35 protein-coding genes (1 of these 35 running past the window's edge) are annotated in these 42,297 nt (G+C 37.0%); 3 read left to right on the forward strand and 32 right to left on the reverse strand.

Going from position 1 to position 42,297, the window contains the following annotated elements:
- The 28 genes from JWR87_RS05110 to JWR87_RS05245 form a co-directional block, all read right to left on the reverse strand.
- Positions 1 to 689, reverse strand: the 5' portion of a protein-coding gene (locus JWR87_RS05110; RefSeq protein WP_297816362.1) for a glycosyltransferase. It extends 268 nt beyond the left edge of the window; the window shows 689 of its 957 coding nt (coding positions 1-689); it begins with the start codon at positions 687 to 689; its stop codon lies off the left edge, out of view.
- A 75-nt stretch (positions 690 to 764) separates the two neighbouring features.
- Positions 765 to 2,045: a hypothetical protein gene (locus JWR87_RS05115; protein ID WP_297816365.1), complete on the reverse strand. Its 1,281-nt coding sequence runs from the start codon at positions 2,043 to 2,045 to the stop codon at positions 765 to 767.
- 40 nt (positions 2,046 to 2,085) lie between these two features.
- Positions 2,086 to 2,799 carry an FkbM family methyltransferase gene (locus JWR87_RS05120; protein WP_297816368.1) on the reverse strand — a complete coding sequence of 238 codons (714 nt, stop codon included), beginning with the start codon at positions 2,797 to 2,799 and terminating at the stop codon, positions 2,086 to 2,088.
- Between the two features lie 54 nt (positions 2,800 to 2,853).
- Positions 2,854 to 4,080, reverse strand: a complete 1,227-nt coding sequence (locus JWR87_RS05125) for a glycosyltransferase (protein WP_297816371.1) — start codon at positions 4,078 to 4,080, stop codon at positions 2,854 to 2,856.
- Positions 4,077 to 5,102: a glycosyltransferase family 4 protein gene (locus JWR87_RS05130; RefSeq protein ID WP_297816374.1), complete on the reverse strand. Its 1,026-nt coding sequence runs from the start codon at positions 5,100 to 5,102 to the stop codon at positions 4,077 to 4,079. The genes JWR87_RS05125 and JWR87_RS05130 overlap by 4 nt, the downstream gene beginning before the upstream one ends.
- Positions 5,099 to 6,460: a glycosyltransferase gene (locus JWR87_RS05135; RefSeq protein WP_297816376.1), complete on the reverse strand. Its 1,362-nt coding sequence runs from the start codon at positions 6,458 to 6,460 to the stop codon at positions 5,099 to 5,101. Before JWR87_RS05135 ends, JWR87_RS05130 begins: the two co-directional genes overlap by 4 nt.
- 73 nt (positions 6,461 to 6,533) lie before the next feature.
- Positions 6,534 to 7,472 (reverse strand): glycosyltransferase, encoded by a 939-nt coding sequence (locus tag JWR87_RS05140; RefSeq protein WP_297816381.1) that lies wholly within the window; start codon positions 7,470 to 7,472, stop codon positions 6,534 to 6,536.
- A gap of 36 nt (positions 7,473 to 7,508) precedes the next feature.
- Positions 7,509 to 8,345, reverse strand: a complete 837-nt coding sequence (locus JWR87_RS05145; protein WP_297816384.1) for a glycosyltransferase family 2 protein — start codon at positions 8,343 to 8,345, stop codon at positions 7,509 to 7,511.
- 22 nt (positions 8,346 to 8,367) lie between these two features.
- Complete coding sequence (locus tag JWR87_RS05150) at positions 8,368 to 9,624, reverse strand: glycosyltransferase family 4 protein (RefSeq protein WP_297816387.1); 1,257 nt, start codon at positions 9,622 to 9,624, stop codon at positions 8,368 to 8,370.
- Positions 9,624 to 10,661, reverse strand: coding sequence for a glycosyltransferase (locus tag JWR87_RS05155; RefSeq protein ID WP_297816390.1), 1,038 nt, complete (start codon positions 10,659 to 10,661; stop codon positions 9,624 to 9,626). Before JWR87_RS05155 ends, JWR87_RS05150 begins: the two co-directional genes overlap by 1 nt.
- Positions 10,658 to 11,578: an FkbM family methyltransferase gene (locus JWR87_RS05160; RefSeq protein ID WP_297816393.1), complete on the reverse strand. Its 921-nt coding sequence runs from the start codon at positions 11,576 to 11,578 to the stop codon at positions 10,658 to 10,660. The genes JWR87_RS05155 and JWR87_RS05160 overlap by 4 nt, the downstream gene beginning before the upstream one ends.
- Positions 11,575 to 12,516, reverse strand: a complete 942-nt coding sequence (locus JWR87_RS05165) for a glycosyltransferase family 2 protein (RefSeq protein WP_297816396.1) — start codon at positions 12,514 to 12,516, stop codon at positions 11,575 to 11,577. Before JWR87_RS05165 ends, JWR87_RS05160 begins: the two co-directional genes overlap by 4 nt.
- Positions 12,513 to 13,589, reverse strand: a complete 1,077-nt coding sequence (locus tag JWR87_RS05170) for a glycosyltransferase family 2 protein (RefSeq protein ID WP_297816400.1) — start codon at positions 13,587 to 13,589, stop codon at positions 12,513 to 12,515. Before JWR87_RS05170 ends, JWR87_RS05165 begins: the two co-directional genes overlap by 4 nt.
- A gap of 83 nt (positions 13,590 to 13,672) precedes the next feature.
- Positions 13,673 to 14,749, reverse strand: a complete 1,077-nt coding sequence (locus tag JWR87_RS05175; protein ID WP_297816403.1) for a glycosyltransferase family 1 protein — start codon at positions 14,747 to 14,749, stop codon at positions 13,673 to 13,675.
- Between the two features lie 145 nt (positions 14,750 to 14,894).
- Positions 14,895 to 15,737 (reverse strand): class I SAM-dependent methyltransferase, encoded by an 843-nt coding sequence (locus JWR87_RS05180; protein ID WP_297816405.1) that lies wholly within the window; start codon positions 15,735 to 15,737, stop codon positions 14,895 to 14,897.
- Positions 15,738 to 15,843: 106 nt separating this feature from the next.
- Positions 15,844 to 16,719 (reverse strand): hypothetical protein, encoded by an 876-nt coding sequence (locus JWR87_RS05185; protein ID WP_297816408.1) that lies wholly within the window; start codon positions 16,717 to 16,719, stop codon positions 15,844 to 15,846.
- Between the two features lie 134 nt (positions 16,720 to 16,853).
- Positions 16,854 to 18,041, reverse strand: coding sequence for a glycosyltransferase family 4 protein (locus JWR87_RS05190; protein ID WP_297816412.1), 1,188 nt, complete (start codon positions 18,039 to 18,041; stop codon positions 16,854 to 16,856).
- A gap of 4 nt (positions 18,042 to 18,045) precedes the next feature.
- On the reverse strand, positions 18,046 to 18,834 hold the full coding sequence (locus tag JWR87_RS05195; protein ID WP_297816415.1) for a glycosyltransferase family 2 protein: 789 nt from the start codon (positions 18,832 to 18,834) through the stop codon (positions 18,046 to 18,048).
- Between the two features lie 56 nt (positions 18,835 to 18,890).
- On the reverse strand, positions 18,891 to 20,102 hold the full coding sequence (locus JWR87_RS05200; RefSeq protein ID WP_297816417.1) for a glycosyltransferase: 1,212 nt from the start codon (positions 20,100 to 20,102) through the stop codon (positions 18,891 to 18,893).
- On the reverse strand, positions 20,099 to 21,223 hold the full coding sequence (locus JWR87_RS05205) for a glycosyltransferase (protein ID WP_297816420.1): 1,125 nt from the start codon (positions 21,221 to 21,223) through the stop codon (positions 20,099 to 20,101). Before JWR87_RS05205 ends, JWR87_RS05200 begins: the two co-directional genes overlap by 4 nt.
- A 95-nt stretch (positions 21,224 to 21,318) precedes the next feature.
- A complete protein-coding gene (locus JWR87_RS05210) occupies positions 21,319 to 22,026 on the reverse strand; it encodes a hypothetical protein (protein ID WP_297816423.1) in 708 nt (235 codons plus the stop codon).
- Positions 22,027 to 22,031: 5 nt separating this feature from the next.
- Positions 22,032 to 22,799 (reverse strand): hypothetical protein, encoded by a 768-nt coding sequence (locus JWR87_RS05215; protein ID WP_297816426.1) that lies wholly within the window; start codon positions 22,797 to 22,799, stop codon positions 22,032 to 22,034.
- 20 nt (positions 22,800 to 22,819) lie between these two features.
- Entirely contained in the window at positions 22,820 to 24,070 is a 1,251-nt protein-coding gene (locus tag JWR87_RS05220; RefSeq protein WP_297816429.1) for a polysaccharide ABC transporter ATP-binding protein, read from the reverse strand.
- 51 nt (positions 24,071 to 24,121) lie between these two features.
- Positions 24,122 to 25,000, reverse strand: coding sequence for an ABC transporter permease (locus JWR87_RS05225; protein ID WP_297816432.1), 879 nt, complete (start codon positions 24,998 to 25,000; stop codon positions 24,122 to 24,124).
- Positions 25,001 to 25,002: 2 nt separating this feature from the next.
- Entirely contained in the window at positions 25,003 to 27,918 is a 2,916-nt protein-coding gene (gene asnB / locus JWR87_RS05230; protein WP_297816435.1) for an asparagine synthase (glutamine-hydrolyzing), read from the reverse strand.
- Positions 27,919 to 27,986: 68 nt separating this feature from the next.
- On the reverse strand, positions 27,987 to 30,392 hold the full coding sequence (locus tag JWR87_RS05235) for a polysaccharide biosynthesis tyrosine autokinase (RefSeq protein WP_297816438.1): 2,406 nt from the start codon (positions 30,390 to 30,392) through the stop codon (positions 27,987 to 27,989).
- A 10-nt stretch (positions 30,393 to 30,402) separates the two neighbouring features.
- Positions 30,403 to 31,191, reverse strand: coding sequence for a polysaccharide biosynthesis/export family protein (locus JWR87_RS05240; RefSeq protein ID WP_297816441.1), 789 nt, complete (start codon positions 31,189 to 31,191; stop codon positions 30,403 to 30,405).
- A 647-nt stretch (positions 31,192 to 31,838) separates the two neighbouring features.
- Positions 31,839 to 32,312, reverse strand: a complete 474-nt coding sequence (locus JWR87_RS05245; RefSeq protein ID WP_297816444.1) for a hypothetical protein — start codon at positions 32,310 to 32,312, stop codon at positions 31,839 to 31,841.
- A 231-nt stretch (positions 32,313 to 32,543) separates the two neighbouring features.
- Here JWR87_RS05245 and JWR87_RS05250 point away from each other — a divergent pair, with 231 nt between their 5' ends.
- On the forward strand, positions 32,544 to 33,338 hold the full coding sequence (locus JWR87_RS05250; RefSeq protein WP_297816447.1) for a tetratricopeptide repeat protein: 795 nt from the start codon (positions 32,544 to 32,546) through the stop codon (positions 33,336 to 33,338).
- Positions 33,339 to 33,439: 101 nt separating this feature from the next.
- Complete coding sequence (rpe, locus tag JWR87_RS05255; protein WP_297816450.1) at positions 33,440 to 34,090, forward strand: ribulose-phosphate 3-epimerase; 651 nt, start codon at positions 33,440 to 33,442, stop codon at positions 34,088 to 34,090.
- Positions 34,091 to 34,290: 200 nt separating this feature from the next.
- Here the strand turns inward: rpe and JWR87_RS05260 are convergent, their stop codons facing one another.
- The 4 genes from JWR87_RS05260 to JWR87_RS20240 form a co-directional block, all read right to left on the reverse strand.
- Positions 34,291 to 35,376 (reverse strand): glycoside hydrolase family 43 protein, encoded by a 1,086-nt coding sequence (locus tag JWR87_RS05260; protein ID WP_297816452.1) that lies wholly within the window; start codon positions 35,374 to 35,376, stop codon positions 34,291 to 34,293.
- A gap of 571 nt (positions 35,377 to 35,947) precedes the next feature.
- Positions 35,948 to 40,168 (reverse strand): two-component regulator propeller domain-containing protein, encoded by a 4,221-nt coding sequence (locus tag JWR87_RS05265; protein WP_297816455.1) that lies wholly within the window; start codon positions 40,166 to 40,168, stop codon positions 35,948 to 35,950.
- A 344-nt stretch (positions 40,169 to 40,512) separates the two neighbouring features.
- The gene (locus JWR87_RS05270) at positions 40,513 to 40,683 is read right to left on the reverse strand and encodes a hypothetical protein (RefSeq protein ID WP_297816457.1); all 171 of its coding nucleotides are present in this window, start codon (positions 40,681 to 40,683) and stop codon (positions 40,513 to 40,515) included.
- 328 nt (positions 40,684 to 41,011) lie between these two features.
- Complete coding sequence (locus tag JWR87_RS20240) at positions 41,012 to 41,353, reverse strand: DUF2270 domain-containing protein (RefSeq protein ID WP_366090178.1); 342 nt, start codon at positions 41,351 to 41,353, stop codon at positions 41,012 to 41,014.
- Between the two features lie 160 nt (positions 41,354 to 41,513).
- On the opposite strand from JWR87_RS20240, the gene JWR87_RS05275 reads away from it, so the two are divergent.
- A complete protein-coding gene (locus JWR87_RS05275; protein WP_297816460.1) occupies positions 41,514 to 41,951 on the forward strand; it encodes a response regulator in 438 nt (145 codons plus the stop codon).
- Positions 41,952 to 42,297 lie beyond the last annotated feature (346 nt).

The following is a 42,297-nucleotide window of genomic DNA, read 5'->3' on the forward strand; positions in this document are numbered from 1 at the left end:
ATCAATAAGCTTTCGTTGCGGCTTAACTGCCCGGTATGATCTCTTAATTGGATCAAACTATCTCTAATGAATCCTGTACTGTAATATTTAGCCAGTCTCACCCACATATCAAAATCAGCAGATATTTTCATATCCTCCTTAAACAATCCAATCTTATCTAAGGCCGTTGAATTGAGACAAACATTTGCAATATTACCAGCTATCGATCCGGTAAAAAAAGCAATCAGCGCATGCAAATCAGTAGATATTATCTCAGGCGTTTTATCCTCATCATTTCTTCTGATAATTTCACCTTTTCTATCAATGATGTCACGGCCACTATAACTAAATCCGATTTCAGGATATTTTTGATGAAACTCAATTACTGTTTCCAGGCAGTTCTTATACATGATGTCGTCTTGCGACCAGAGCTTAATGAGTCGACTCTTTGACTTTTTTATTAAAAAGTTTAAGTTGAAAAAAAGGCCGCTGTTTTTATCATTCTTAAAAACGCTGACCCTAGGGTCACCAATAGAATTAATATAATTCCAGCTTCCATCGGTAGAACAATCGTCAAGAATTAAAAACTCGAAATCATCGACGCTTTGTTCAAGCACGCTTTGTACGGATAGCATAAGATATTCTCCCCCGTTGTATACAGGTAATATAACACTAATAGGTGTTGAAAGCTCGCTCGTTGATGTAGCCATTCCGTAAATCAAGTTCGTTTACCAAGCTGTTAATAAAACCTGCATCCCACACCTTTATTTCAAAGGAGAAGTACATTAAAGTGTTGCTGTAGCTATGTCCAGTAGCTTTACTAACGATCCCGTCACATTATAAGCTGAATATTTTTCAAATTCAGCTTGTTTTATTTTTTCGAAATCATATTGAGCCAAGAAACACTTGTATTGATGAAAGCTATCGGCAAAATTTTCAGCTATTGTATCTAGTCCTTCTTCACCGTCAAAATCTAAAACAATGCCTGCACCAGATGCACTTATAACCTGGCATGCCGTGCTGCTTTTATGAAGCACCGCCCATATCGGCTTTTTTGATAAAACTCCCTGGTATACTTTTGACGGAGTATAATGAGGCTCGGTACTGCCCAGGATAAAAACTCCTTTTGCAGCATTTAAATGAACCAGCACATCCAGGTAAGGAATTCGTGCAGGATATTCAAACACTACATTGTGCCACAATCCATACTTCTCTGCTATTGACTTTATATTGTAACCTGTCGCGTTATTTGGGGAAGTGCCAGTACCAATAAAATGGATTTCAACATCCTTAAAATTATCAACATTAGCGATCATTGCATTGAATATGTTCTCTAACGGTTTAAACGCTTTTGGCAACATTGCACCTGCGTAAACTAACTGAATCTTGTCAGCCTTTGTTTCAAAAAGATAAGGTTTCAAACCCATTCCTTGTACCTTGCTATGATCCATATTCTCTCCGCCATAAGGCATTGCAGCAAACAAACGATTTTTTGCTAGCCCTGGGTTTCTTTCCTGAACACCTTTATAATATCCTTCTGCAACACCTGTTATTAAAGACGCTTTCTTAATGGCGATCGGTTCTAAAATTTTAGCTATCTGCGTACTAAACCAGTGCCTCGAGAAGGCTTTACCAGATCCCGGAAAATAGTGCACCCATGGATCGATATAGTCTACTCCATATTTAATTTCTGTAGTAGTATGTAGCCAACGTCCTAATAGCGCAACATAAAAAGAAGGAATTGGAATATATAAAAAATCTATTTTTTCTTCTTTAATTAATTTTTTTGCCTTCTTATATAATTGAAAAAAAGCCCTCAATCCTATATCTCCTATTAATCTTGGTTTGGTTGTTTTAAATGCCTTTACTTTTTCAATTCTCAAATCTTCCGGTAGAAGCTTTTGCAGGTTCCAATCTAATTTTTCTTCATAATATTTTTCATCCACAGTAAGAATAACAGGCTTCCAACCAAAAGAAGGGAGGTGTTGAGCAAACAAACGGGAACGGTGAACTGCCGCAAGATTCGACGGCGGAAAGTGAGGGGAGATGATGAGGATGGTTTTCAATATTGATGTAGCAGAACTTTAAGTTAGAACCTAACTGAACTTAATCCCATCTTTTTGCGGCGATTAAAGAAGATGTTTTTTTGATAAAAAGAAAATCACTTTGAAACAAAGCTCTGTCAAACGGCCTTCGCATTAGCTGCGTGATATCGTACAGCTGAAAACCATTGCTATTCATGTAGTTCATTACTTCTAAAACAAGGTGAGTATTACCCAAATTAATCATCGTTACTTCCAGTAAACAAAACTCAACATTTGCTAAGCACTTCTTTCCACCGTTTAAAATTTCCATCTCAAATCCTTGCACATCTAGCTTTAGAAAATCAGGATACTTCAGCGCTTTCCTTTTTATTATTTCGTCTAATGACTCACTGATAACTTCTTTTGTATTTTGGCCTGCAATTTCAGTTACATGACTAGCCGTTTCATTTTCATAAAAATGTATTCTTTTTCCATCCTGAGCGGATAGCAACGCAATATGAAAAGATAGTTTTTGGTTCTGCTTACACACGTTTTCAAGCTTATCTTTTTTGTTGCTTTGCCCTTCTAACATTAAAACTTCAGCCTTCGGAAAGACCTCTGTAAAAGATAATGCCCATTCACCTTCATAAGCCCCCACGTCAAGGGCGAACTTCGGCTCGTAGCCCAATCTTTTAATATTATTTAAAGTCCAGTGCAGGGATGGAACTCCAAGATGATCTTTGACGTCACGCTTAAAGGTATGGGGAATGATGCTTTTAAGAATAGCAGGAATCATAATAACATTTTAGGCCACTTATTTCTATTGTTGAATTGCAAACGCATTCATGATTTAAAATAGCGATGATACCTGACGCAGCAACTTCTTAGACTCGTTTTCCCAGTTTAATTCTTTAAGCGCGAGTGCAAAAGAACTTTCCTTACAATTGTTTAAAAAACTTCTATCCTTAAATAAGAAGTCTATCTTTTGCGCCAGGTCTTTTATATCCTCGTTCTTGTATAAAAGCCCTACCTGTTTATACGAATAGAGAAACTCTTTTTGAGCGTCTGTATCAGAAGCCAAGATGCAATCGCCGGCAAGCAAATAAGTAAATATTTTGTTGGTAAGGCAAATATTTCTGTTTAAAGGAGTAGCTTTTTCAGTAGCCAGCCCAACATCAAAACGTGCTGCAAAAGCAGGAAGGTCATTAGGTTGAATGATACCAGGAAGATGAATTCGTTCCTTAATTTTTCCAGCAGCTTCATCAATAAACCTTGCAAAACCTTCATCCACTCTTCCTGCAAGTGTTAGGTGTATTGCCGGATTATTTAATTGCGCTAATGCAGCAACCACTGCTTCCAGTCCCCTGTTTCTACCTACGGTTTGGCTAAACCAAAAGAGTTGTAAGGTTTCATCTGTTTTATATTCAATTTCTTTTTTTGAGATGTGAGATAAAGGAAAACAATTTAGAAGCGAAAAGACAGGGCCCCTAAACGTTGGGAAATTATGTTTAACTCTTGCGGTAATTAAAGGACTGGATGTACTTATGTAGTTGCAATCAGGAAGGTATTTTTCTTCCAGGTAAACTATCCTCTTTTTTAAAGCATTTCTTTCAGCATCATTTTCCTCCCTGTGGTAATCTTCGAAATCAAAACCTGACGCGGCTTTATTATGCTCAGCAGCCTTAGCTGCAACAGATAAAGCGCCCAAATTATGACCCACATATAAGCTTGCTTTTATTGATTTAGCAACTTGTAGTAATTCGTCGTAACACCTTGCCTGTGATCTTTCTGCAATTAAAAGGTTGTTATGTCCCTTTTTGTTCACAGCACTATTTAACTTGAATCTGGCCTTAGTGAAGTAATAAAGCGCTTTATTTTTTGTCGGACTTCCACCTACTAACTGGTGGCTCCACGAAACATTTTTCAGCAATTTCTTATCCGCTTCGCTTGCCCATCTTATCCAAAAGCAATACAAGACAATCACCTTGTACCCTGCTGTGTGTAGAGCATCGGCTTCTTTAACTACTCTGGGATTTACGGATGGCTGTCCTGTTGTAATAAGCACAACAGTTTTCAATTATCAAATAAATTTAAATACTCACCCGCAATTACTTTTACATCAAACCTTTTTTCAGCTTGTTCCCTGCATTTTCTTCTGTTGATGATATCAACTCTTTGCACTGCCTTTTTCATATCTTCTATCGAATTGACCTTGTATCCTGAAATACCTTCATCCACTACTTCAGAAACAGATCCCCTGTTAAAAGCAATAACTGGTGTTCCGCATGCCATTGATTCGATCATTACAATCCCAAACGGTTCATTCCACTCAATGGTGAAAAGCAAGGCTTTACTTTGGCCCAGGTATTCATTTTTCTGCGCATCGTTCACTTGCCCTATATAAACTATTTGCTTACTATCGATATGAGGTGCTATCTCCTGCCTGAAATATTCCTGCTCGTCTTTCAGAGGAGAAATGTTACCGGCAATAATTAACTGATTATTGGTGGCCTTTGCAACAGCTATGGCAGTATGACAACCTTTTACTCTTTCAATTCTTCCTAAAAAAATCAATGGAGCATCCTCTCTTACGGTATCCTTTAGTTGGTACTTACTAAAATCAATCGCATTATAAACTGTCCTCCATTTGCCCGCAACACTACCTCTTGAAACAAGGTTATCACTGCATCCGGTAAATGTTATATTTCTATTAGGAAGCTTGTTTATGTATTGAATGTTCCTGTTACTAATCTCCCTGCCATAGGTCATGATCTTTCTCACCGTATTGTTTAGTACCGGTAATAAGTAGACAAGCCTTCCGAAGTTGTGTATAAAATCAAACTTATTTCGATGTTTTAATAAAAAAAGCCATGCTGATGGTATAGCCTTTAAGGCATCAGATTTTTTAGGAGGAAACCCTTCTTTGCCAAAGGCATGCATGGTACAACCATTAATATAAGAGCCGGAAGTCACAAGGAGATGTACCTCATGCCCCAGTCTGCAATATTCGCCGGCAAATAAAGCCACCAATCGTTCATGCCCTCCATAGCCTTTAGGAGGAACAAGAATGCCGGGATCCATAATAATCAAGATCTTCATTTAACAGGAGCCGGCACCTGGCTTTTAGCTTCAAAAACAGATGCGTAAACCTTTAATGCTTCTTCGGCAACCTCGTTAAATAAACGGGGAGTTTTAATATTGGCGGCAAGTTGAGGCAACAAAGAAACATTTGAAACCACTTCATTTAATATTTTTTTTAAAGACTGAACATCTCCTGCTTTAAACAGCAATCCATCTACCCTATCGGTCACCTGTTCTGCAATGCCTTTTGCATCTGAACCTATCACAGGTATCCCTGCAGCGAAAGCCTCCTGAACAACTAAGCCAACCATTTCCTGTACTATTGTCGGAAACACCAGCACGTCATATTGTTGAAGTGTCTTAACCACATTCGCTGGTTGAACTATTCCCTTCCAATTGACCGTGCCATTGATCTCTTGAATCATTTTACCACACTCAGCATAATAATCCTCTTCCGTAACCTGCCCGTAAATATCTAATGACCAACTACTGGTTTGAATGTTTTTTAGGGACTCTAATAAAGTATGCAAACCTTTTATTCTGCTAACTCTTCCCACGTAAACAAGCTTTATTACCTCATTTACCTTCCTCTCTTTGAATTGTTTTTTATGATAAACCACTTCACCTGGTAATGCTTTTGACAACAAAACCATTTTATCTTTCGGAAGCTTATTAGCTAAAAGAAGTTCTTTAAACCATTTACTCAACACGAACACCTTTTCACTTTCAGAGAAAATATACTTTAATATTTCCAGGTGGTTCTGTGTGTATAAAGGGTAAGACAGTGCTCCGGAAAATTTTGCTGGCAGTACTGAGGGTTTAATATTATTGTTTTGTAACCATTGTCCAATTGAAGAAAGCACTTCAGCAGAACCATAGCCAAACCCTTTTTTGTACAGCGTGCAAACAGCGCATTTATAAGTCTCTACAACTCCGTTACAGTATTTGTTGTCTTTAAATTTCAGCATTCCAGTCTGGCAAGCGTATCCAATTAAATGCAAAGTCATGAAAACAGGAATGCCTAATTCTTTTGTTCTTCTTATATGCTCTATTGTTATCCCGTTACTTCCGGTTAATTCATGGAAATGAACGATGTCAGGTTTTTCGGATAACAGCAGCTTTTTAAAAAAGCCCAAACCAGCAGGTGTCCTTCTTCCTGTTTGTAACTCCTTATCTATTGTAGCAGACTCAGGATATTCTACTACCCTTATGTTTTGGTAATAATATTGATTAAAATCACTGATAGCTACTGACGGCTTAATGATAAGAACATCAATATTAAGTTTGATTAACTCATGGCACAGGGCTGCCGCATACACTTCAGTACCACCAGTTACTTCCGGAAGAAAATATTTCAATACAAAAGCAATTTTCAAACTAATTCAGCAGGACTTTTATAAAAGGTAATTGGATCTCTAGTGATTGCAATTAAACGTTATCAGCTATTTTTCAAGCACTCTTTTGATTTATTTTAATATTTAACAAAGCCATCAAGTAATATATGAGTGACTTAATGTTCTTATTGAAGTGTAGATTTATTTTGAGAAGCCTCCTGTCTATTATTCCAAATCGGTACATCCCAATAGTGTAAGTAAATAAATGCTTTGCTATTACTTTGTCAAACTCTTTTGAAATGTGTGCGTGTTTCAACAACGCTTTTATTGATGAAGCATACACTTTTACCAAAGAGGAACTTTTTCTCATCATGGACTCTGAATGGATTCTATATTGCGAGTAAAAGCCTTCCATAAAACCGACAGGATGAGTTTTTGCAATTCTAAGCCACAAATCCCAATCTTCATTAAATAAAGTTTCATCATAACCTCCTGCTGAGTCTAAAATGCTTTTCCTAATTAAAACGGAAGGGTTTGGTATAAAGTCTTCAATTAATAATTGGTGAAAAACAGACCCAGACGGCCCCATTTTATTGACAACAGTAGAAAAATTTTGCTTAGCAAAATAGTCTTCTGACAACAAATTTCCTTTCTCATCAATAAGCATTGTGTTTGAATAAACCAGTGCAATGTTAGGATGAGCAAGTAGGAAATTAACTTGTTTTGCTATTTTACCAGGCAGGATAATATCATCAGAATCAAGCTTACTAAAGAAGATACCTTTAGCTACCTTTTCCAACTCTTTACAAGAATATGCCAGTCCTCGATTAGCCGGATTAACTATTTGAACAACATTAGCAAAACGATTACGATAAACGTCTAACCAATTATCGACAATTGCCTGGCTGTTGTCAGGAGAACAATCATTTATTAGCAATAATTCAATGTTTTCATAAGTTTGATTTTTAATACTTTCCAAAGTATCAAAAATGTAGTTCTGCGAGTTGTAATAAGGAACCCCGATAGAAACCAATGGCCGATCAATAAAACTCATTTTGCCTTTTGAACCGTCTTTTTTATAAAAGATTCTTTAATAAAAAAAACCTCTCAAAAAATTTAGATATGAATAATTGGTACTGCGCATTACCGAAGTGACATCTTTAATGCTTTTTGTTTTAAGTAAAAATCTCATCAGGTTAATTGAATGCCTTTTTTGTAGTTTTCTTTTTAAAAAAGACACCTCTTGATTAGCCAAAGGCAAGTTGCTATTATTAAAAAGTTCTTTACTGTACAAAAAATTATGCACAAGGTAGCTGGTAGAGTTGTTTATTTCTTGTCCATCATGTTCGCGATAATAAAAGAACTGATAGGGCAAAAAAACAATGTCCCCTAACATCGCCATCTGTATATTAAAATAGTTGTCTGATGCCACTTTAAACCTGGTATCAAATCCATTATTTAGTTCAAAATATTTTCGTCGGATTATGCTTCCGGTAGGTCCGATGCCCAAAGACGGCTCCCTGAAAAAATGATCTTTAATAACTTGTTTCGATGATACTGCAACAGATTCACCTAACTCCATTTTCTTAAATGTAACCAGGCCAAGCGATGCATTGGGAAACTTTTCCATTTCTGTAACGCAGTATTCTAATCCATCTTCAAAAATTTTATCGTCCGAGTCCAGGTACTTAAGATATTTGCCTTTTGCATAACCCGCGGCTTTATTTCTGTTTGGATAATCGCCGAGGTTTTTCTCATTTACATAAACCTTTATTCTGTCATCCTTCTTCTCGAATTCTTTGGCTATTGAAACAGTACGATCAACTGAACCATCATCAACAATGATCAACTCCCAGTTATCGTAAGTTGAACTAAGAACACTTTCTATTGCTTCAGCAATAAAACTTTCACGGTTGTATGCAGTCATTAATACACTTACCAAGGGTTTTTCAAAAAGCTGACTTACCATTCTTATTGCCTAAAAGGCTTTCGAGATTCTTATTTATTTCAACTCCTATTTCCTTCCAATCATATTTCAATTTCACCAGTTCTAATGCCTCTCTTCTAAGAAAATTGTACTTTCTATTATTGTTAAAAAGAGATACAACCTGCTTTGCAAATTCACTTGCATTATCAGCTATTAGCATGTGTTTTTCTTTTGTAAAATCAATTCCTTCAGCTCCAATTGCTGTTGAAACTACCGGAGTACCCATGCTCATCGCCTCCAAAATCTTAAGCCTTGTTCCACTTCCCGTTTTTAAAGGCACAATAGAAACAGCCGCTTTTTTGTAGTAAGGCACTACGGTGTCAACCTCCCCAATTAAATTTACAGATGGATCATTTTTAAAAAAATCATACTTCTGCGGCTGAGTTAAACTGCCTACAACAGTTAAAGAAACAGCAGGAAGAACGCTTTTAACAGAAGGAAATACTTCATCATAAAACCATTTCAAAGCTTCTATGTTAGGAAAATAATCAAGGCTCCCACAAAAGATCAATTCCTGGTTTAAGTATTTTTCCTCGTTGCTATCAAACGGCCTTGATGCAGTATTTACTCCATTCGGTATAACAGCTCCTTTTATCCTGTTTTTGTTTAAAGTGGTCAGCATGGTATTGTCTTGTGTGCTACAGCAAAAAAAAGCATCTACTTTTTTATACAAAAACCGTTCGGTAACAAGCGCCTTTCGTGCATACTTTAAAAGCACTTTCTTGTTTTCATTGATTGCCTGCTTCATCCACAAATCGGAATCACAATTATGAGCATCATACAAATGAATAGATGAAGGACTTTGCCTTTTGACGATTGGCTGTAAAAGACCCAGAACTTCGAGATTTTCATAATATACAACATCAAAATTCTTTTGATTAAGTGTATGTTTTAAAGTGGAATAAATCTCGAGAAGAAAACTATTTGTTTCTGAAAATAAAGAGCGTTTTAAAAACCGGTAATTTATTGCATCACCTACACGGTTGGAAGCACGATTAAAAATCGAGGTAAATTTTTTGTATTGAAAAATATTAATGACTTCGACATTAGCAGGAAATTCTACTTCTGTTTCCTTTTCAAAGTCCCCGATAGGTTGAACAGTTAAAACAGAAACTTCATGTTGCCTTGCCATTTCTCTCAGTATATAAAAGCATCTTAAAGCCCCGCCACTCGTTGGAGGATAAAACTTATAAGGAATTATGGTTAATATCCTAGCCATTAATTGAAGCGCCTTTGTTCGATTCTTTGCAGAACATCTTTCACTTCTCTAACATTGCCGTAATAGAAATGCGGGTAATGCTGTATGAAGGAATTGAACACTTTAAAAGGAGTTTCACTCAAAACATAATCTTTTTTAGTTTGAATGATTTTGTTTTTTAAATCTTCCCTTGAGTTATAAACAGTAAAAATTTCAGGCAAATTACTTTCTGAATGCACTTGCGGATTAGCATCTAATCGCCAGCTCATAGGCCATGCTGAACTTGCTGTAAAAATTTGTACGCCACAAGCAAGGCACTCAGCTATTGGAAGGCCAAAAGCTTCAAAGGTTTGAATAAAGAAAATACAAGCGTTGTGGTAGACTTTCCTTATCTCAGTTAAAGAATAGGAACCTTCTAAAACAACTACTTCGATTCCAAGCTCTGAAAGAACGCTTAGCTGCTCCTCTCTGTATTTCTCGAAACCAGGCTGAACAAAATCAACCAAGGCAATAAATTTATTTTTAGCAATAGGTTTTAACCCCGAAAAAGATAGATCCAAACCAATACAACTCCAACCTTTTCCTGGTGTTCCTCGAATTTCTGTCGTTGCAGAAACGGCAAGGTGCCAGTCATATCGCTCGATCAAAGGTTCATTTGCCTGCTGTAATTTCTTAATCTGACTAGGTGCGTTACCAAGGTAATAGACTTCATAAAACAACACAGGAACCTTAAGTATTTTCTTTAGCTTCTCTACATTATAAAGCCTCTTCCAAAAGCCGTTCGGACAACATTCGCTTATTACAACTGCATCAAACCTTTTCAGATCTCTGATTAATCTTTTGTCCTTAAAATAGTTGACTATTTTTTTCCGTAGCCAAAAGTGAAACTTACTTACTCTCCCTGTTTCGCTGTAAGAGTTTAGGCGCCCTAAAACTTCTATATCATAAAACACTTTTGCCTCTGATCCAGCTTCTGCTACCTGGTGTTTTAATGCTTCAGCTAATATTCTTGGGCTTCTAAAATCCGGCCTTGTAAGTATTGCAACCTTTATGCTCACTTGATTATTGCTTTTGAACGAGGCACGCAAAAAATATCGTATTGATCCTCATCAAGCCTTGTTTTGTCATCGATCTCTTTCAACCCCTCATTAGCTAAATAAATCTTGTAATCATATCTTCTGAAAAAATCTATCACAAACTTCCCGGAAGAACCCAACTGCCTCAAATACTTATCAGATAACTCCATAATAAAAAAGGGATGATCTCTCTTTATTAAATCAACCATCCCTTCCAATGCCATTGCTTCTGCTCCTTCAATATCCATTTTTATTAGATGAATAGTACTGAGCGCAGGTAAGATGGAGTCAAGGGTAATAGTATCTACGTCTATTTGCAGGCTATTTTCTTCTATTTCCCTAAATGATGAACGACCGCTGTTTCTAACCTCATCTGACGGTATTCTGAAAACTTCAACACCCACTTTATTAAATGCTGCTTTTTGGACAACATCAATGTTTCTGAGGCCATTTAGCTCAATATTCCTCCTAAGCTTTTTGCAGGTTAGGGGCGAAGGTTCAAACGAATAAACTTTACCGATTGGACCAATCAGTTTTGCAGCTATAAGAGAAAAATAACCAATATTAGCACCTATGTCAATCACGTTGTTGGTTGGCGACAGGTAGGTTAGAAATAACGAGACGACATGCGGTTCAAAGTCTGCTCCTGTGTACAACCACCGGTCCACGTAATCACTTGTTCGCAGTTCCATAAGCCCTGCGTGCTTTATTTTTATTTTAACGGTTCCAATTGTGTTTATCGTTTCAAGGTTCTTGTTTAAATATTGCTTTAAATAATACCTGGTTCTAATTACGAGAAACTGAAATAGCTTATTTGTAGAATTACCATAACGAAGACTTCGGTTGATATAGCTGGCTAAAGAAATGAATTTCTTTTTCAAATCGTCAGTTCTCCTCATCTGATCAGTGATCTTTTTATTCCTTTAAGCACGGTAAGTGCTCCTACTACTCTTTTCCCTATTCGATAACTCGTGCTATCCCGGTAAACTTTTTCTATTTCATTTTTAAGACGTATTTGTTCAACCAATGCTTCTTCGCAAGCCTCTAGTTCAAGACTTATTAAATCTTCTTTTTTTTCAGCAAGAACATCTATGTTCTCATAAACATCTTTATAAATTATTTTAGAAAGTAATTGCCATGAGTAAGCATACTTTGCATTTTTACCACCAAGTTGGTTTTGGGTAAATGAACCTTCTCTTATCGAATAGTTGTAAAGCACTTTATTAATTGTTACTCCCTCGAATTCTTTCAGTATTCGATAGATCCAATGAATGTCTTCAGCAACACGACCCGCGAAATACGGATGATATCCTCTTGTTTTCCTAAGCACTTCAGCAGTAATCATCATCGATGGGCAGTTAGTTGCGTCAAAGTCTTTATTCTCCTTTCTACCGAATTTCAAGAACTCATCCTTTAATTCACTACTGGTAAGAGCTATTCGTTTGGGGGTAGAAGTAGTTTTTCCTACAAAGCGGTAGTTGGTAAAACAGATCCCAATCTTTGAACTTTTTAAAAACTCATTCACCTGCTCTTCGATACGATCAGATTCAGACCAGTCATCGGCGTCCTGAAAAGTAATTAGATCTCCTTTCACCTGCCCTAAAACAATGTTTACAGCTCCTATTTTTTTCGTGTTTTTTTCAAAATCAATTACTCGAATCCTTTTGTCAACTAATGTTTTTATTTGTGTCAAAGTATCATCTGTTGACCCGTCATTAATAACTAAAACCTCAAGGTTCTGGTATGTTTGATGTAACATTGAGTTTATTGCTTTCAAGACATAATTAGAAACATTGTAACACGGAATAATTACGGTAACCAGAGGCTTTCTGTTCATTTCAAAATTGCTTTAACCAACAACTTAATAAACCCTTTAACTACAAAAAAATTAAGTGTGAAGCTTTTTACTAATTGCTTTAAACCCCAATATGCGTCTTCTAAATTATCTTGTTGAAACTGCAGATTAATATATTTTCTAACGAAATAAGACCTTAATTTCTTCGTCGTTATAACCTCATTATTGATTTGCCAACTCCTGTTTAAAGAATAAAATGTCGAAGTTTTGTAAACATTGGATATCCAGTAATCTCTTATCTTAACAGGCACTTCAATAAAACGTTGCAAATCATTAATTATACTACTCCTTTCAAATAAGAAATTATTTATTAGGCCATTACTAACTGTTTTAGAGTTTTCGTGCAGTCTAAAATAAGCCAAAGGCATATGATGTTTATAGACACTATTTTGTCCATACAACAATAGAAAGCGAACCCACATTTCACCATCCATTATATAATGGATGTCCTCGGGTATTAAGCCCACCTTTTTTATTACTTCGGCCCTAAAGAAAGTAGATGGTTGTGTTACCTGGCAGCATTCGATAGTTTTTTCAAGAGTTTTTTCAAGGAAAGTTCCTTTATCCTCTACAACTGTTCCGTCTACGTGTATATGGTGTTCATAACCCGAGACAACCTGAATGGAAGGATCTTTGATAAAGGCCGCAACGACATTAAAAAAAGTGTTGGGCAAATACCAGTCATCACTATTTAACCAGTTGAAAATCTCCCCTGTGCATTTTTCTATACCCTTATTTATAGCATGACTTTGACCTCTGTCAGGCTCGCTCACCCAATACGTTATATAACTTTCGTACTTCTTGATAATAGACAACGTGTTATCGGTGCTACCTCCATCAATGATGATATATTCAAGATTAGGATAGTTCTGAAAAATTACAGAACGAATAGTTTCTTCAATAAATTTCCCCTGGTTAAAAGATGGAGTTACAATGGAGATTTTTGGCCAGGCGATAGAAGAGTCAAAAGTTTGAATGTCTTTGTCATTTATTGACCAGGGCCAATTTAAATTAGTTTTACAAGGAATATCACTAATCATGCTAAATGTTGACATTTCTTTTATTTAGTAGCACGTAAAGCAATTATTAGCAAACCACCCGATACGAAAATGATTGAACATAAAAGAACCTAAAAAAGTCAATTATCAATCCGTAAAACTTTCTGATAAACTTCTTCTGTTAAAGCTGCTGATTGTAGCCAGGTGAACTTTTTTAACTGTTGATACCCCCGCTCAATATTGGAATTTCGAAGGGTCTTATTATCAAGAATTGCTTCAACAGACTGTAAAATATCAATATTGCTTTTGGGATTAAAATATACAACTGCATCACCGCCAACTTCGGTTAATGAGCTACTTCTACTGCAAACTACCGGGCATCCGCAAGAAAAGGCTTCTAAAATGGGGAGACCAAACCCTTCATACAATGTTGGATAAATCAATGCAGCAGCATTGGTATATAAGTAAGGCAACTCAGTTTCATCAGCAAATACCTGCTTTATTTTACTTCTAATTCCAAGTTTATCAAGATATCGTATTTCATGATCATTAAGTAAGTCGCCGGTACATACTAGATAAAGACCTGGTCTGTTCCTTAATAGTCCTGCGATAGCTTGTATGGCAAAATAAAAATTTTTATACACGCCTCTGTTTCCTACATATAAAACATATTCATCCGGCAGAGATAGTTTACATGCGCCTCCAATTTTATCTGAAAATCTCTTTAATGAACACCCATGATAAATAACCGTTATTTTATTTTCCTCAATCCCAAAAAAATCTATTAAATCTTTTTTTGTCTGTTCAGAAATCGCAATAAGATGATCAGCTCTATCTAAGATTTTTTTTGTTTTGTCAACAAATGTATAACCTAAAAAATACTCAGGAAATATTTGAATAATTAGGTCATGAACTGTTAACACGAATGGCTTATTGCCTAAATAATCAAGAAAATAATCATCATAATAAGTAGGATGAAAAACATCAAATTCGCCAGATTTTAATAAAGCGATAGTATCTTCTTTATTTAGCTGCTCATAAGAAGTTTGTCGTTGCCTGAACAATTTCTTATATTCTTTATACACTTTCCCAATAAGCCGGTTTCCTTTTTCATAACTACGTTTTCTACCAGTTAATGGAAGTAGTGTTTGTTGAAAGCCTGCCCACTTTCCTAAATAATTGTTCTCACTATATTTTACTGAAACCTGCCATTGCACTTTTTTGGTTTGCTGAAAACATTTAACCAGTTCTACAAAATACCTCGAAATACCTCCGATTTTTTGTGTCTCAAATATTTGATGATCGTATAAGACTTTCATTACTGCAAAGCAAAATAAGGCTGTTCTAACAGATGATAATTGATCAAAGCCCTGATATCTTTTTTTTGGCTGCTAAAAAATCCTGTTGCAGAAGACTTTCTAATTCAACAGGTCTAACTGTATTTATTTCCAGCCTACTTACAATTTTCTTTAAAAAATTCAATAACGGCCGCCCTTTACTTTTCTGAATTTCTTCAATTTCTATAAATGGGCTCGCACCTAATTTTTTCTTAGTAAACAAATGCAGAGTAGTCCCGTTTGTAAAAAAATGGTAGCCAAAACGCTGAGCCATTATTTCCAATGATTTCTGTGAGTAGAATGAAATATGCTGACCACTTTCAGGAGCAAAATACCACCAATCACTTATTGAGCTTAAAGCATTGCCAGGTAGTAATTGGGTGGAAAATAAAACTGATCCTGAATACTTTAAAATGCTTTCAACGTCTGTCATCGGATCTGTCAGGTGTTCAAAGACTTCAAAAGCTGTAACCAATTCAAACTTTGGTTTTGTTTGTAAGTCTTCTATATCCACATTATGAGCAAAAATATTTTGGCAATAAATGTCTTGCCTGTAAAAGTTAAAACCTTTATCTCGCATTAACCTCACAAACAGCCCGTAACCCCCTGCATAATCTAGAAAGATGCCTTTATAATCAAAAACGAGTTTAATTAACTTTTCGGCGATGTTTGAGAAAGATATGTTCCTGTAAACCAGCCCGACATCAGTTGAAGCAATTGCATTATCATAAGCTTCGGAAAGCCAGTGCGGTTCTTCTGTTTGTACAAAATGACAATTGTTGCATTGGTAGTACTTGACGCTGTATTTGTTTAAAATAGTAGCTTCAAAAATCTCTTTACTACCTCTGTTACATATTTTACAATTCATTTCTCTAAAATCATTTAATCAGTTGCAACCTTAACGTCCTCTTTAGACAGTGAGCACTTCTACGGCTTGAGCCACCTTTTCCACGATACTGTTTTACTAGTCCCGTTCACCGGAGAAGTTTCTGTTTTAACTTCGAAATCAATATTCTTAATGCAACCTTCCCTGAAATATTTATAGGGGGCTCCTCTATCATCTCCCATCTAAATAATTTTTGGAAATTAATATCAACACCGGGATTATAGTTCATCCCGTCTTCTTTGATCTCGAAATTCACCTCGTAACTTTTAAGATTTGCCAGGTAGTCTGTATCATTATGGGTATTTGTAGAATGGGTGCCAAATCCAACATTAGAAACTAAGTTATATTGTGGTGCAATTGATAATGCGTTGTTATTGAAAAGAGCAAATACCCACTGATAATCCCACACATGACGGTATAATTGATTTTTAGTTAATTTGAATATGTTGTGCCAATAATTATCAATTGTTGGATAATCAAAATATGCAGGTTTTTGGTCTTCTTTAAAAAGTTTTAATTCAAAATCAAATTTCTGCCAAGCGCGCCTCCAGGTCGCCCAGCCCCAGCAATGAGGTATTTTTGATAAATAATAAGAATCTGAACCTATTCTACTTAACTGAAAATTGTTTCCACTAACATGCATAATGCCTGTATCGTCCCTAAATTTCGAAAGCATCTTCCGACAGAACGAAAAAAAACTTCTCGTCGGCACCACATCATCTTCCAGTATAATTCCTTCTTCAACATTGTCAAAAAACCAGCTAATAGCAGAAGATACAGCTTTTCCGCAGCCCAAGTTTTCTGACCTAAATAATGTTTTTACCTCGCATGGCCAATCTATTCCATTTAACACAATGTTCCTGCATTCTTCACAAACAGCAGCCTCTTCAGGTCTAGATTCTCTCGCTCCGTCTGATGCAACAAATAAGGTTGATGGTCTTTGCTGCCTGATCTTTTCAAACACCTGCTTTGTAGTATCTGGTCTGTTGAAAATGACAAATAAAATAGGAGTGGTAAACATGTTAGTAGTAGGGCCACGATAAACTTTAATAATTCAAGTGGCGGTTTAACGCTTGCTTTTTCTAATTCTATCTACTATTAATTTTTATAACTTTCCACAGCATCTTGAATAATAGAAGATAAATTGCCGATTACGTGAGACATCTCAAAATCAGTTTCAATCTTTTCTCTTGCCTTTGCACCTAAATGGTCAGCATAGTCTGGCTGTTCGATTAACCTGATCATACAAGCAGCCATCGCATCAATATCATTTTCTTCAACGAGCAATCCATCCACTTCATTTGTTATGGTGTCCGCTATTCCATTATGATATGTGCTGATAACCGGCAGCCCCGTTGCCATAGCTTCCAGGATAGCTACAGGCAAACCTTCAGAATCTCCATCAGTTGTATGTATTGAATGCTGAACAAATGCCCTGCTTTGCTGCATATATTTTGAAACTTCCTCAGGAGCTAGTACTCCGGGAAATATTACACTCTTTTCTATTTTCAAAGCTTTAACTATCTGGAAGCAACAATCAAATAGACTTCCATTTCCTGCAATAATTAATTTTGCTTCTGAATGATCTTTTAAAACAGATGAAAATGCAAGAATTGTAAGATACGGAGCCTTCATGTTTACCAGCCTTCCTAAGGCTAAAAAAACAGGCGCATTGGAGGAAGGTGTTGTTTTTTTAAACAATGTCAGGTCTACACCCAATCCTATTTCAGTTAGTTTTTCTTTTTTTAAACCTAACTCCAATAATGTTGAAGAAGAGAAACTATCTACCGAAACAATACGTGTTGCCTTAAGGAACAGATCAGGAATTGAGTCTGAATAAAGGTTCAGGTTGTTCTTATTAAGGATGTCAGCTCCTCCGTGGGTATGTACTACAAACGGAATTTTCAGATCTGCACAAGCATCTTTTATCAGAACTCCTTTATACATAAATTCAGCAAGCACAATGTCAATCTTATTTTTTCTGAGGATGAAACGAAATGATTGGTCATTTAATTCTTCATCGTATGGGTAGCCTTTTATACTTGAAGGAATTTTATTTGCAATAAATGCAGGTAATAACTTGCATAAAAAGACTGTTGCTTTCGAAGTAAAACTTCTATTGATATATTCATCAGCAATACGCTGATCGTTTTTATCATAAGCGGGAAACCAACCACCATACAGGAAAAGTATATTGCCGGGAAGATGTTTTATATGATTTCGAATAAAAGTTTCGGAGTAAGCATTTCGATTAGGATTAACAATACAAATATTCAATTTCCTCATGTCACTAGATCCTGTTAAGCCTTTTTGAAAAGACTTTTGCTATTAGTTTTTTAGAAAAATTAGAGTGAGAATATTTAAGTAAAAAGTCGAACAACCACAAAGGTTGAAAATATTGATTCGCTATTTTATTTGTTTCAGCCTCGATCAATTTTTTGTTCCTATTGTCATTAGACATTCCATCTGTTGAGAAGAAAGCAATAATGATATTAATATATTGAAAAGCAATTCGATGCTTTATCAACGCCTTTGTATTCCATTCATAGTCGCCAAGGATTTTATAAGTTACATTAAAGTCTCCAATTCTGTCAAAAATGGTCCGTTTATAAAATGTAGCAGGGTGAGGAAAATTCGAACGCTTTAAATCCCAATCAAACTGAGTTGAAGCATGATCTGATAAAACAATATCGTGCCTTGAAATATCTTCCCAGATGAAACGTGCAAAAAAAACATCAGCTCGATTCAGCCTCATTTTACTAATTGCATAACTAAGAACATTAGAAGAAATATAGTAATCGCCAGCATTCAGAAAAATGAGTAAATCTCCGGTCGCATTTCTTATTCCCTTATTCATAGCATCATAAATACCGCTGTCCTTCTCACTGACAAAGCAATTGATCTTTCCTCCAAATGTTCTTACGATTTCTTTTGTTTCATCAGCCGATCCCCCATCAATTACAATGTATTCGAGGTTTGAATAGCTTTGCCCTAATACACTTTTAATCGTTTTTCCTATAACCTTCTCTGCATTTAAACAAACGGTTATAACTGATATTTTTGGCAATTCCTGTAACATTGTCCTAATTATTGGCAACTTCAAACAAATATGCCCACAACTTTTTTTAGTGCTTATTAAGCAGCCACAACTTCCATTAGAAATTCTTTGTATTTGGTTTTAAAATTCCCGACAGTATGATTAGTTGAAACAAATTCATATGAATTAAAAGACATCTTTTTTAACTGACATTCGTCCAAGGAACTAATCATACATAGTAAATCGGCTAATTCTCCTGCATTATTATTCTCAAGATAAAAGCCAGTATTTTCCGGCAACGTTAAGCTAACCGTTCTTGATATAACCGGTATGAGGCCCTTAGCCATACAATTTAAAGTACTGCCACCTCCACCTTCAGAAAATGAGGTACTCAACACCCAGGCGCATTCGGAAGTTATTTTTTTAAACACATCTCCTTCAACATCTACCCAACCAGCGATCTTTATGTTTGATGCTTGTGACAGTTGTGTACTCATTGTATCTCTGAACGTAGCATCTCTTTCTAAATCTCCGAGTATGTACAATTCGAGATGAGGTAACATTGTAAAGGCCTCAATTACAACATCTAATCCTTTCAGCAGCGCTCCGTGACTATTTAACCAAACAAATTTCGTCCTGGCTGAGGAAAAATCTTTTTCACTATTAATCTCCGGAGATGTAGTGACAGACATTGGTAGTTGATAGGCTTTCTTGCTATGTGCACCATATGTACTCTTTGTAAATTCATTACCAAAGATTGTGATAAAATCACTGTATTGAGCGCTATTGCCAGGAGTCATGATGCGTGGAGGTGCAATGGATATTCCCTTCTGTAAAAAAAAATCGTAATAACGTCCGAACTCTACCCAATTTTGGTATAGCCAATTAGCGTTCGTAGCATGAAAAATCTTCGTAGTATTTTTAGTTAGATACGGTAACAGTCTTTCAAGGTTGTTGTGATTATCTATTACAAGGCTATAATCTTTGTTCGGAACATAAGCTATATTATCCCAATGAATAACGTCAACATTAAACTCTAATTCGTGAAGGATTTCTGCAATAACAAAGCACTCCTGGTTATTGGAGTGATAATTTTTAACTCTATCAATAAAAGGATAAACTATATAAGAAATTAGTGCGTTTTTGCTAAAATTGGTTTTAAAAAAATTTTCAATAACTATATCCGATTCCTTAACAGGCTCTTTAGGTTTTAGATCATATCCGTGATGATGTGCTCTTTGCTTTAAAATGCTTACCTCCAAATCGGTTGCAACTGTTCTGATTTTATGTTGAATTTTTTTTATGATCACTTTTTCTGAAAGAGAAGAGCTAGTGTGTTATCGGTGTTCACTAAATAATAATCATTCACCAGTGCCCGATTTTTACCGATAAAATATTGAACAAAATCGAACCAGGCTTGCCTGCTATGTACAGGGATAATCGATACCTGCTTCTGCAGGAGATAAGGAAAGCGAAACTTCGAAAGCTGATTATTTATCCTCTCCACCAATTTCTGCTTCCGCCCCTTTGGTAATGGCCGTTCGATAGGAAAATCGAACCGGCCTAACCCGCCTGGTTCCATTTTAAAAAACTCATTTAAAAAAAGGTTGAATTGAAATAAAGGATTCGGAAATAATTCTAACTTTTTAAAACAATCCAATTCGTTCATTCTATCTAGAACAACCCTTTGCGACGTTTCAACCAACAAACCGTATTGCCTTTTTTCGGCCTTCTTCTCTGGCACTATAGAATAAAGGTAGGTGATCATATCAAGGTACCAGGGAGTCGGATATGCCGGAGATTGCCGCTCGTGCCATTGATGCAAAACAGGAAATTTGTCAACTTTCATTTGCTGCTTTTGACATCCGTTATTTTCTAACCTCACATACAGATCATCGTCTTCACCACCCCAATTTAAATAATACTCGTCAAAACAATTGACCGCTAACAGATCCGTTTTAGCTATTGCGCATAATCCAACATAGTTAATTATCGACTTTTCTAAATCACTTTTTGTAATGTTTGAATAGTCGGTATCAGCAGAGAGATAGTGACAATTAAAAGTATAAAATATGTTTTCAAAAGATAGCTGCTGCACACTCTCTAAGAAGTCAACAGGAAAAATAAGATCAATATCTGAAATAATAATTACGTCGCCAGAAGCTTTTCTAATTCCAGTATTCAATGCATGCGATCTGTTCCAGAACCAACCCCTTGTATCAGAATATAAATATTTAGCGAAGCCATAAGACGTAACCAAATCCTGCGCCTCTTTTTGAATATGAGGTTCACTTCCATAATCAACAAATATTAACTCAAAATTTTTAAAGATTTGTTCCCCCAAAGATTCCAGTACATATTTAATCCTGAATATTTCGCGATTTCGAAAACCAATTATAATAGAAAAGCAAGGGCTGTTAGTTTTGGTCATAATCGCATATTATATATAGAGAAACCGTAGTTTAAATAGAACACCGTGGATGCTTTAACACCTTTTGACTATTTAAACGTCACGTTTTTTATTTATTATATAATCTGCCATTTTTTTTTTGACGTAGTAATACTATCCTCCCGTGGAGCCCCGTTATTGACGTAGCTATAATGGTAAAAAAGATCTGCTTTTATGTTGGGAAGAGAATCGACTAAATGCTTAAATGAACTACAGATGCAATGTATTTCAGTCGCTCTTTCTAAAACTGCTATCCAATCAAAAATACTATTTGTTATAAAAGGTCTCACAACGGGCACTCCAGCTCTTACGTGTTGACTATTTATTTTAAAACCACGGGCAGCATCATCATGCACAAAAACAAAGTCACCGGGTAAATTAATATCACTCAACAGCATACTTTCGGCATGGGCATCTCTTTTAATGGTAAAAGACTCCCACCTTTCCTTAAAATCTACGTTCATAATACGATAGAAGTCTTTATCGAAATAATACCAGTCCATCATTTTATCGAAACCGATAATCATTTTCTGACCCTTCCATTGTTCCGCCAGCGTCTCTGCACCTTTCCAATCACTAATACTAACTATCTCAAACCCTTCCAGATCGGAATATAACTGTTGTATAGATGAGGAATAAGAGTGCTTACAAATGCAGAAGGCCTGCCCCAACATCCCCTTTTTCTTCAGGTACTTTAATCCTCCTGAAATAATAATATGATCACCAAGACCAAGGTGATGATAAATAAGAGTAGGCCCTACCTCTGCAGGTTTTTTCTTAAACAAACTTATTAGCTTTTTTGCTTTTTCGCTATCAGCCAACCTAATTCCTCGTTTAAACCAACCAATTCAAACTTGTCTTTATTTGCCTTAATGAACTCTTTACTTCTAAAGTGCTTTAAATGATGAATGTCGTCGAGAACAAGGATGTATTCTTTATTTCCCATTTCTTTGACTACCTGGGTAAATTCATAAAAGCCTATGCCTGCTGCAGAGTCTAAAATTATTAATGCAGAAGTACCGTTTATTGAATTAGAAAAATCAGAAAAGACATTATTTCTAAACGTAGGATGAACAGTATTTGTTTTTAAAATTCTTTTTAACCAGCTTTTCTTATTGAGGTTTATTCTATCCTGGAAAACGCCCACCATAATTTCCTGCAGGTAAAAATGCTTCGGCGTTGTTAAATGGTCAATGTATGCCTCTTTATAATTATCAAGGTTATCAAAAATGTCGTCATTAAGCAAAAAGTTTGCGGCTTCTACATAATCTACACTAATTCCAAAAACTGGTTCAATAAATTTATATTTTGCCAGGTTCTTCGTCGCCTTTTCAAAATAATTGTAATTGGCTTCTACCGTAATAAATCTTTTAGGAGTTTTATTAGCTTTAATAAATAAGTCTGCAATGGTTGCTGTTGAACCTGTGCCAAGATATGTTCCTGATTCAAACACAAGTTGAATATCTTCCTTTCTAATCACCTCAAACATCCGCTCCTGAAATTCCGCATCAACCACCATTTCAATAGATGCGCCCGGCTTGTCAGCATATAACTTCATAACTATTACCCAACTGGCATTTATTTTTTCAATAGTTCTTTACTAAATACCAATCCTTTGCGGGTATTAATTTTAGCTGAATAAAAGAAACTATTTTCAACAACATTAAATAATAATCCTTCTTCTTTATAAAACTCAACCTGGTCGTTAATTAGCAAAGCAAAATTTATTTGATATTCTCCTGGATAAAGTAGAAAATTGGCTAATTCGATATTAACAGAATAGGAACCTCTTTTCGTCTCTTGAACAAAGTTCTCGTCATCTGACAAATAAGAAGACACAATCTCTAACTCATCATAAAATCTTGTTATTGCAAAAGCGATATCAACTTTCGCCTCGCTTAGTTTTAAGTCAAAAGCCACTTGCAAACTAATTGCTGAACCAAATTCCACTTCCTCATTAATAGCTATTGATTTTAAAAGGAACATGTCGGAGTCAAACCATGCGTGGTTCCCATCTCCTTTGCCAAACCGCTTCTTTTTATCTGATTGTAAATACCACTTTAGTACTTCTTCAGTAGTATCTTGTTTTACAATTGCCCCTTTGTTCATCAATATAGAATTGTTACAAAGGCTTCTTATAGCGACAAGATTATGACTAACAAATAAAATAGTTCGGCCTTCTCCCCTGCTTACATCCTTCATTTTTCCAAGGCACTTTTTCTGAAACTCTGCATCACCAACAGCAAGCACCTCATCTACAATTAAAATGTCAGGTTCTAAATTAGCCGCTACTGCAAAAGCCAACCTAACATACATTCCGCTGCTATATCTTTTTACAGGTGTATCAATGTAGCGCTCCACTCCTGAGAAATCTACTATCTCGTCGAACTTACTTTTTATTTCATGCTTCGACATTCCGAGTATAGCACCATTTAGAAAAATATTTTCTCTTCCGCTAAGCTCTGGATGAAAACCTGTTCCTACTTCTAACAACGAAGCAACACGTCCTTTTAGTTTTACTTTTCCTGTTGTTGGGGTCGTTGTGCGACTAAGTATTTTCAACAAGGTACTTTTTCCGGCTCCATTCCGTCCTATAATACCCAGCACTTCACCTTGTTCAACCTCGAAGTTTACATCTTTCAAGGCCCATACATAATCGCTCTTGCCCTTAACCGTGCGGTCGTTTTCATCACCAATCTTTAAATAAGGGTCTTCTTTGCCTCTTACCCGATGCCAAAACCTGTTTACGTCGTGTGCAAGCGAACCCGTACCCACCTGTCCCAGGCGGTATTGCTTACTTAAATTTTCGACTTTAACAACAGTTGACAAGAAATTGGATTTTAAATAAATTTGATATTGAAGTGGAATACTGCTGGCGGCCTATACGGTGTCCATAAATGTTCTTTCGACCTTGCTGAAAACTAATAGCCCGATAAATAATATGATAACGATAAAGCCTCCACTATACATTAAATGAATTGGTTCAAGACTTCCTTTATGAAATAATGCATAACGAAAGCCTTCAACTATGGGTGTTAGCGGATTATAACGGATAACATTTATAAAACTTTTCGTGCTTAAATATGACAAGGGGTATGCAACGGGTGTAGCATACATTAACAACTGCACTGCAAAACCGATAAGCACAGTAAAGTCTCTGTATTTTGTTGTGAGCGATGAAATGATAATGCCCGCACCTAGTCCTAAAGCTGCCATCATTAAGACCAAAAGAGGGATTAATAGCCAGCTAGAGCCAAAATAGAAATCGTGATTTTTAATTCCAAAATAACTGATCGCAATAATGAGTAACAAAAACTGTATCCCAAACTTTATCATATTACTCATGACCGTGCTTAGGGGAATAACAAGCCGGGGAAAATAAACTTTCCCAAAAATACCGGCATTGGCGACAAACGTTCCTGAGGTGGCGTTGAGGCAGGCTGAAAAATAATTCCAGATGGTAATGCCGCTCATGTAAAATAAAACAGGTTCAATACCATCGGTTGGAATATTGGCGATCTTTCCGAAGATCATTACAAATACGATAGTAGTAAAAACAGGCTGTATGAAATGCCACAGAGGACCAAGGACAGTTTGTTTATATTGAGCGGTGATGTCACGTTTTACAAAGAGCAAAAGTAAATCTCTATAGTGCCAAATATCTCTGAGTTTAATATCAAAAAGGTGGGCTTGCGGTTCAATGATTACATCCCATTGAGAATCTTCTGCTTCCTGTGAACTTCCTTTATATTTTGTCACCTTTAATACACTAATATTTTCTCTAAATTCTGTTTATACGTATCAAAGCCAAAAGCTTTTTTTACTTTTTGCTGTAACACTTTTTTCGCCCCTATATGATCTATTGGCTCCTCAATTTGTAGTGTATTTACGACTGCCTGAAACATTTCGGCGTCACTGTCTGGATCGATCAGCTGCCCCAATGCCCCCTGCTGTAAAGCATCAGCACTTCCGTCCTTATTGCCTGCTATAACAGGCAGCCCGCATGCCATGGCCTCAATAAACACAATTCCAAAACCTTCTTTTCTGCTGGGCATTACAAAAACGTCAGCAAGTAAAAAATGATCCACTACCTCTTCCTCTTTTATAAAGCCCGTCAATAACACGGTGTCAACAAGGTCGTTTGCCTGCTGCATCCCTAAGAGGCGCAGACTTTCTGTTTCATCTGCTTTTCCCGCAATGATATATTTAGCGTGGGGCACACAATTTTTCAAGTAGGGTAAAACGTCTATAACCTTATCGTAGCCTTTATACTTTTCGGTGGCCGAAAGCCTCGTTAGGGTAAATATTATTGAATCTGTTTCGTTTATGCCGTACCGTTTCATTAGGTACTCGGGTTTTTTAAATTCTTTCGGGTACGAAAAGTAAGGATCAATCGTGTTTGAGAACACCGTAATCTTTTCAGGACTTATCTTATGTGTTTTTACAATTGCTTCTTTCGTAAAGGTGCTTACTGCAAGAACGCTATCTGCATTCTGCATAACATAGCTTTTCACGCCTTTGAGTTGATCCCATACCTCAATACCATGGGTAACCAGTATGATGTTTTTATGTGCGAACATCTTTTTAATTCCCCATCCTATTAACGACAAATTAATGTGTCCAAGAACGATAGTATTATACTTGCTCGCTTCTTTCAATGCAGAAAAAACAAATTTTATCCTATTCCCTTTAAATCCTCTATAATTTTTTTTATCGAAATAAAGCGGATCTACGCTATAATCATAAACTGAAAGGCAATTGGCAATTAACTTGCCCTCTGCTTGAAAATCTGTTAGAGCCTTTAGAAAAGCGCGGTTAAATTTCTCAATTCCACCTGTGAAACGAAATGCACTAAGATTTAGAAAAAGTACCTTTTTAAATTCCTTGTTATAATACTTTATTGCCTCCTTTTGACAAGCCAGCAAATAAGCCCAATAATGCACCCACTGCAACTTGCCCGATCTTAACTTCTCATACTTCTTTATAAAATCAGGAGTACGCTGGGCAGTAGTTTGAACAGGAATAATCCATTTTTCAAAAGGAAATGTAAAACCCTGTTTCTTTCTGTTGTATACGTCCGACGGTAAAATGTCTGCAAAAGATTTTATTAGCAGATGCTTTTTGACGTGCAAGTCGTATTTAACCCTGGGAGAAATAGAATGGGCAGTTTCAACGAGTTCTTTATCGAGAAAAGGAACCCGTACCTCAAGACCATGCCACATGCTCATATAGTCGATATCCTTCAATAACTGGCCTTGCATATATAGGTTCTGTTCTCCCCAGCTTACCAACTCCTTGTCATCGATCTTTATTTTTCTTAATCCCGGAAAAGTTAATTCGTTTAGTGTATTATTAATTGATTTAACTGAAGTACCTAGTATTAAAGCCGTTTCTTCAGGAGTGTACAAGCCGCGATTAAAAAGATAATCTCCCAGGAAATCCTTGCGCTTTAAAAAAGACAATTTCTTTTTTCTTTGTTCGAAAAAATTCCTGGTCAACCCGATTACGAAAGCAGGTAACATTTTAAATAACCTGATACGCTGTGTTCGATAAAACGAGTCGTATCCTCCAAATAATTCGTCTGCACCAATACCACTTAAAACAGCTTTAAGGCCAAATTTGTGTGCATACTTACAAATAAAATAAGAATTGATACCGTCAATGCTTGGCTGGTCCATCGCCATCAAAATGTCTGGCAACGTATTTGAAAACTCTTCTTCTGTAACCAGGCACGAGCTGTGCTTTGCACCTGTCTTATCTATCACCAATTTCTGATACTTTGCTTCGGAGAACTTTTGGTCCTCAAAAATGATAGAAATTGTATGAAGATTTTCTTGTAGGGTTTTATGTGATAATAGTGTAAGTAGACTGGAGTCGATGCCCCCGCTTAAAAAGAGGCCAATTGGAGCATCGGATATTAAATGACGCGCTACCGCATTAGATAACTTTTCCCTGATTGCAATAACGGCTTCAGGTAATGTGTTAATGATGCTTTGAAATGAAAACATGCAGAATACTTCTTGCCGTATAAGCAACGTAGGTAAATCTATTGTTGCAACTGTTCCTTTATCCAACAACGTAACCCCTTCAAGAGTCGTAAAAGGTTCTGGCAAATGGCCGAAAGTAAGGAAGTAAACTTTCCACTTTTCGTATTCGTTCCAGGTAGGTTTGAGGGAAGTAAAGGCCCTCACTTCTGAGGCAAAAAATAATTTTCCTCCTTGAATGCTATAGTAGAGGGGTTTTATGCCTGCATGATCGCGGGCAAGTAATAGTTGAGAAGTGCGCTTATCAAATATAGCCAGGGCAAACATTCCATTAAATCTCTGAAAGCAGTTCTTTCCCCACTGGAGATACGACTTTAAAATAACTTCTGTATCGCATGTGGTTTTAAAAATATGACCAAGTGCTGCCAGTTCTTTTTTTAACTCTAAAAAATTGTAAATCTCTCCGTTGAATACAATTTGAAGACTACCATTTATATCCGACATAGGTTGATGACCGGCTGAGGTAAGATCAAGCAACGATAACCTTCTATGTCCCAGTGCTAAAGGCAACTTATCATCTATATATATTCCTTCCCCGTCGGGGCCGCCATGCTTCATACTATCTTTCATGATAGTAATGTCACTAGCAAGACTAATGGAGGATGGATCAAAAATTCCGGCAATTCTACACAAAGTCTAAATTCTATAAATTGTTTTGGGGCAGCACTTATTTATCAGCAAAAAGACAACGAGTAAACATCTTACTTAAAGAAGACTCCTCTCAATTTTTCCATAATACCTTTTTTACCACTTTCGGTAGAGTAACCATAATTGTATGAAAGGTTGTAGTTGTAGCCATAGCCGTAGCCATAACCATAGCCGTAACCATAGTAAGAATTGGCTCCGCCCATTTTTACATCATTTACCAAAAGATTCAAGTTCGGAAAAGCTTTCCCCACATATACATCATTAATATTCTCCAATCGCTTTCGCGGGGTGTAGCGCTGGCGAACAACAAAAACAGTTGAGTCAGCATATTTGCTTAAAACTTTTGCGTCACTTACAAGGCCAACAGGCGCCGAGTCAATAATGATAATATCAAAATTCTCTTTCAGATAGATGAATAGCTCTTCAATCTTTTCATCTAATAATAACTCTGAAGGATTGGGAGGAACAGGTCCTGCGGGAACAATGTATAAGTTAGGAGTAGTACTTAATTTAACTGGCAATTCATTCTTTTGCACATCCCCCATTACATAATTACTAATACCTTTTCTGTCAAGCAAACCTAAAGCCCGCGATATTTTTGGCTTACGCAAATCCAGTTCAAGGATTACGGTTTTTTTGTTAGCCACTGCCCATACGGCGCCTAAATTCATCGAAGTAAATGTTTTACCTTCTCCTGCCATAGAGGAAGTAACAAGAATGACGGGGCTCTTTTTATCAATAATAAAATATTGCAAGTTAGTACGAGCCATTCTAAATTGTTCAGAGATGATACTGCGGTCCTTCGCCCCGATTACCACTTCCCTATCGGCCATTTTATGGTGAGCGATTTCACCTATAATAGGCATGGAGGTGGCTTTCAATATATCTGTTCTATTAGTAATTTTATCGTTTAAAATATCTTTTAAATAGATAAAGCCAAGCGGTATAAGAAGACCTATAATAAGTGCAGTACGCATGATACCACTGCGGTCGGGACTGATAGGAGCCCATGATGAAGAAGCCGGATCTATAGATGAAGCATTCGAAGTACTTGATGCCATAGTAATAGCAGACTCTTCTCTTTTTTGCAGTAAAAAAAGATATAATTTTTCCTTTATTCCCTGCTGCCTTGCAATTTCCAGTAGTTCCCTTTCTTTAGAAGGTACAGCCTGAATTTGTGATCTTATCCTGTTATACTCGCTAAACAAGCGTCTTCGTATTGACTCTACCGGCCTTTTAATGTTAGACAAATTCTCAAGGATATCTAATCTGGCATTTTCTATCTGGCTTTCTAAACCTTGTACAACCGGATTTGCAGCGGGCATAGTTTTCAGCCTTTCTTCTCTTTCCGCCTGAAATCTATTATAGTTAGTAATTAAAGCTTGTAGTGTGGGGTCTTGAACTCCCAGTGAGGATGGTACAAGACTATACCTTTTCGTTGGCGTTTTAACATAGTCATATATCATATCTATCAACCTTATCTGCAGCTCTTGCTCGTTTAGCTGCTCCTCCGTTTTCTTCAGGTCTTCATATTGGATCTGGCCCTGGCTTTGAATATTGACGATTTCATTTTTCTGCCTGAACTCCTGCAAACCTTGTTCGACTTTACCTAATTCGGAAGTTAAAAGAACAAGCCGGTTATCTATAAATCGAACTGTATTATCTATGACCCTATTTTTATTTTCTATCGTGGAGTTGTTGTAAGCTCTTACCAACCCGTTAAGAATATCAATTCCTTTTTGAGGGATCTCTGTTGTCAGGTCTATTCTTAAAATATTCGCTTGAGCGTTTAATTGCCTGATGCTTATTCCACCTGCAATACCACCTGCAGTTTGAAAAGGAGGCTGCCATTGCATGACGTATTTGTACTCGGGATTAATGGCATGCTCATTTATTAGGTTTATTTTAAAGTCTCCCTGACTGCCGTGCACTACCTGCCCCGGAGAAAACCACTGATTATTTAAACCCTGTACTTCAAAATGGTCTTTGTCTCTAAAATGAAGCACAACACTAAAACCAGTAGTTGTATCTTTCTGATAAAGGTTTTCGTAATTGAATATTCTGTTATTATAACTTTCGGTACGTTTAAAATTGCCTTCTATTGAATATTGTTGGTTTAGGTTGAGATCGCGCACTACCCGCTCCATTAAAGTAGCAGACTTTAAGATTTCAATTTCATTTATCAAATTAGTCTTTGGCTTAAATAGAACGATCTCTTCTAAAGCATCTGCATTGCTGCTACCTCTTGAGCTTTTGTCATCTTTAACAAGCAGAGAGATACCAGAGCTATAATAGGGAATTTGATACCTTAAATAAAATTGCGCAATTGCTACGGAAATGCCTATAGAAACAATAAATAAGGGTAGGTAAATCAGGTATTTAAAAATAAGCTCTTTAGGGCTCAGCTTAAATTTTTGATCATCCTGCTTTAATAATGATAATGCGCTGGTGTCAGACATGCGTTAGCAGTTATTTTTTTATTGTGTTTATCACCAATACAACTACCGTTGTAAACACAGAAAAAACAGAGGTGGCTATAGAAAAATTTCTTATGAAAGATTGATCACTGGCAGCCACTTTATCTTTTGTAGGTTCTACATATACTACATCATTCTGCTGTAGTACGTAATAAGGAGAACTAAATGCGTTTTTAGAAAGAACATTTATTTTTCCAAATTCCCTGTTGCCATTTTTTTCCCTGATGACGGTAATGTTATCGCGGCGAGCAGTAAAAGGGAGATCACCAGCTAAACCAATAGCGTCTAAAACAGTTACTTTGCCTTCCGGAATATTAAATGTTCCCTGGTGGTTAACCTCGCCCAATACCGTTATTTTGAAATTGAGAAATTCAATAGTAACAATAGGATCATTTACATACTTAACAAGCATCTTGGTTAGAAAGTCTACCAGTTGCTTTCTTTTCATAGTTGAAACCTGCAGTTTTCCCAACTGTGGAAATTGAATTGTGCCATCAGCTTCTACTAAATATCCACCTGCGGAGCCCGAAGTTGATCCAGGCGTTGTTGATGCTAAATTGTAAGGAGCGGCAGAAAGTGGATTTAAGGCACCGACTACAATACTTAGCCTATCACCAGGTTGAACAATTGGTTCGACTCTCTGGACAACTTTAGAAAGTATTGTATCTCCCGGCTCATTAAAATATACCAAACTTTTTAACTTCCTCTCAGGATGACAGGATTGCAGCAACTGAAAAGAAACGATTAGTACTAAAACCCAACACCAACCTCTATGACTCATAATCGTCTTAATAAATTTATTTCCATGGCTTCGCCACCTTAGTCACATGGACTATTTGATTTGTTGTAACGAAGCCGATCCCCTTGTTTTAAAAGGCGAAAAAAGTATCGTTACCAGAGTCAAAACGATTTGTGCTACTAATTATTGTCTCTTTTTTAGAATTTTTCCCAAAAAAGGAAAACTAGTACATTTTGGTTAACTAATACTTATAACTGGATAATCATAAGTACGTTATAAATTTTCCACCTTTAGCAGGAGCCTTTGAAAATATTCTTTTGTAACAATACCACTTCTAAGCCTACCACGTTCATTTAATTTCTGAAGCAGTAATTAAGATGATCATAATGAAACCAACCTGCTCATTTTTTACTGGTATTTTCGAGTCAATCCGTAGTATAGATCACAGATCTCCTTTGTCTAAATTATAGCATGAAAAAACAAGCACAATGAGAAGATGTACCAGCAATACAATCAACACGATAACATTAGCAAAAACTATAGAAAAATCGATGATGAATAAACGAAATATTCGATCAACTTACATTTCAATAAATCATAAATGTACAAGTGTGCGACGCAACGGTAGCCGGGCTTTGCTTTACCGCCCGGTACATAAAAAAACCAGACTTGCATCTGGTTCTAAAAATTTAATGACCCATGCCTGGAAAGAGCGGTCGAGCTACTTCCCTAAATGGCCAGGGAACTGTTGCGATAATTAGTATAAAAGCAATTGTATAAAACCAGAATGAGCGGCGGTGCTTTGCCTTGTCAGTTATATTTTTCTTTGCAGACCCTCGGCCAATTGTTATAAGTATAATTCCAACAAGCATACCTGCAATATGCTCAACAGCCCAGAATCTGAAAACGCTGTCTTGCATTACCGTTTTCATGCCTTGTGCCTGGATATTTTGTAATCCCCAGGGCCCTGCAAACCATTGGTATAAACCTATCAGCAACATTATATGTGCAGCTATCATTAAAAACAACCCTACTTTTTTGTCACCGGAGGTAAAAGCTTTGTCGCCGGCCAAACCGGATATTGACTTAATAAGCGCCGCTAACAACAAAATGATAACAACCCAACGACCCACATTGTGTAAGTGCAATAATCCCTGGTACATAAACAGTATTTTTATTGTGGGCCAAAATTAAGGCTTAAATACTTTCCTGCGTTTGCAATTCGGTTATTAAAAAGATTTGCATTTAACGTTTGACGAGTAGTTGTGATTTAAGACTATAACGACAGGAAAATACGAAAGATGTGCTATTACTATTTGCAAATGGATTGTTGCAATCTCTACAGCAATGCAAAAAATATGATGAAAGCCACCTCAGGCAATTATTTTTGCGTCATGAAAAATTTGATTTCCTTTTTTATTGTGTGTGCTTTTACTGTAGCGTGTGGAGGGGAAGATAAAAAATTAACGCCTGTTGATGAAGCCCAGCTTCGGGCCGTAGACGACCTAAGTAAAAAAGTAAAAGAAAACCCGGATAGCGCAGGGCTGAGAATGAAACTAATAAACACTTATGATAGCTTAAAAATGTATAGGGAGGCAATTGAACAAACCGACAGCCTGATAAAAAAAGACAGCGTTAACAACGGCTTGTGGTTTACAAAAGCGCAGTTGCAGGAAGACAACCGAGATACTGCTGAAGCTATACGGAGTTATGAAAAAGCGCTACACATTTATCCTTCGATTGAAGCACAGTTGAGTTTGGCTAACCTGTTTGCTGAAACGAAAAATGAAAAAGCGCTGCTGATTTGCAGAAATGTAATGTCGATGGCGCTTGGTAGAGAAGCTGATGCGAATTGCAACTTTATAGCAGGCGTTTATTTTGCAAGAATTGGCGACAAAAAACAAGCATTACAACTATTTGATAAGGCCATTAACGATAATTATACTTTAATGGAAGCATACATGGAAAAAGGCTTTATTTATTACGATAGCAAAAATTACGAAGCGGCTTTACAAGTTTTTGAAACTGCACTACGTGTAAATAAAACGTATGCAGATGCCTATTATTGGAAAGCTAAATGCAGGGAGGCAACTGGAAATAAGTCAGAAGCTTTAATTGACTATAAACGATCTTTAGGCCTCGACAAGCAATTAAAAGAAGCGGAAGATGCAATTAAAAGGTTAGAATAAACTCATTGTTGAATTGTTATTTATTTCATTAAGAGAATCATGTTCAACAGCTTCAAAATACGCACGTCACCCTCAAACAATAAAACAATTTAATCACTAACATGCCCATTATAGCTCCCTCATTATTAGCAGCCGACTTTTTACACCTAGGCGACCAGTGTAAAATGTTGAACGAAAGTGAGGCCGAGTGGTTTCATCTTGACGTTATGGACGGAAGATTTGTTCCTAATATCAGCTTTGGGCTGCCGGTAATTGAACAGATAAGAAAAACTACCCGTAAAATTCTTGATGTACACCTAATGATAGTTGAGCCGGAAAAGTATGTGGAGGCTTTTAAAAATGCCGGTGCAGATATTTTATCGGTGCATATAGAAGCCTGCCCACATCTTCACCGCAATATAGAACAGATAAAAAGCCTTGGAATGAAGGTGGGGGTTGCCATTAATCCACACACAGTGACATCCGCTTTAAGTGATATTCTTCATTTGATTGATGTGGTAAATTTAATGAGTGTAGACCCAGGTTTTGGAGGACAAAAATTTATTGAGTTTACTCTTGAGAAAATAAAACAGTTACGTACAGTGATTGATGAGCGACGTCTTAACGTACTAATTGAAATTGACGGAGGCGTAACTCTTGAAAATGCCCGTTCAATTGTTAATGCAGGTGCTGACGTTTTAATTGCAGGCAGTACTGTTTTTAAATCTGCAGATCCAATTACAGCTATTGCTCAATTAAAAGTAATAAAGTAAAACATCGCATTTTACAATTGCGCGTCCCTTTGTGCCAGCAGGCACGTTATTAAACTTATTAATTAAAAATACACCTCTCTTACCACTTAGAACCTTTGATGATTACCAGCTAATCTTGCTGATTTCATCCCATAGTAACAGGCATGCAAGACAAATTGAAGAGGATTTATGTGAACAAAAAGCGGGGTGCAATTTTAGCACTAATTTTCTTTGGGCGAATAAGTTTTAATTAAATTCTTGGCTTCTTTAGCTGTTAATAGTGAAACAGTACCATGACGGGCCTCAGATGGAAAGCTTACATTCTCTTCAACTGTCCAGCGAATTAAATCGGGCGAGTAAGAAGCCCCAAAACGGTTGGTCATACAGTAATCATAAAGTAATAACCAGCCTGGTTTCAAAGGGTCTTTCATTACGGTTGGGCCTTCGGTAATTATCGGAACAATCTGACCCTTATTCAAAGGTCCTTCAATAATGCTATAGGGCCCCTCAACACTCTTTGATGTCGCCACCCTAATTGCCCGCCTTTCACCTGTTTTAACACCAAATTCCTCTTCCTTATGATATAAATAATAGGTGTCATTTTGTTTCAACAATGTTCCGTCTATAACGGAATAAGGGGGATTAAAAAGTACTTTAGCAGGTGTAAATATTTTCCAGTCACGCGTCTTACAGTACCAAAGCCTGCTCTCTTTCCATCCCGCATCTTTAAACGAAGAAGACCAGAATAAGATGTACTCTCCTGCTTTATCATTATAAAACCATTCGGGGGCCCAAATATTCCTGGCTAAAGCGCCAGTATCATTCGGCGCATCCTTCATTAAAGGCAAAGGAGCTTCCACTTGCCAATGTATCAAATCTTTAGAAGTTGCATAGAGACACGCCGGTCCTACCTTCGCACGATCCACACTTCGTCCCCCACCTGTTGCCAAAATGCGCCATAGACCGTCAGGCCCACGACGAACATAAGGATCACGCATCTGTTGCTCCCATACCGGCTTGTTATCGTTTAAAGGAGACCAATTACGTCCATCTGTTGATAAGGCTATATGCATCTTTTCTACCTGCATCGGGTTTGGCAGAGGCACCTCAACCGTATTTCCTTTAGCATCCATCTCAATACGTGTAGGATAACGCTGGCGGAAGTAAGTGAGCATCCAAACGTTTTTATCTTTCTCAGTCTTAAGCAGTTGTTTTGCACCTAAATTGTGCCGTACTACTTCTTTCTTAGGTTGCGCCAATGCTTCCAGGCAGGCAATAATCAATACAATAAATAGGGCAAGTTTCATGTTTACAAAAATTTCTACTGTCCTCGAAAATATAGAAAGTTTCTCTCATTCCCCCATCATAAAACTCACGCTTTGAATGCATCGTTTACCAGCAACCCAGTGGGATTCCTGTCTTTTCAATTCCAATTAATACAGTTCCAAGAGCTGCCTTTAACACGTCATTGAAGTATAAAGCCCATTTGATGAACCGTTTCAAATACTTGCAGTCGGTCATGCATAGCGGGATGATAAACAGAAAGAAGATAAATAACTAAGGCGGTCTAGGTGAAAGATCGTCCTACAAAACATTTTTTTTGGGACATACATTATTACAACCCGAAGCTTCTGTTGCGTCGCACCCTTGTACATTTTAGCAACTATGCTTTTTTATTCATGCATAAATATCTCCCCGGGCAAGATTTGCACCCTGTTTTTTAAAAGTTCGGTAACGTGGTTAGCAACCAATAACAATCCTTGCACCTGCTTATTGTTAGTGGTCAGTTCTGCTAACAGCAACACGTTAATTTTTTGCCTGCATACGTATTAAACACCTAACGTAATCCGCCATTAAAGCGTGCCCAATTTACAGTTATCAAAACTCCCCCCTTTGTTTCATTCTAACTTTATTCAATGCCTTACGACCCGATTTTTCAAGCACTTGTACTACTTCTGAAATTTTAATCGGCTTACTCAAATAATCGTCCATCCCCGCTTTAATACAGATTTCCCGATCCTGGCTCATGGCATTGGCTGTCATGGCAACAATTATGGGTTGGTCGTCCATGTTTTTTCTTATAAACCTGCAAGTCTCCAATCCATCCATCTCCGGCATTTGCATATCCATCAAAATCAAATCGTATGTTTTTTTGTCCATCGCATTTAGCACCTCATGACCGTTACTAGCCACATCTGCCTGGTAACCCATTTTAGCCAATACGTGCAACATCAATTTTTGATTTACTGCATTGTCTTCAGCTATCAATATACTCATTGGGTAAGCCTCGGATATAGTACTCGAAAATACAGGTTGAGCACCTTCCGGTTTTTCAACCTGCTTATTACTGTTGTGCTTTAACTGATCGCAAATGTGTTTGTACAAGAGCGAATGCTTAGTAGGTTTATTTAAAATAACATTAAACAAATGAGCATATTTGCGGCTCTGCTCGTTTCCGACAGAACTTAGCAATATAATATTAATGTGAGGGCGAATTTTCCTGATCTTTTCGGCTAACTCTACTCCGTCCATCTCCGGCATCTGCATATCTGAAATAACTAAATCAATCAACTTATTTGTTTTGATAATATCGATCGCCTCTTCACCAGACTCAGCTAGCACTGGTATCAAATTCCACTGTTTCAATTGATTTTCCAGTATATTCCTGTTTGTAAGATTATCATCCACAACTAAAATCTGCTTGTTGGCGATATTGGCCATACTTAGGTGTACATAAGTAGGCAGCGCCTTAACTCCTATCTTCGATAGTATATTAAAATAAAAGGTAGTTCCCACACCAGGTTCACTCGTCACTTTAATGTCACCTCCCATTAGTTTTACCAGCTTTTCACTGATCGCTAATCCAAGACCTGTTCCGCCATATTTTCTTGTAGTGCTTGAGTCGACCTGCGAAAATGCTTTAAATAAACGGTTTATTTTATCTTTTGGAATGCCAATACCTGTGTCGCGTACGTCAAATAACAATTCAATGTTTTCATTGTGCTGTTTGCTTACTTTAACACCAATTGCGATTTCGCCCTGCGAAGTAAACTTGATGGCGTTGCCTACCAGGTTAATTAAAATCTGCCTTAACCTTACAGAATCACCAATAATTTTTGATGGCACGTTAGGAGCTATTTGGTAAACAAGATCGAGGTTCAATACCCCTGCTCTTGCTGCAAACACGTCCAGTACTCCTTCAATACAATCTCTGATATCAAAGTCGTGTTCGTCCAATTCTAAATTTCCAGACTCAATTTTAGAAAAATCAAGAATATCATTAATAACTGTTAACAAGGCATCGCCACAAGTTTTGATTGTTTCGGCATAGTCATGTTGTTCATTGGTTAGGGTGGTATTCGATAATAAAGTAGACATTCCAATCACTCCATTCATCGGCGTACGAATTTCATGGCTCATGGTAGCTAAAAATATATCTTTTGCTTTATTTGCTTTTTCAGCTTCCTCGCGTGCATGCTCAGCTTCTTCACGTGACTTGCGTTCTACAACGGTTAACTGCGCCAGTCTTTCCGTCCGTTCTTTCACCAGTAGCTCAAGCCGCAGTTTCTGAAATTTAATCTCGCGTAGCCGTATTTTAAAGACCGCGTAAACGCCCCCAACCAATGTAAGCGCTACTAACAATTTAAACCACCAGGTTAACCAAAACGGAGGAACGATAGTAATTTTAAGTGCCGCATGTTCGGGCGACCACAAACCCTCATTGGTTCTATACTTAACTTTAAATTTATAGGTTCGGGGTGAAAGATTAGTATAAGAGGCGCTATTTCTGCTACCTACATAGTTCCACTCTTTATCAAACCCCTCCAGCATAAAAGCATATTCTTTTTTATTGGCAGTGGTAAAGTCAAGTGCGGCAAACTCCAGGGAAATAACAGATTGATCATAAGAAAGACGTACATCCTTCGTGTAGGAAATATCTTGTTTTAAAATGCCAGGTTCATTACTATTTTCAGAAATCGGTAATGCTTTATTAAATATATTGAGGCTGGTAATCATTAAAGGAGACCAGCCTTTATCATTCACTATTTTTTTAGGATCAAAAGCATTGAAGCCATTTAAACCACCAAAATACAGGGTTCCATCATGGCTCTTTAAGGCTGAGTGAGGTTTAAACTCATCGGCCTGCAAACCATCCTCTGTTGTATAATTTTGAAACTTCCGGCTTTTGGGATCAAACATAGCCAATCCGTTGTTGGTACTGATCCACATATTGCCGCCGTCGTCTTCTTTAACAGCATAAATAATATCGCTGGGTAAACCGTCCTTCCTGGTAAAAATGGTAAACTCCTTTGTTTCAGGGTCAAACACATTCAGCCCTGAATAAGTACCCAGCCACAACCTCCCATTTTTAGCTTCAAAAATATTGGTTACGGTATTATTACTAAGGCTATTCTTTTTGTCATTATGCTGAAACCGGATAAAGCTGTTTGTTTTCCTATCCAGCAAATTCAGCCCGCCATCGTAGGTACCCACCCAAAGATTACCATGCCTGTCTTCAATTATTGAGTATACCCTGTCGCTGCTTAAACTATGGGGGTTTTCAGCATTAAACTTATAATGAGTAAAATGGTTGGTAAGCCTGTCATATACGTTTAGTCCGGCATTATAAGTGCCCATCCATGTTTTTTTATCCCGCGTGTGTGTGATGGAATACACATTGTTTCCACTTAGGCTATTTGCATTTTTTGCATCATGAACGAAATGTGTAAACCGGTTTGTCTTTTGGTCTAAAATACTTATTCCACCTCCCCATGTGCCTATCCACAATTTACCTTCGTAGTCCTGGTTTATCGAGAGTACAAAATTCCCTGAAAGTCCCGCATAGTTATTCTTATCCTTGTAAGAAGTAAAGGTTTCGTTTATCGGGTCAAATTTATTTAACCCTCCCCCATCGGTCCCGATCCAAATATTATTGCCCGCATCTTCAAATAAGTCGAGAACAAAATTATTTGACAAACTAAATGGCGAAGTATTGTGCGTATAGTGAGAAAAGTTGGTTGTGCTCTTTTTAAAAAGATTAATACCACCGCTAAAAGCCCCCAGCCACATGTTGTCTGTCTTATCTCTTAAGATACCGTAAATAGAATTAGCACTCAGGCTATTAAAATCTATATCGTCATGAGCGTAATTGTCGAAAACGTTAGCACCGCGTCTAAGAATACTAATGCCGGAATTTTCAGCGGCAACCCATAAATTTCCGCTACGGTCCTCATTCATGCATAAAATATTGTCGCCTGCAAGGCTTCCTTTTTTACGGTTATGCCTAAATCGGGTAAAGGTTTTCTCCTGTTCATTAAAAAGGTTTAGGCCGTTGCCTTGCGTTCCCACCCAAAACCGATGCTGACTATCTTCAAACATCGAGCTAACACTATTTCCTGAAATCGTTTTAGGGTCGTGTTCGTTATGAGAAAATTTAGTAACCGAACCAGTTTTTTTATCTATTAGGTTCAGACCACCTGTAGACGTTCCGATCCAAAGATGTTTATGAGAGTCTTCAAAAAGACTCATAATATCATTGTCGCTGATAGTAGTGGGGTCGTTAGCAACATGCATGAAACGCTTAAATCGGTTGCTTTTCAAATCAAGTTTATTCAAACCACCTTTTTGAGTTGCAATCCATAAATTTCCCTCTTCATCAAATAATAGTTTGTTTACACTGTTACTCGAAATGCTGTTTGCATTTCTGCTATCATTCATATACCTCGTAAACACGTGAGACTTAACGTCGTATTTGTTCACACCTCCGCCTTCTGTCGAAATCCAAATATTACCCTGTTTATCTTCCTTTATATCCTGGATAAAATTATTGCTGATCGTATTACTGTCCTTCGAATCGTATCTATAGATGGTAAACTTATATCCATCATACCGGTTAAGGCCATCTCTTGTACCAAACCACATAAACCCATAGCTGTCCTGGAAAACACACGTAATGTTTATTTGCGAAATGCCTGCCGATATACCTATGTGCTCAAACTTCAGGCTCTTGTTTTGGGCGCCGCCGGCAAAAGGAAGGGCAAGTATAGCTGCCGCTATAAAGGTTCTCGCAATGGTTTTATAAAAAATGATTTGTTTCATTTTGTAGCAATTAAAATGCTACTGACTCAACCCCATATAAGATGTATTATTGTCGCCCTAAATTTAATACACCCGTTATAGTTATTCTTTTGTCCTTTACTACTAATAGCAGCCTCTTTATTACTTATGCTTGTTTTGTTACCAATCACTGTACTACTATGACACCCCGGTTGCGTCGCACCCGTGTACAGCAAAACGTATTGCAGCAAAAAAAGGGCGAATTATACTAAAAATATCTGGTTTCTGCAGTTAAGGCTCTAACTGCCCGGTATTAGTAAATGTTCCTAATCACTGACCACTTCTAACATCAAAAAAAAATTTCCGTAACACCTTCTGCAGCATCATCAACACACCTTCCTAATGGCCTCAAGTACTTTTGTAAAATTTCGCCTATTAGCAAAACGGTCTTCATGTCCCAATCCATCCCAACAAGTAAAGTGCGTTTCTTTGCTCAAAATATGATTAAACATTTCCTGCTTGGTGGTTATGAGGTCAGCAAGAGAATCAAGTTCCATGGTAACAATTGAAATAGGAAGAGTTATACGTCCGTAATTATTCAAGTAATTCACCTTCCATTTCGAGAACTCATAGTATCGACTAGCAATGCAGAATAAAATTGTTTCATAATTCCGCTATAAGTTCCATCCATCGTCTTATAAAATAACCGCTTCCTCATTGCCTTATCAACATTGGGAATATGATACAAGAATTCCCACATCTTACGTAACGAAATGAAATTGAAAATTAGAGGGAGCGGAAATAGAAGCCATCTTATTCCTCCGTTTCGAATCATCGCTGTTCTAAGTTTAAATGACACCGGACTTGCTACGCAGCTTAATATTTCTACAATTTTAATCGGTGATTAAGAACGAAGTAATCGCGTTTTTTTCCAAATATTTTCAGACACAAGCCATCTGTCACAAAGCTTTTTAATGGCGACGCAATTGACGGCAAAAATGGCAGTTCGGGTGTTTTGATATAACTGCCAGATAAAACGCCGTCCCAATCAGGTTCAACTTTTACCTGCGTATCAAAAATAGGAGCAATAAAGTTTCTTTCAAGTAAGCGAACTCGTTTTTCCGTTATAAAAGAGTGGCAAAACAACCGGGTTTCAAAAAGCAAAAGCGCGAACACGGCGAGTGACCCAAAGAGCGGCACATGGTCTGCGCAACCCTCCCCAAACACTGCGGTTGAAAAATTAAAAGGAATTTCAAATGTTATGACGTAAGTACCTTTTTTGTAGAAAAAAAGTAACTTTTTAGGATACAAAAAGTACTGGTTTTATTTTTTAAGTCCATTTCTAGTACAAATAATAGCATTAAGGACCTTCCAAAAAAAGTTGCAGATGGTAAACATTGCAGTTGCAGAAGATGATAAAGATGACTTTTTAATGCTTAAAGAAGCGATTGAAAACATTCTGCCCAAATTCAACATCACCCACTCGAGTGATGGCTCTACTTTTTTGCAGTTAGTAAACGCGCAGGCAGACGTAGATCTTATTTTTCTTGATTTACATATTCCTAAAAAAAATGGTGTAGAATGTCTTATTGAGTTGCGACAGAACGAAAAGCTGCAAGCAACTCCCATTATCATTTACTCCACCTCCTCCAACTTTGAGGATATAGATCTTTGCTATAAAAACGGGTGCACCCTTTATTTAGTTAAACCTACATCCTACAAAGACCTTGTGACCCAGATAAGAAAGATTTTTTTTCGTATTGGTCTCCCACGAAAAGAATTGCAGTCTAAAGAAATGTTTGTGGTAAGAATACAACAGGAATAGTGGCTTAATAAGTCCCTCCTCTTTGAATAGCCCTTTTCACACCGTTTCCCTTATGCATTCTCATGCCATAAGGGAAACCTATCTACTTCATTTTATTCACTAATAATGTAATAAAGCACTTCAAGTTCGACAGTATAACCAGAAACCTTTATTTGTCACATTTGCAGATTTTTTGTTATCACAAATTGCAGCTTACATTCCTGTAATTAACAATACTACACCGGCAAAAAAAGCTCCTCCGGCAAACACTATAAAAGATAAAATACTTTGGTTTGGTTGGCAGTACTTGCTGATGTAGTCTCATTTAAACACTGTTTCAAATCCCTTTCAATGGTAGCGCATATAG

The sequence above is a fragment of the Segetibacter sp. genome, from assembly GCF_025963695.1.
Lineage (GTDB): Bacteria > Bacteroidota > Bacteroidia > Chitinophagales > Chitinophagaceae > Segetibacter.

Excerpts from the sequence above, each read along its gene's own strand:
- JWR87_RS05195 (WP_297816415.1), bottom strand. The coding sequence starts at position 18,834 with ATGTTACAGGAATTGCCAAAAATATCAGTTATAACCGTTTGTTTAAAT.
- JWR87_RS05270 (WP_297816457.1), bottom strand. The coding sequence starts at position 40,683 with ATGGAACTTGATTCTCTTGCTGACCTCATAACCACCAAGCAGGAAATG.
- JWR87_RS05250 (WP_297816447.1), top strand. The coding sequence starts at position 32,544 with ATGAAAAATTTGATTTCCTTTTTTATTGTGTGTGCTTTTACTGTAGCG.
- JWR87_RS05245 (WP_297816444.1), bottom strand. The coding sequence starts at position 32,312 with ATGTACCAGGGATTATTGCACTTACACAATGTGGGTCGTTGGGTTGTT.
- JWR87_RS05130 (WP_297816374.1), bottom strand. The coding sequence starts at position 5,102 with ATGAAGATCTTGATTATTATGGATCCCGGCATTCTTGTTCCTCCTAAA.
- JWR87_RS05190 (WP_297816412.1), bottom strand. The coding sequence starts at position 18,041 with ATGAGGAAATTGAATATTTGTATTGTTAATCCTAATCGAAATGCTTAC.
- JWR87_RS05240 (WP_297816441.1), bottom strand. The coding sequence starts at position 31,191 with ATGAGTCATAGAGGTTGGTGTTGGGTTTTAGTACTAATCGTTTCTTTT.
- JWR87_RS05215 (WP_297816426.1), bottom strand. The coding sequence starts at position 22,799 with ATGAAGTTATATGCTGACAAGCCGGGCGCATCTATTGAAATGGTGGTT.
- JWR87_RS05120 (WP_297816368.1), bottom strand. The coding sequence starts at position 2,799 with ATGATTCCTGCTATTCTTAAAAGCATCATTCCCCATACCTTTAAGCGT.
- JWR87_RS05180 (WP_297816405.1), bottom strand. The coding sequence starts at position 15,737 with ATGAATTGTAAAATATGTAACAGAGGTAGTAAAGAGATTTTTGAAGCT.
- JWR87_RS05260 (WP_297816452.1), bottom strand. The coding sequence starts at position 35,376 with ATGAAACTTGCCCTATTTATTGTATTGATTATTGCCTGCCTGGAAGCA.
- JWR87_RS05205 (WP_297816420.1), bottom strand. The coding sequence starts at position 21,223 with ATGACCAAAACTAACAGCCCTTGCTTTTCTATTATAATTGGTTTTCGA.
- JWR87_RS05235 (WP_297816438.1), bottom strand. The coding sequence starts at position 30,392 with ATGTCTGACACCAGCGCATTATCATTATTAAAGCAGGATGATCAAAAA.
- rpe (WP_297816450.1), top strand. The coding sequence starts at position 33,440 with ATGCCCATTATAGCTCCCTCATTATTAGCAGCCGACTTTTTACACCTA.
- JWR87_RS05145 (WP_297816384.1), bottom strand. The coding sequence starts at position 8,345 with ATGACTGCATACAACCGTGAAAGTTTTATTGCTGAAGCAATAGAAAGT.
- JWR87_RS05160 (WP_297816393.1), bottom strand. The coding sequence starts at position 11,578 with ATGAGGAGAACTGACGATTTGAAAAAGAAATTCATTTCTTTAGCCAGC.
- JWR87_RS05170 (WP_297816400.1), bottom strand. The coding sequence starts at position 13,589 with ATGTCAACATTTAGCATGATTAGTGATATTCCTTGTAAAACTAATTTA.
- JWR87_RS05275 (WP_297816460.1), top strand. The coding sequence starts at position 41,514 with ATGGTAAACATTGCAGTTGCAGAAGATGATAAAGATGACTTTTTAATG.
- JWR87_RS05150 (WP_297816387.1), bottom strand. The coding sequence starts at position 9,624 with ATGGCTAGGATATTAACCATAATTCCTTATAAGTTTTATCCTCCAACG.
- JWR87_RS05165 (WP_297816396.1), bottom strand. The coding sequence starts at position 12,516 with ATGAACAGAAAGCCTCTGGTTACCGTAATTATTCCGTGTTACAATGTT.
- JWR87_RS05140 (WP_297816381.1), bottom strand. The coding sequence starts at position 7,472 with ATGAGTTTTATTGATCGGCCATTGGTTTCTATCGGGGTTCCTTATTAC.
- JWR87_RS05265 (WP_297816455.1), bottom strand. The coding sequence starts at position 40,168 with ATGAAACAAATCATTTTTTATAAAACCATTGCGAGAACCTTTATAGCG.